Source organism: Pseudomonas sp. WSY_20, assembly GCF_043104335.1.
GTDB lineage: Bacteria > Pseudomonadota > Gammaproteobacteria > Pseudomonadales > Pseudomonadaceae > Aquipseudomonas > Aquipseudomonas parafulva_B.
This window is the reverse complement of sequence record NZ_JBICKP010000010.1, coordinates 1-57,671: the sequence shown is the minus strand read 5'-3', so window position 1 is coordinate 57,671 and position 57,671 is coordinate 1. Positions and strand designations below refer to the sequence as shown.

The following is a 57,671-nucleotide window of genomic DNA, read 5'->3' as shown; positions in this document are numbered from 1 at the left end:
GTTGCCGGCCGCGTCGTAGCGGAATGCTTCGCGCTGGCCGACAGGGCTGTCTTGGCGCCCCAGCACATAGCCGCAGCCATCATGCTGATAAGCCTGCAAATAGCCGGTGCCCGGATGCTGCACTTCGCGTACGGCCAGTTGGTCGGCCGCGTCGAATTGGTACCGCTGCTGGTCTGGCGCCGGCAGCTGGCGGGGTTGGGTTGCCGGGCGGCGCAGCAGGGTGCGCACGCGCCCGCCACGGTCGTACTGGCGTTGAATCGCCAGGTTGCCCTGCAGGCGCAGCGTCTCCCGGTGTACGCGGTCTCGCTCGAAATCGCACACCACCTTGCCATCGAGGTTGATCTGGTGCAGGTGCCCGCTACCGTAGTACAGGCGGTTGATCCAACGGCCGTCGGGGACTCGCGTGCGGGTGACATTGCCGAGCGGGTCGTACTGATACTGCACGCGGCCCTGCGCGCTGTGTTCTTCGAGCAACTGGCCAAGTACATCGAAGGCGAAGCCAAGTTCCTCGACCTGGCCATCCACGGCGGTACGGCGGACCGCAACCACGTTGTCCAGGGGGTCATTGCAGTAGTCGGTGCGCCCCTCATCGGTATGGCGGGTCAGCAGGCGACCGCCGGCGTCATACGCCATGCGATGAATGATGGGCGCCTCCTCGCTGCCCGGCGCAGGCATGAAGGTCACCTGGACAAGGTTGTCCAGTAGGTCGTACTGGTAGCGCCGCAAGCCGCCGTCCAGGTCGCGTTCGGCGATCAGCCGGTCGCCTGCATCCCATTCGAAACCGTATGCTTCACCATTTTCGTTGTACAGCGCGAGCAGGCGCCCATGGTTATCGTACTGGTAGCGCACCTGTCGGCCGAGCGCATCGGTGCGTAGTTCCAGCTGCCCGCGGCGGTTACGCCGGTATTGGGTAACGTGACCTGCTGTGTCGATGTGCTGTGCCAACAAGCCGCTGGCATCCAGGACAAACGCTTCGCTGCGGCCATCGGGCAAGGTCACGCTGCGCAAGCGACCCTTGCTGTCATGCTGGTAGCCGGTGCGCTCGCCCTGGGCGTCGGTGATCGATTGCAGGTGGCCCAATGTATCGTAGGCGAAGCGGGTCAGATAGCCGGAGCAGTCCCGCTGTTCGACCAGCAGTCCTTGCTCGTTCCAGCGCAGGTGGCGGCTGGAACCATTGGCATCGATGATTTCGACAGGGTTTCCCTGGCTGTCGTGGCGATACCGTGTGTGCTGGCCCAGCGGGTCGGTTTCGCGCGTGCAGTTGCCACGTTGGTCGTAGGCGAATGTCCAGCGGTGGCCGGCCTGGTCGGTCTGGCTGCGAGGCAGCGACCAATGCTCGAGCCACTCGCTCGACTCGCTACGCCCCAGCGGGTCGACCGTTTCGGCAAGATTGCCCGACTCATCGTAGAAAAATTGCCAGCGTCCATCCAGGGGATCGCTTGCCTCGAGCAACTGGCGCTCGTCGTTCCATTCGAAGCGCCAGGTCCGCTTGAGTGCATCGGTGTAGGCGGTGATCTGATACTGCGGGTTCCAGTGGCGCACGGCGACGCGGCCAAGACTGTCGGTCACCCGCGTGATGCCAGCGGCCACATCGTATTCGAAGGCGTAGCTGTCGCCGCCGTTGGTCCAGTGTCGTACTACCCGCCAACCGTCCTCATGCTGCGCCCATTCGTAATTGCAACACAGACCGCCCCCAGTACGGTGTTCGATCATGCGTCGGGCGGCGTCGTAAGCAAAGCTGCGCAGCGGCTGGCTTGCGCCATCCAGCACCTGAGCCAGGTCACCGTTGGCGTCATAGCCATAGCTGGCCAAGCGTTGCGATTCGCCGCTCGCCGCGTGGAAGTCGACGTGGCTCACACGCTGTGGCCATTGCTGGCTGTAGCCGAGCCGGACACGCACCTGGTCGAAGGTATCGCGCAACTGGCAAAGACGGCCTTGGTCGTCGTAATCCAGGTAGATCCGGTTGTCGTTGCGATCACCGATCTGGCTCAGGCGCAGTCGGTCAGGCCGCCCCGGGGTCGGCTGGAACAACCGGTACTCGCCTTCGCGGCTTTCGGTCAGCAGCTCGCCGTTGTGCGCCCGGCGTACGCTCAGCCCTTCACCGACGCTGAACACCGCATCACCCAAGGTGATGATGCCCATATCCACCCGGCGGGCCTGCTCGTCGACCAGCACCAGGTGATCGTCTTCGCCAACCTCTACCGAAACTTCGTAAGGCAGGCTCCAGCCCGCGCCGAACAAGCCATCGATCCGCTCGTCGTGGCTGTTGTAGAAGCGTTGCCAGGCGATCGGCAGGGTGGCCTGCACGGTGAAGTCGAGGTCTTCATCGCCACACAGGACCTTGCCGCCGGTCGCCGCATGTACCGGGTTGGGCGAACCGGCCATGGCCTGGGTGAGGGCACCGGTCACCTGCCCGGTCACGACGCTGCTCACCCCGCCCACCAGCATGCAGCCGAACTTGCTGTAGAACTTGCCGCCACGCCCGCGCAGCAGCATCAGCGCGGTCACCGCCAGGCCGATGCCCGGCGTCTTGCCGCTGCGTATCTCGCGCACTACGATCGGCTCTCCACCGATGCGCACGTTGCTCGATATCAGGCCACCTTCGACGATCACCGCTTCGCAGGTGCTGCGGTCACCGCTGCGGCAGGCCGGGTGGCCATTGATCAGTACCTTGCTTGACCCTTCGGCCAGATATTGCGGTGGCATGGGCGGGTGCTTGCTGCACAGTACTTTGTCGTCCGGGGCTGGCAGAGTATTGGCGGCTGGCGTGGCCACGGTCGGCCGCCACATCTGCGAGAAGAAGCCCTTGGCCATGTCCAGAAAGCTTTCTTCCTTCGCCTCGCCAGCCTCGGCGCCGGCCGGCTCCAGCGGTGCCGGCGGGCCGGTGACGATGCCGGCAGCACGTGCCGCGCGCATGCCGTTGGTGCGAGTGTTCGGCGAGCCACTGATGATGGTGGCCTGCACCGACGGCGGGAACAGGAAATTTCCGATACCCTCGCATAATCGGCTCAGGCCGGTATCGGCGCCGGTCTTGGCCATGACCACACCGACCACCAGGCCGACCACCGCACCCAGCACGAAGCAGCCCAGGCCACCGGTGGCCACGGTCAGGCCGAACGCCGCCGCCACGGCGGCAGTGGCCAGGGCACCGATGGCCACGGTGGCAGCGATTTCCAGTACACCGCCGACGATGTCTGCCAGCATCGAGGTGTGCATCAGCGCGTCGCCTTCGCGGGCGGCCCACAGGGCGTCGGACATGGTGCGCGATCAGCCCAGGTTGTCGAAATCGAGCGACTGCTTGATGGTTGCCCAGTGCGCCGCGTCTGCTGCGCCCAGCGGGCTGGCCTTGACGTAACTCAGGGCAAACATCTTGCGCGTGCCGGGCAGCACCAGGGCCAGCTGGTACTGGTGGACCTTTTCCTGGCCCTTGCTAAATTGGCTGCTCAGCTCGATGGCGGCGATCGCCTGGGCGGCACCCACCTGCACGGCCTGGGCCGGTTGCATGCGCAAGTCCTTGACCTGTTGTTGCAGGCGCTGCAGCTGGCCATCGAAATTGCTCTGCAAGGTCTCGCCTTCGGCCAGCTGGCTTCGGCTGATGATCAGCGAGGTGGCCAGCGCCTCGAAGCGCAGGATGTTGATGCTGCTGTCCTGCACGGCGGCATCGGGCAGGGCCAGGCGGAATTCGTTGACGCGATAACTCATGACAGGTCTCGTTACTGGTCGGAGCCGGAGAAGATCGCCTTCACCGAGTCGTCGATGGTCTTTTTCACACCCTGGTTGTCGGGTGCGGTCTGCGCACCGCTGCCGACGTTCAGGTCGAGGGTGCCGTCGGTATTGATCTCGCCGTTCTGCTTGGCATGGAAGCTGAACTGCTCGCAGCTGATGTTGATCTGGCCGCTGGCGTTGAGCTCGATCACGCTCTTGCCACAGACCAGCCGCAGGTTTTCCCCGACCTCGATCAGGTAGCTGGTGCTGACGCTGTCGGTCTTGCTGGCACCGACAAGCAACATGTCGTCGCGGCGCACGGCGCGGATGCGGTCCTGGCCGATGGTGATGGTTTCCAGCATGCCCACCGTCTGGGTGCGGTTGATGCCGACCGCCAGCGTCTCGCACTGCTCGACCACGGTGTCCAGGTTGCGCTCGGCATGGATGTACAACTGCTCGGCGCCTTTCTTGTCCTCCATGCGGATTTCATTGAAGTTGGCCGGGCTGCCGCCCTTGCTCGAACGGCTCTTCATGCCGCTTTGCGTGGCATTGGCGGGCAGGTCGTAGGGCACGCTCTGTTCGGCGTTGTACACGCGGCCAGTGATGATCGGCCGGTCGGGGTCGCCTTCGAGGAAGCTGACGATCACCTCCTGGCCAATCCGCGGGATCTGCATCGAGCCCCAGTTCTTGCCAGCCCAGGCCTGCGATACGCGGATCCAGCACGAGCTGTTCTCGTTGGACTGGTCGTGGCGGTCCCAGTGGAAGTGCACCTTCACCCGGCCATACTGGTCGGTCCAGATCTCCTCGCCAGCGGGGCCGACCACCACGGCGGTCTGCGGGCCCTTGACGATCGGCCGCACGGTGCTGCCCTGCGGGCGGAAACTCTGCTGGGCGTCGATGCAGCTGAGGTTGCTCTCGAACTGCGCGGCGCCGCTGCCGGTGCCGCTTTCCAGGCGCTCCTGGTGCACGTAGTAGCGTGCGCCGACGATCAGGTATTCGCGGTTCTGGTCCTGGCGGGTGAAACCGCTGAGGCTGAACAGGTGGCCGCTGCCCAGGCCGCGGGCATTGCCGCGCAGCTCGACCCGCTCGTGCAGGCTTTGCAGCGATTCCAGGCGCGTACGCGCGTAATGCTCGCCGTCCTGGCTTTGCTGGTAGGCGCCGGGGTAGTCGTATAGCGGGTAATCCCCGGCCTGGTGCGGGCGGGGCATGGCCGAGCGCACATCGATGCGTGCGCTGGGGCGCTGGAAGTCATAGTCGTTGAGTTCCAGCGAACCAGGCTGGACTTCCTGGGCCAGGTGCCAGTCGTTGATGTGGTCGCGCTCGCGATGCTGCCCGTCCGGCGGGTAGTAGGGCACGCTTTCGTAGCCCGGCACCTGCGGATGCGCGCCGTAGGCATCGGCCAGCACTAGCACGTGGCGCTGCGCTTCATGGCGGAAGAAGTAGTAGATGCCTTCCTCTTCCATCAGCCGGCTGACGAAATCGAAGCTGGTCTCGCGGTACTGCACGCAGTACTCGCGCTCGCAGTAGCTGCGGCTCAAGGCATCCTCGAAATCGGAAAAGCCCAGGTCGCGGAACACCTGCTTGATGATTTGCGGTGCGCTCAGGTGCTGGAAAATGCGGCAGTCGCTGGTGCGGGTCAGCAGCCACAACCACGGCCGCAGGGTGACCCGGTAGCTGGCGAACTGGCCCTGATCGACCGCCTGGCTGCAGCGGGCGACGATGCCATGGAAGTAGCGAGAGGTGCCCAAGCCCTGTTGCACGCTCAGGCTCATCGGCTTGCCCAGCAGGGCGTTGAGGTCGATGGCCGGGTCGTCGCTGGTCAGCCGCAGCTCATAGTCGAACAGGCGGCCGAGCTCGTCGCTGCCGCCCATTTCTGCCAGGATCAGCTTGTCCGGCCCCAACGGGCTGTTGATCTGCGCCAGGCGCGTGAACTGCGTGAACAGCATGGTCGGTCCTGTCAGTCGGCTGCGCCGAAGTCATAGTGCAAGTCGTTGTCGCGACGGCTGATGCGTACGCTGGCCAGCGGCTTGCCTTCGAGCATGCGGGTGAGAAACTCGCGGCTCATGTCCGGCAGCAGGCCGTTGGTGAGGATGGCGTCGATCATGCGGCCACCGCTTTCGGTTTCGCTGCAGCGCGAAACGACCAGCTCGACCACACCGTCGTCGTAGGCGAAGCCTACCTTGTGCGTGCCTTCCACGCGCTTACGAACGCGCTCCAGCTGCAGACGGGTGATGGCCTTGAGCATGGCGTCGCTGAGCGGGTAGTAGGGGATGGTCACCAGTCGGCCGAGCAGCGCCGGCGGGAAGATCTCTAGCAGAGGCTGGCGCAGCTGGCTGGCTACCGTGTCCGGGTCGGGCAGAGCCTGCGGGTCGTTGCAGGTACGCGCGATCAGCTCGGTTCCAGCGTTGGTGGTAAGCAGGATCAGGGTATTGCGGAAGTCGATCTGGCGGCCTTCGCCGTCTTCCATCACGCCCTTGTCGAACACCTGGAAAAAGATCTCGTGCACGTCCGGGTGGGCCTTTTCTACCTCGTCCAACAGCACCACGCTGTACGGCCGGCGGCGCACCGCCTCGGTCAGCACGCCGCCCTCGCCATAGCCGACATAGCCGGGCGGGGCGCCCTTTAGGGTGGACACGGTGTGCGCTTCCTGGAACTCGCTCATGTTGATGGTGATCAGGTTCTGCTCACCGCCGTACAGCGCCTCGGCCAGGGCCAGTGCGGTCTCGGTCTTGCCCACGCCGGAGGTGCCGGCGAGCATGAACACGCCGATCGGCTTGTGCGGGTTGTCGAGGCCGGCGCGGGAGGTCTGGATGCGCTTGGCGATCATTTGCAGCGCGTGGTCCTGGCCGATGATGCGCTTGGCCAGCAGGCTGTCGAGGTTGAGCACGGTCTCGATCTCGTTGCGCGCCATGCGCCCCACCGGAATCCCGGTCCAGTCGGCCACCACCGAGGCGACGGCCTGGTAGTCCACGGTCGGCAGAATCAACGGGCTCTCGCCTTGCAGCGCGCTCAGGCGCTGTTGCAGGTCGGCCAGTGCTTCGCGCAGTTCGGAGTTTGCTGGCAACGCCGCGTCCTGGTCGACCACACCGGCCTGGTCGCGCAGCTGCGCGCGGGTGGCCAGCAACTGATCGACCAGGGCCTTTTCCTCGGCCCAGCGGCTTTCCAGGGTGGCTAGGCGTTGGCGCTCCTCGGCCAGCAAGCCGTCGGCCTGGGCCTGGCGCTGCCCGGTGGCCACGCCGATGGCGGCTTCGCGGGCGATGATCGCCTGTTCGACCTCCAGCGCCTCGATGCGCCGGCGGCTGTCATCGACCTCGGCCGGCACCGCGTGCAGGCTGATGGCCACGCGCGCGCAGGCGGTATCGAGCAGGCTCACCGACTTGTCCGGCAGTTGGCGCGCGGGGATGTAGCGGTGGGACAGCTTGACCGCGGCCTCGAGTGCCTCGTCGAGGATCTGCACCTGATGGTGCTGTTCCATGGTCGATGCCACTCCACGCATCATCAGCAGGGCCTTGGCTTCGCTCGGCTCAGCCACCTGCACCACCTGGAAGCGGCGGGTCAGGGCCGGGTCTTTCTCGATGTGTTTCTTGTATTCGGCCCAGGTGGTCGCCGCCACTGTGCGCAGGCTGCCACGGGCCAGGGCCGGCTTGAGCAGGTTGGCCGCATCGCCGGTGCCGGCTGCGCCCCCTGCACCGACCAGGGTGTGTGCTTCATCGATGAACAGGATGATCGGCTTGGGCGACGCCTGCACATCCTCGATCACCTGGCGCAGGCGCTGTTCGAATTCGCCTTTCATGCTGGCGCCGGCCTGCAGCAGGCCGACATCCAGGCTGCGCAGTTCTACGTCCTTGAGCGCCGGCGGCACATCGCCGGCGACGATGCGCAAGGCGAAGCCTTCCACCACGGCGGTTTTGCCGACACCGGCCTCGCCGGTAAGGATCGGGTTGTTCTGCCGGCGGCGCATGAGGATATCGACCAGCTGACGGATCTCTTCGTCGCGCCCGACGATAGGGTCAAGCTTGCCGCTGCGCGCCTGTTCGGTAAGGTCGACGGTAAAGCGCTTGAGCGCCTCCTGCTTGCCCATCGCCGCCGGCGCCACGGCGCCGCTGGCTTCGCCGGGCAGCGCAGCGCTGAAGCCGTCGGTGGCAGCCAGGTGGTTTTCCGGCGAGTCGCCCACGTACTCGCTGAAGCGTTCGCTCAGCGCCTCGACCTTCACTTTGCCGAATTCGCTGGACAGCCCCTGCAGGGCATGGCGCAGGCTCGGGGTCTTGAGGATGCCGACCAGCAGGTAGCCGGTGCGCACCTGGCTTTCGCCGAACATCAGGCTGCCGTATACCCAGCCGCGTTCGACGGCTTCTTCCACCTGCGAAGAGAGGTCGGTGATCGACGTCGAACCGCGCGGCAGGCGGTCCAGGGCATCGGTCAGGTCACGGGCCAGGCGCGCCGGCTCGATATCGCACTGGCGTACGATGCGGTGCAGGTCGCTGTCCTGCAGTTGCAGCAATTGGTGCAGCCAGTGCACCAGCTCGACATAGGGGTTGCCCCGCAGTTTGCAAAATACCGTGGCGGCCTCGATGGCCTTGTAGGCGACGCTGTTGAGTTTGCCGAACAGCGCGGCGCGGCTGATTTCACCCATGGTCCTGGTTCCTTGTGTGGTGGGCGGCGGCCGGCTGGTCGGCGTAGTACCGGGCCAGCTTCAGGTCGCGTGCATCGTGCAGAGGGCGGCCGAGCCAGGTGTCGAAACCCAGGCGTTGGCCGGCATTGAGTTGCAGCGCAGGCACCTGGTCCTGCGCAAGGATCAGGTTCAGGTCCCAGTCCAGCTCCTGGCCCAGGTACTCGGCGACCCAGGACGCCAGTTCGACGAAAGCCTGCCCGCCGGGCAGCAGGGCGTGGTACTGGTCGAGGCTGAGTGGGCCCAGGCACAGGCGGAACTTGTGCTGGCGGTCCCAGACGTAGCGGCCCAGACACAGGTCCACGCCCAGGCGGTTGGCGCGCACGCCGAGCTGGCTGCGTTCGGGCAGTTCTAGCCATTGGCCGACGTATTCTTCCAGCGTCACCGGCACGCCAAAATAGCCGCCAAGTATGCTGCGCAGGCCATCCGGGTAGCGGGTTTGCGCGCTCAGGTGGCCCGACCAGTGCAGTTTGCCGGTGTCGGCCAGCGCGCCCTGACCTTGCAGTTCGGGCTGGCCACGGCCACTCAGCGCCGCCAGGCGCGCGGCCCAGTAGTCGTCACCCGGGCGGTCGTGGCTGACCGTCGGGTGCGCTTCGGCCCAGGCTCGGTAGAACAGGCTCAGCAGGCGGTGATGGAAGACGTCCAGGAACGCCTTGCTGGTCGCGTCGCCGTGGTTGCGCTGGCGCTCGCGCATGTATTCGGTGAGGTGCAGTGGCAGCGGGCCATTGGGGCCACCCAGGCCGAAGAAGAACTGCTCCAGGCGCGCCGGCTGGTCGCCGTCGGCACTGACCGCAGCCAGGGTCGCCGGGGCGAACCCGCAGTCCAAGCGCTGGCCCAGGCGCACCGGCTCGTCGGCCAGGCGCAGGGAATGGCCGAAGCGTGGCAGCTCGGGGTGCTGCGCCTCGAGGCGGCGCAGCGCCTGGAAGAAATCGTACGCCCAGGGCTGCGCCTGCATGGCCTGCAAGGTATTCATAACGTCGGCCTGCGCCCGGGTTTAGCGGCCCAGCGCATGATCTCGCCACGTTCGCTGGTGCGCAGTACAGTTTCGGTGAAGCTGTTGATCGACACATAGCGGGTCAGGAAGCGTTCGAACACCGCACCCAGCAGGAACACGCCGGTGCCGCGGAAGGCGTTCTCATCGAAGGTCAGGGTAATTTCCAGGCCACGCCCGAACACGATTGGCCCCGGCATCGGCAGGCGCCGCGTGCAGGGCTTGCTGCTGACCTCGCGCAGGCCGTCGATCTGCAGGTTCAGGGCGCTGTCCTGCGGGTCGCCGTACAGGCGCAGCAGTTCGCGCAGGGCAGCGGCGCCCTGGCCGTGTTCGGCCAGCGACAGGTAGTTCAGCGACAGCTGGCTGATCAGGCGCCAGGCGCGGTTGTCGTGGGCATGGCTGGCTTTGGGCCTGCCCGGGCCGGCCAGGCAGCGGATGCCGGCCACCGGCGCGCTGTCGGCCAGGCTGAAGTCGCTGCGGCCATCGCCCACGTTCATGAACAGCGGCAGGTCACGGTTGCTGCACAGGGCGCTGATACCCAGCTGGCGCAGGTCGTGGCGGTACGGCGCCTGCTGGCCGTCAACCAGGCTGATGAACGTCTCGCTCCCCATGTAGCTGGAGCGGGTACCGTTGCGGCGCTGGTCACTGGACAACACCCGTGGCTCGCGGCGCACGATGTAGTAGGCCTGGTCGCGGCCATAGCGCGACGGGTCGCGCACGGCGTAGAACGGCAGGAATTCCTGGTCCGGGCCGGTGCCGTAGCCGGTGACCCGCTGCAGCGAGTGAATCTCGAAATCGGTGGGCCGGGTGCGGTCGGCGATCACGTGGTGCTCATGCACCCGATCGGTCAGGTGCAGGCGGTCGACCCGGCGCGGGAACAGGTTGATCGCCGGGGTGCAGAACGGCACGAACTGGCTGGCGCCGACGCTGCTTTCCAGGCTCTGGTCGAAACGCTCGAACAACACCAGCACTTCCAGCGTCTGGCCGCTGCAGCGCTGCACCGCCCGTTCCAGCCCGGCGATATTGACGAACAGAAAGCGCTGCGGCAGGGCGAAATATTCCTGCAATAGGCGGTAGCCCTGGAACGCCTGCGGCACCACCGGCAATGCTGCCTCGCGGTCATCGAAGCCACACGGGCGCAGCGCCTGCTCGACGGGAATACGCTCCACCCAGTCCGCGCCGGGTTGGCGGACGAACACCGCGCAAGCGCTGCCCAGCAGTTGCTCGTAGAGGCGGAACGGGGTTTCGTCGGCGCCGTTGAGGTACAGCGGTAGATGGCTGAGCGGCAGGCTGGCGAACGGCACCTCGGCGCCAGTGCGCAAGGTCAGGCGCAGGCCGGCGCGGGCCTGCGGCACGCTGCCGGCTAGGCGCCCGAGCACCGCACCGGGGTTGCCGAAGTACTCGGCGGCGGCCACCTGCAACGGCCACAAGGTAACGTCCTGGGTGCTGCGGAACTCGCACGGGGTCTGCGAGTTGCGCCCCAGGTTGGCGCGCAGCACACTGTCACGCGGCAGGCGGAAACCGCTGGCCAGCGAACCCTCGTCGGGGTCGGTCTGCAGTTGCACCACGGTCATCGATGGGGTCGGCGCCAGGTAGTGTGGGTAGGCGATTTCCAGCAGGTTGTGGGTGAAGGTCGGGTACTCGGCGTCGAGCTTGAGCTGCACCCGGGCGGTGAGGTAGGCGAAGCCTTCGAGCAGGCGCTCGACATACGGGTCGGCGCACTCGATGCCGGACAACGTCAGGCGCCCGGCAATTTTCGGGTATTCCCTGGCGAACTCCGCGGCACTCTCGCGAATGTGCTGCAACTCCTGGTTGTACAGCTCGAGCATGCGCGGGTTCATGCACGCCTCCGGCGTTCGGCGGGGGCCACACGCACATGCCCGGACTCAAGGTCGATGTCGGTCTGCAGCAGCAACGGCAGCGCCGCTGGCTGGGCCCACAGGTCGCCTTCAATCTCGAAGCTCAAGGCGTTGGCGTTCATCTCGCCGGGCGCGGCCTGGGCCCGCACCTTGAGGGTGTGGGGGAGAATGCGTGGCTCGTAGGTGGCGATGGCCTGGTGGATGATGCGTTCCAGGGCGGTCAGGTCAATGTTCGAGGCGCTGTTGCCGGCCAGCGCCGGTAGCCCATAGTTGACCACCGAGGCCCCGGCCGGGGTGTCCAGGGTGGTGACGCTGTCGAGCAGCGAAGTGGTGTTGAGCAACCAGGCGAGGTCGCGCAGCACAGAGGCCTTGAGCTGGTGCAGGCTGAGCACGCGCTTGTCCGGGGCTTCCTGCGGGTTGCCCGGGTTGTCGTCGGTCAGGCGGTCCAGCAGCGACGGCTGCAGGCGGTCGCGGGCGGCGATCTCGGCTACCACTCGAACAGCCCCACGAAGTTCTTCTGGTCCACAGGGCCACGCGAGCAACTGCCGCCACGGGCCAGGATGGAGGGCTCCAGGCGCGTGCCGAGCTGACGCACGGCCTGGAACTGGCTGTCGCAACGGCCAGGTTGCGCCGGGTCTGGCTGCACATGGCTGACAATGATGATCTGCGCCCCCTTGAATTGTTCGACGCGTGGCTTGCCGCTGTCGCGCCCTGGGCTGAGCTGGCAGGGCCAGGGCATGTCCAGTTGCAGCAGCGAGGCATCGGCTTTGCGCAGCGCGCAGCGGCCTTGGTGGTTAACCAGCGCAAGGGTGTGGCCGCCCAAGTTCACCTCAGGCGCCGCGCCCGACGGTGCAGCGGGCGCCTGGGCACACGCGTTCAAGGCGAATGCGAGCAGCAGCGCCGGCAGCAGGGTTGTGCATGCAGGTCTCATTTGAGCTCCCAGAACCAGACAGCCTTGGATCGGTGCGCCTGGTCGGCGAAATAGCCCGTGACCCGGCCTCGGTCCCACAGATCGATGTGGTCGCCGGTACGGTTGTCGAATGCCTGCCCGGCACGGGCGAAGCAATCCTTGAAGAAGATGATGCCGCGCTTCTCGCTGAGCTTGAGGCGGTCGTCGGCGCTGCCGCTCAGTTGCAGGGGGGCGCCGAGATGGTACTTCCACAACCAGTTGGCCAGCGACTCGGCGCCCCGGGCATGGCCATGAGCACAGCGCGGTTCGCTGTAGCTGCCGGCATTCACCTTGATGGTGTGTTCGCCATTGAGCGCAATGCTCATGCGAATGGCGCACTGGTTGTCCCAGCCGCCGTCGCAAGGCGACGAGTCAGTCGGGTAGGCATTCCACAGGTTGATGAAAGAAGGCTTGGCCATGGGTTCACCGTAAGCGGGTGAGGTGAGGGAAAGGCGTCCACGCCAGCCAAGGCAGCGCGGACGCGGTCGGTCAGATCTTGACGTTGGAGCGGATGTTCCAGCCGTACTTGATCGGGCCGCCTTCCTTGCTGCCGTCGGCTTTCTGCGGCTGATAATCGACGGTGACCTTGGCGAAGTTCAGGGTCACGTTCTCGGTCAGGCGGTCGTCGCTGCCCGAGCCACCGGTGCTGAGCGAGCTGATGATGACTTCTTCAAGGTTGATGATCAGGTACTCGACCTGACTCTCGCCCCCGGCCTTGCGCACGGTCAGCTTGACCTTGTCGATGTGCTTGCCGCTGGAGCAGTGGGCCATCAGGTTGGGGCTGGACTTGTCGATGTACTTGGTGATCGACAGGTCCTGGATGTTGACCTTGCCCGAGCCGCCGCCGCTGCCCGTGTGCATGTTGCCGGACTGGGACATGCCCCAGCTCCAGTTGAGCACGTCGATTTCGTCCTTGTGGGCCTTGTCGTGGGACTCGCCCTTGATGTCGCCGATCTTGATGAAAATATCTACAGCCATGATGTCCTCGGTATTACGCGTCAGGTTGGCGGTTGGGTGCAGTTGGGGCTGTCAGACAGCCCGGGGGCGGTCAGGCCCCTTTGGCCGAAGGCAGCTTCGATACCAGGCGCAGCGACACGGTCAGCCCTTCGAGCTGGTAGTGGGGGCGCAAGTAGAAGCGCGAGTTGTAGTAACCCGGGTTGCCTTCGACGTCCTCGACCACGACCTCGGCCGCTGCCAGCGGGTGCTGGGCCTTGGTGGTCTCGGTGGAGTGCGCCGGGTCGCCGTCGACGTAGTTGAGGATCCAGTCCTGCAGCCAGCGCTGCATCTCGTCCTTTTCCTTGAACGAGCCGATCTTGTCGCGAACGATGCACTTGAGGTAGTGCGCGAAGCGGCAGGTGGCGAACAGATACGGCAGGCGCGCGGCCAGGTTGGCGTTGGCGGTGGCGTCCGGGTCGTCGTACTCGGCTGGCTTCTGCAGCGACTGGGCGCCGATGAAGGCCGCGAAGTCGGTGTTCTTCTTGTGCAGCAGCGGCATGAAACCGTTCTTCGCCAGCTCTGCTTCGCGGCGGTCGGAAATGGCGATTTCGGTCGGGCACTTCATGTCCACACCACCGTCGTCGGTGGGGAAGGTGTGCGCCGGCAGGCCCTGCACTTCGCCACCCGATTCCACGCCACGGATGCGCGAGCACCAGCCGTAGTGCTTGAACGAGCGGTTGATGTTCACAGCCATGGCATAGGCGGCGTTGGCCCATGTGTACTTGCTGCTGTCGGCGCCATCAGTGTCTTCTTCGAAGGCGAAGGCCTCGACCGGGTCTGTCTTGGCGCCGTATGGCAGGCGCGCCAGGAAGCGCGGCATGGTCAGGCCGATGTAGCGCGAATCTTCCGACTCACGCAGCGAGCGCCAGCCAGCATACTCCGGGGTGGTGAAGATCTTGGTCAGGTCGCGCGGGTTGCTCAGTTCCTGCCACGAGCCCATGCCCATCACGGTCGGCGAGGCGGCGGCGATGAACGGCGCGTGCATTGAGGCGCAGACTTTCGACATCTCTCCCAGCAGCTCGACGTCGGGTGGCGACTGGTCGAAGTAGTAGTCGCCGACCAGGCAGCCGTAAGGTTCGCCGCCGAACTGGCCGTACTCTTCTTCGTACAGCTTCTTGAAGATCGGACTCTGGTCCCAGGCGGTGCCCTTGAACTTCTTCAAGGTCTTGTGCAGGTCGGTCTTCGACACGTTGAGCACACGAATCTTCAGCTGCTCGTCGCTTTCGGTGTTGTTGACCAGGTAGTGCAGGCCGCGCCAGGCGCTTTCCAGCTGCTGGAAATCATCGTGGTGGATGATCTGGTTGACCTGGGCGGTGAGCTTGGCGTCGATGGCGGCAATGATCTGCTCGATCGAACCGATGGCGTCGTTGGACACCAGGCTGGTCTGCGCCAGGGCCTGCTCGGCCAAGGTACGCACGGCGCTTTCCACCGCTTCCTTGGCGCGCTCGGTCTTGGGTTTGAACTCCTGCAGCAGCAGGCTGGCGAATTCGCTCGGGTCCTGGGTGGCGCCGGCCGACTGGGCCTGGGCTTCGCGCAATGGATCGTTCATGGGCTGTCTCCTCAGGCCTTGGGCTCGTTGTCGACGGGTTTCGGCGCGCTGGCCAGTGCCTGTAGCAGGGCCGGGTCCTTGATGGCCTTGAGGATGATGTCCTCGGCACCGGTCTTGCCGTCCATGTAGGTCAGCAGGTTGGCCAGCTGGGTGCGCGCCTCGAGCAGCTGGTTGAGGGCATCGACCTTGCGTGCCACGGCGGCCGGGCTGAAGTCGTCCATGCTCTCGAAGGTAATGTCCAGGCTCAGGTTGCCTTCGCCGGTCAGCTCGTTGGGCACGTTGAAGGCCACGCGTGGCTTCATGGCCTTCAGGCGCGAATCGAAGTTGTCGACATCGATCTCCAGGAACTTGCGTTCGGCTACCGCAGGCAGCGGTTCGGCCGGCTTGCCGGCGAGGTCCGACAGCACGCCCATGACGAATGGCAGCTGGACTTTCTTCTCGGCGCCGTAGAGCTCGACGTCATATTCGATCTGCACCCTCGGCGCACGGTTGCGTGCGATGAATTTCTGGGAGCTGTCTTTCGCCACGTTGTTCCTCCTGGTCGCCGGTGCGGCGGCGCTGTTCGTTGCGGGCGTCGGTGTTGATGCGGGCCGAGGGCGTCAGTTGTCCTCGGTGCCGCGCAGGTTCTCGAATTGCGACCAGCCATCGGGGATCAGGTCGCGGACAATGGTTGCGAAATCGGCATTGACCAGCCGCTTCGCCCGGTGCAACAGCACCGGCAGCGGGCTGGAGGGCTCGTGGCGGGCGTAGTACTGCAACAGCCGGTCGAGGCTCTGCTGCACGTCCTCGCGGCTGTTTACTTCGCCCGGGCGGGCGGCAGGCCGGGCGCTGGGGCTGGCGGCGGCGGGCGGCGCTTGCTCGCTGGGGGTCGCCGGTGCTTCGGTGGCGGCCAGGGCAGGGCCTGCCCCGGCTGGGGCGTAATCGGTGAGCACCTGCTGCACCTGGCGCAGCGGCTGGCGCAGAGCCGACAGGTCGACGCCACTGGCCGAGCCGACCTGGTCGTTGACCCGCTGTTCGATGATGTCCACCGCCTCGCGGGCCAGCTGCAGGGCTGCCTGGCACTGCTGCACCTGGTCTTCGTCGGCGTCACGCAGGGCGGCGGCCAGTTCTTCGGCGCTGAGCTGTTCGCTGGCAAAGTGCTGCACGCCGGCGGCATGCAATGCGGCGCGCAGGGTGACCGGGCCGAAGGCGCGCGAGCGCACCAGCACGGCGTCGCGCAGCAGGCCGATATTGGTGTCGCAGGTCAGGCCGGCCAGGGCGTTGACCCGTACCGTGGGGTCGTTGTCGTCGGCGGCGTCCAGCTGCGGGTGCAGGTAGAGCCAATACTCGGCAAGCAGGTCGCGGATCAGTTCCAGGCTGGTGGCCAGGCCCGGCAGGCCATGCAGGGCGAGGTTGGCCTGCAACAGAAAATGGGTGATGCGCAGGTCCTTGCTGCGTTGCAGCAAGCGGCTGCATGCCTGCTCGATGTCGCGCCACTGCGGCGGCTCGGCGGGCTGAACGGCATCGCCCATGACGCGCTCGGGGCGGCCCTGGGCATCACGCTCCAGTTGCAGAAACTCAGCGTCATATTCGAGGTCTTCGCCGCAGGGGAAGTCAGCAGAAACAGCGGCGAGCAACGGCGATGCGTACACCAGAATTCGATCTCCCTATCGGCCCTTGGTGAGGGCGTGTTCTTGTGCGAATTTGCAAATGTGAACTGGCGCACAAACTTTTTAACGCGTGTCGAAGTGGTATCACGATGATATTATTTTGGCACTTCGAAGTTGCGCATTTATGGTTTATTTATTTGCAGGTGTCAAGGTAAGCTACGCGCCGCCGAGTGCCTGCTGTGACGCTGTTGGCAGTAGCCAGGCACCGCTCGTCATGGATTCTGGTTTGGCTACGGCATTGGCGTTACATACCCTTCATATATTTTTGGTTTTTGCCTGGGCTATGTGAATCAAGCGTTGCAGCGGTGTTCGAGTGGCTTGGCGCACTAACTCGAATGGATGGATCGACGTTCTAAACGGATGCAAGGAGGCATGATGGCACTTTGCCTAACTATCACCAGCTATCACAAGATTACCCCTGGACAATGTCCGGAAATGCGGCTGGAGAGCGGTGCCATCACTATTGGTCGCGCGGCTAACAATGACTGGGTACTTCCCGACCCGGAACGGTTGGTATCGTCTCGGCATTGTGTGATCCAGTCCAAGAATGGCCAGTATTACTTGACCGACGACAGCACCAATGGTGTCGAGTTAGTTTGTGCCGGTATTCGTTTGCGTCGTGGTAACAGTGAGCCGTTGATGGATGGCGAAGTTATCCGTATTGGTGAATACGAGATACAGGCGCGGATCGACGCGAGCCTGCCTGGCAGCCTTGAAAGCGAGCCCCAGGCGCACAGTTTCGAAGCGCTGATGGCCAACCAGATGGCCGCCCCGGCCATGCCTGCCCCGGCGATTTCCGGGGCGCCGGCTGCGCTCCTGCAGGGGGCTTCGAGCCATGACACCCTGCCTGACCTGTTCGATTTCCTCGGCCCGGCCAGCGTGCCGCCGGTCAGCCAGCCCGACCACGTCCCTGCCCAGCAGCATGACTTTCGCCCACCAACCCCGTTGGCTCCGCCGGCACCGACTGCCGCCCCGGCCACCCCGGGGATGATCCCGGAAGACTGGGACCTGCTCGGCTCCACGCCGGCTGCAGCGCCGGCGGCAGTGGCCCCGGCCCCGGCTGCGGCTGCGGCTGCGGATAAGATATCGCCACCGTCAGCGCCGCCGGTGAAAGCGGCAGCGGCAGCGGCAGCGGTCGCGCCGCCTGCCGCTGCGCCCGCACCGGCCATGGCCAGCGACGCCCTGTTGCAGGCGTTCCTGCGCGGCGCTGGCATCGAGCACCTGCGCATCGACGCCGCCGATGCCGCCGCGCAGATGGAGGCCATCGGCCGTAGCTACCGCCTGATGGTAGAGGGCCTGATCGATGTTTTGCGTGCGCGCAGTAGCCTGAAGGGCGAGTTCCGCATGCAGCAGACCACCATTGCCCCGGTGCAGAACAACCCGCTGAAATTCGCCCCCAATGCCGACGAGGCGTTGCTGTTGCTGCTGCGCCACGGCAACCAGGCGTTTATGCCGGCAGACCAGGCGGTGCGCGAGAGCTTCGATGATCTGCGCGCTCACCAGCTGGCGGTGATGGCCGGTGTGCAAGCTGCCATCCAGCACTTGCTGGCGTGTTTCCAGCCGGCCCGCCTGGAGCAGCGCCTGGCACCGGCTGCCGGGCTGGCCAAGCTGTTCGGCGGCTCGCGCCAGGCGCATTGCTGGCAGCAGTTTACCGAGCTTTACGGGCAGATTTCCCGCGAGGCCGAAGACGATTTTCAAGAGCTGCTAGGCCGCGAATTCAGCCGCGCCTACCAGGTCCACAGCAGCCGTGCGCAACGTCGCTGAGTGCATCCGGGAAGCCCAAGGTACGTCATGAGGACAAGGATGAAAGCAATACCACTGGTAGCCGCCATGAGCCTGGTGCTGCTCGCGGCCTGCAGCAAGGACACGCCTGCTGCCGCGGTTGCCAACGAGGTGCCGGAGCGCGCCGCCGTGACCCTGTATTTCAGCGCTGCCGCCGGGCTGAACCCGGGCCCTGGTGGCGCCCCGGCGCCGGTCCGGGTGCGCCTTTTCGAGCTGAAGAACAGCGCCGCCTTCGCCCGCGCCGACTACTTTGCCCTGGCCGAACGCGCCCAGGCCACCCTCGGCGCCGACCTGATCGACCAGGACGAAGTGCTATTGCAGCCCGGCGGGCAATTGCGTCTCGAGCGCCCGCTGGACCCCGCCACGCGCCATATCGGCCTGGTGGTCGGTTATCGCGAGATCGACCAGGCCCAGTGGCGCAGCGTAATGCCTGTGCCGCCGCGCGACTACCAGATCAGCCTCGATGTGCGTGACGTGCGCAGCGCCGAGGCCACCCCCCAACCTGAACCTGCCCGCTAGGCAATCGGAGCCCCCATGTCCTGGAACAATCGCGTGGTCTGGTCGGAAGGCATGTTCATCACGACCCAGCATTTCCAACAGCACGACCGCTACCTCGAACACCTGGTAGACGCCCGCAGCCGGCCATTGAGCGCTGCTGCCTGGGGGTTCTCCGAACTGCTGTTCGACCAGGGCCTGCTCGCCCAGGGCAAGGTGGCAATCATCAGTGCCCGCGGCCTGCTGCCCGACGGTACACCGTTCGACATACCCCGCGACGACCTGCCGCCAGCGCCGCTGGAGGTGCCCGACGCGCTGCGCGATGGCGTGGTCCACCTGGGCCTGCCGCTCAAGCGCGCCGGGGCCCGCGACACCGTCGACGAAGGCGAGGCCAGCGCTGGCGCCCGCTACATCAGCCGGGTCAGTGAAGTGCGTGACGACAATGCGCCGTTTGAGAACCGTGCCGCGCTGGCCCTCGGCAGCCGCGCCTTGCGCCTGCTGCTCAGCGAGGATGGCCTGAGCGACTACGCCGCCCTCGGCATGCTGCGCATCCGCGAAAAGCGCGCCGACCGTGCCCTGATGGTGGATGACAGTTACATCCCGCCGCTGCTTGACGTGGCGGCCAGCCAGCAGTTGTCCGGCTTCTGCGGCGAGTTGCTGGGGCTGCTGCACCAGCGTGGCGAAGCGCTGGCCGGGCGAGTGGTCGCCTCGGCCAATGGCGGGGCGTCGGAAATTGCCGACTTCATGCTGCTGCAACTGGTCAACCGCGCCCAGCCGCTGATCGAGCACCTCAATCAGCTGAGCCCGTTGCACCCCGAGCGCCTGTACAGCGAGTTGGTGGCGCTGGCCGGCGAGTTCGCTACCTTCACCCGTGATGGCCGGCGCCCGCTCAGCTTCCCGGTGTACCAGCACGACGACCTGGCAGCGACCTTCGCGCCGGTGATGAGCGCATTGCGCGAGGCCCTCTCGACGCTGATCGACAGCAAGGCGGTGGCGATTCCGATCGTCGAGAAGGCCTACGGCATCCATGTCGGCATGCTCGCCGACCGCAGCCTGCTCGACAGCGCCAGCTTCATCCTCGTGGTGCGCGCCGACGTGCCCAGCGAAACCCTACGCAGCCGCTTCGGCCAACAGAGCAAGATCGGCTCGGTGGAACACATTCGCGACCTGGTCAACCTGCAACTGCCGGGCATCGGCCTGCTGCCGTTGCCGGTGGCGCCACGGCAGATTCCGTTCCACGCCGGTTCCACCTACTTCGAGCTCGACCGTGGCAGCGAACACTGGAAGCAGCTGCAGCATTCCGGTGGCTTTGCCTTCTACGTCGCCGGCGAATTCCCCGGCCTGAGCCTGGCCTTCTGGGCCATTCGAGGATAACTCGCGATGCACCCGGACGATCCGCTGGCCAACGACCGTACCCAGTTCATGCCGCGCCCCGGGGGCCGCGCCGCGCAACCGGCCCCGGCCCCGGCCCCGGCTCTCGCGCCGTTGCAGGTGCCGGCCGAGCCGCTGGCGCCCGGCCAGGGCATGGGCCTCAACCCACTGGAGCAGGCCGCCGGGCCGCTGCTGGCCTTGCTTACCCGTCTGCGCAACACCATCGCCCACTCAGCGCCGGCCAGCCTGCGCGCGCAGTTGCTGGCCTACCTGCGCGAGTTCGAAACTCGTGCCGAAGCTGCTGGGGTCGTGCGTAACGAGGTGCTGCTGGCGCGCTACGCACTGTGCACCGCGCTGGACGAGGCGGTGCTCAGCACGCCGTGGGGCAGTGCCAGCGACTGGAGCCGGCAGAGCTTGCTGATCACCGTGCACAACGAGGCCTGGGGCGGCGAGAAAGTATTCCAGTTGATGGAGCATTGCCTGCAAAGCCCGCGCGAACGCCTCAACCTGCTGGAGCTGCTGTACCTGTGCACCAGCCTCGGCTTCGAAGGCCGCTACCGGGTCATGAACGATGGCCGCGCCCAGCTCGAAGCACTGCGCGAGCGCGCCGCTGCGGCGATTCGCAGCGCCCGTGGCGAGCGCGAGCGCGAACTGTCGCCGCACTGGCGCGGGGCGACCGTGAGCCGCGATCGCCTGGCCCAGTTCGTGCCGCCATGGGTAGGCCTGGCGGTGGCCGTGGCGTTGCTGTTGCTGCTGCTGTTCGGTCTGCGCCTGAAGCTGGCTGCCGATGCCGAGCCGGTGTTCCGTGGTATCCACGCGCTGGGCGAGATCCCGGTGCAGGCCATGGACCGCCCGGTGGTGCAGCCCAAGCCGGTGCAGCGCCCGCGCCTGGCCGGGTTCCTCGCTGACGACATCAAGGCTGGCCGGGTCGCCGTCGAAGATGCGGTGGACCGTTCGGTGGTGACCATTCGCGGCGATGAGCTATTCGCCAGTGCCAGCGCCAGCATCAAGGGCGATTTCCAGCCGTTGGTGCTGCGCATTGCCGACGCCGTGGCCAAGGTCAAGGGCAATGTGCGGGTGACCGGGCATAGCGACAATCAGCGCATCGCGACACTGCGCTTCCCGTCCAACTGGGCCTTGTCGCAGGCGCGCGCCGAAGAGGTCAAGGGCCTGCTCGCTGCGCGCACAGGGCAGCCCGAGCGCTTCAGCGCCGAAGGATTAAGCGACACCGAACCGCTGGCGTCGAACGACACCGCGCAAGGTCGGGCGAAGAATCGCCGGGTTGAAATCACCGTGCTGGCGGAGGGTGTTGAGTGAAGGCGTTGTTCAGTTTTGTCATTCGCTGGGTGATCCCGCTGCTGGGCCTGATCGCCCTGAGCCTGATCATCTGGTTTGTCGGGCCGTTGCTGGAAGTGCTGGCGCCGCCCGCACCGCGCTGGCTGCTGATTGTCCTGCTGTTCGCCGTGTGGGGCGCCTACCGCGCCTGGCGCATCGTGCAGGCGCGTCGGCAGGCGGCCAAGGTCATGCAGAGCCTGGCCGCCGAGACCGCCCCGGACCCGGCCAGCGTGGCCACCGCCGAAGAGCTGGCCGCCCTGCGCCAGCGCATGGACGAGGCCCTGGCCCTACTGAAAAAGGCACGCCTGGGCGGTGACGAGCGGCGCAACCTCTACGAGCTGCCGTGGTACGTGATCATCGGCCCGCCCGGTTCCGGCAAGACTACCGCGTTGGTCAATTCCGGGCTGCATTTCCCGCTGGCCGCGCAATTGGGCAAGGGCGCCATCCGCGGGGTGGGCGGCACGCGCAACTGCGACTGGTGGTTCACCGACCAGGCGGTGCTGCTCGATACCGCCGGCCGCTACACCACCCAGGACAGCCACGCCCAAGTCGACAAGGCGGCCTGGCTGGGCTTCCTCGACCTGCTCAAGACCCAGCGCTCGCGCCGCCCGATCGACGGTGCGTTCATTGCCATCAGCCTGGCCGACCTGCTGCTGGGCAGCGACGCCGAGCGTGCCGCCCATGCCGTAGCGATCCGTGCGCGCATCCAGGAGCTGTACAGCCAGCTGGGCGTGCGCTTCCCGGTGTACCTGATGCTGACCAAGCTGGACCTGGTGCCGGGCTTCATGGAGTTCTTCGACAACCTGGGCAAGGACGAGCGCGCCCAGGTGTGGGGCATGACCTTCCCGCTGGATACCCTCGAGCAGGGTGCTGATAGCCCGTTGGCACAGTTCGACAACGAGTTCGGCCTGCTCGAACAGCGCCTTGGCGAGCGCCTGGTCGAGCGCCTGCAACAGGAACGCGACCCGACCCGGCGCGACCTGATCTACGGCTTTGTGCAACAGTTCGCCGCCCTGCGCGGCGACCTCAAGGGCTTGCTCGATGGCATCTTCAAGCCCAACGCCTTCGAGGCGCGGGCTTTGCTGCGCGGTGTGTATTTCACCAGCGGCACCCAGGAAGGCAGCCCCATCGACCGGCTGATCGGCAGCATGGCCCAGAGCATGGGCCTGGACCGCGCGCAGCTGGCGCGCCAGAGCGGTAGTGGGCGCAGCTATTTCATCGAGCGACTGTTCACGGCTGTGGCCTTCGCCGAGCGCGGCCTGGTCGGCAGCAACCCCAAGGTGGAACGGCGGCGCAGGTGGATCGCCCGTGGCGCGCTGGCCCTGAGCGTGGCGCTGGTGCTGCTGGTCGGCACCTTGTGGGCAGTCAGCTACCGTGCCAACCAGCAATACATCGCCGAGGTCGACAGCCGCCTACAGCCGCTGGGCAAGAGCGTGCAAAGCCTGAGCCCGGCGCAGCGCAACGTCGTCGAGGTGCTGCCGTTGCTCAACACCGTGCGCCATCTGGCCGACGACCCACCCAGCTGGGCCGAGGGCCTGGGCCTGTACCAGGGCGACATGCTCGAAAGCGAATCGCAAAGCCTGTATCGCAAGCTGCTGATCGCCATTTTCGCTCCGCGCCTGGTGACCCGCATCGAGGAGCAGCTGTACGCCGGCGGCCCGTCGGACTACCTCTACGAAGGGCTCAAGGCCTACCTGATGCTGGCCGACGGCGAACACTACGACGCGGACTTCATCAAGGCCTGGATCACCCTGGACTGGGAGCGCCAGCTGCCTCGCGACCTTGCCCCTGATCTGCGCCGGGCCTTGGAACAGCACCTGGCAGCGCTGTTCGACAAGCGCCCGCCAAATGCCCGCCTGGACCAGCGTCTGATCGACGACACCCGGCGCCAGCTGCAACAGCTGCCGGTGGCCCAGCGCGTCTACGACCGGGTCAAGCGCCAGAAGCTGCCGGCTGGGGTCGAAGACTTCCGCGTCAGCGACGCGGCCGGCCGCGATGCGGCCCTGGTGTTTCGCTTCAAGAGCGCCAAGCCGCTGAGCGAGCCGCTGCCGGGGCTGTTTACCGTGCTGGGTTACCGCCAGGCGTTTCTGGCTGCCAGCCTGGCGCAGAGTACCACGCTCGCAGAAGAGCGCTGGGTACTCGGCCGCGCGCCGGGCGAGGCGGACGATGCCAGGCGCCTGGCCGACGATGTGCAGCAGCTTTACTACCAGGATTACATCCGCCAGTGGGATGCCCTGCTCGACGACCTGGACTTCGTGCCGATCACCAGCGTCGGCCAGGCCGCCGATGTGCTGCGGGTGCTGTCCGGGCCCAGCTCGCCGATGAAGCAGCTGCTGCAGGCGGTGGCGCGGGAAACCAACCTGGCGCAGCCGACCACCCTCGACAAGGTTCAGGACAAGGCCCAACAGGCCGGTGTCGACCAGTTACGCCAGCGTCTCGGCGGCCTGCTCGGCGACGCCCCGCTGCCGGCCGACAGCCCTGCTGCCCGCACCCAGGACCCGGTGACCACGCACTTTGCCCAACTGGCTGCGCTGGTTGACAGCGGCGAAGGCCAGCCGGCCGCCATCGACGGCCTGCTCACCGACCTCAACGCGCTTTACGTGCAAGTCAGCGCCATGGTCGGTGCCAGCGGCGACGCGCTGCTGGGCGAGGCCAAGAACCAAGCCCAGGCGGCGGCGCAACGGGTTGCCTTGGGCGCGGCGCGCCAGCCCAAGGTGGTGCAGAACCTGGTCAGCTCGGTACTCGGCTCGACTCACGGCGTGGTCATGGGCGGGGTGCGCAACCAGCTCAACGCCGCCTGGGCCAGCGAAGTGCTGAACGTCTACCGCCAGTCGCTCAGCGGCCGCTACCCGATGGTGGCCGGCAGCTCGCGCGACGCCACCCTGGAAGACTTCGGCCAGTTCTTCGGCGTTGGCGGGGTGATGGACAGCTACTTCCGCAAGTACCTGCAGCCCTACGTCAACACCTCCAGCACACCCTGGAGCTGGCAGCCGGGCGCGGCGCAGAAGCTTGGGATTAACAGCAACGTGCTGTACACCTTCCAGCGCGCGGCGACCATTCGCGATGCCTTCTTCCGCAGCGGCAATGGCCTGCAGCCAGGCGTGCGCTTCGAGCTCAAGCCAGTGGCGATGGACGCCAGCATCACCCAGTTTCTGCTCGACCTCGACGGTCAGCAGGTCAGCTACGACCACGGCCCGAGCCGCCCGGTGGCGTTGCAGTGGCCCAACCCCAACAGCATCGGCGTGGTGCGCCTGGCGATCGCGCCGCCGGCGGCCAGCGGCCGTTCTGGGTTGACCATGGAAGGGCCGTGGGCGTGGTTCCGCCTGCTCGACCAGTCCGACCTGGTGGCCGGTAGCTCGCCGGAGCGCTTCAACCTGCGCTTGCGCGTGGACGGCGCCAGTGCGTCGTACGAGCTGCGTGCCGGCAGCGCCTTCAACCCGTTCCGCAGCCGAGTGGTCAGCGGTTTCAGCCTGCCGGAGCGCCTGTGAACGACGTGGGTTTCTACGGAAAAATGGCCTGTCGCGGCGACTTCGTCAGCCGTGGCCTGCCACAGAGTTTCATCCAACCCTGGGACCAGTGGCTGGCTGCCGGTATCCAGGCCAGCCAGCAGGCGCTTGGCGAGGGCTGGCTGCAGGCCTATCTGGTCAGCCCGCTGTGGCGCTTTGCCCTGGCGCCCGGGGTGTGTGGCCCGGAAGCGGTGGTCGGCGTGCTGATGCCGAGCATCGATCGGGTCGGGCGCTACTTTCCGCTGAGCGTGGCGCAGTTGCTGGAGCCCGGCGTGGCACTTGCGGGTATCGTTGGCGGCGCCGATGAATGGTTCGAAGGGGTCGAGGCGGCGTTACTGGGCACGCTTGCAGCAGAGGCAACGTTCGAGCATTTCACGGCAGCCCTGCAGCCTTATCGCGACGCCCCCCCACTGCTGCAGGGGCCACGGCTGACCGTGGGCGGCTTGCAGCGGCTGAACGGCACCACCTCGCAAGGCCGGGCATTGGCCCTGGCCGAATGCGCCTGTGACGGCATGAGCCTGTGGTGGGGGAAGGGCAGCGAGCGGATCGCGCCAGGCCTGTTGCGCAGCCAGGGCCTGCCACGCAGCGAGCAGTTCGCCGCATTTTTACTGGGCAGCGAGGCGAGGCCGGCATGAGCAGCGTGCGCTACAGCGCGGCCAGCTACAGCCATGTCGGCATGGTCCGCAAGATCAACGAAGACGCTTGCCTGGAGCTGACCTGGGATGGCCTGTGGGCCGTTGCCGACGGCATGGGCGGGCATGCCGCCGGCGATTATGTCAGCAGCCTGGCGGTGGACAGCCTGCGCCAGCTGCCGCTGATCGATGGGCTGGAGGAATTTACCCAGGCCTTGCGCGACACCCTGGCCCGGGTCAACCGTGCGGTGCGCGAGCAAACCCTTCGCCAGGGCGTGGCGATGATGGGCAGCACGGTGGTGGTACTGGCCGCACGCGGCGACCGCGCCGTGGGCCTGTGGGCCGGTGACAGCCGCCTGTACCGCCTGCGCGATGGCCGCATCGAGCGCCTGTCGCATGACCACAGCTATGTCCAGGAACTGCAGGACAGCGGCCTGCTCAACGAGGCCGAGGCCCGCATACACCCACGCGGCAACATCGTCACCCGCGCCATCGGCGTCGAGGACCAGCTCGACCTGCAGGCGGTGAGCGTGCAGGTGCAGCCCGGCGACACCTACCTGTTGTGCAGCGATGGCTTGAACAAGACCGCCGAAGACCACGAGATCGCCGATGTGCTCGGCCATGCCGACCCCTACCAGGTGGTCCGCAGCCTGGTGCACCTGGGGCTGACCCGTGGCGCGCCCGACAACATCACCGCCGTGGTGGTGAAGGCGAATTGAAGAGCACCCTGAACATGCAGATTCCCGGATTCGACATCGACAGCGAGATTGGCCAGGGCGCCATGGCCAGTGTCTACCTGGCCACCCAGCGCTCGCTGCAGCGCAAGGTGGCGCTGAAGGTAATGGCCGCAAGCCTTGCCGCCGACCCCATCTTCTGCGAACGCTTCCTGCGCGAAGGGCGCACCCTGGCGCGTCTGTCGCACCCGCACATCGCCACGATCCATGACATCGGCAATATCGGCGAGCTGTACTACATGGCCATGGAGTACCTGCCCAGCGGCACCCTGAAGGAGCGCATAGCCGCCGGGCTTTCGCCTGAGCAGGGCCTGCTCTACGTGCGGCAGATCACCCAGGCGCTGGGCTATGCACACGCCCAGGGCTTGGTGCACCGCGATGTGAAACCGGCCAACATCCTGTTCCGCGCCGACGGCACGGCGGTGCTCTCGGACTTCGGTATCGCCAAGTCGCTGGATGACCGCACCCAGTTCACCCAGGCCGGGTTCGCCGTCGGCACCCCGAGCTACATGAGCCCGGAGCAGGCGCGCGGCATGGACATCGACGGCCGCGCCGACCTGTATGCGCTTGGCGTGGTGCTGTACGAGATCCTTGTCGGCGAGCTGCCCTACCGTGGTACCGATGCCTTGTCGACCGCACTGGCGCACCTGACCGAGCCGCTGCCGGAACTGCCGATCGAGCACGGGCGCTTTCAGAGCATCCTGCGCGGCTTGCTGGCCAAGGACCCCGAGCAGCGCTTTGCCGATGCTGCCGCGTTGCTGGCAGCACTCGACCGCTTGCCTGTCGATGACCAGGACAGCACAGTGATCCGGCCATTGCCGGTGGCGATGCCGGGCAAGGCTGAGCTGGGCGGACTGACGCCGGTATCCATCGATATCCCGCAGGCCGTAGCTGCGCCAGTCGCCAGCCCCGCGCCTGCACCCGAGCCGACCCGGCCGCAACCGAGCGCGCCAGCGCAAGCCGGCCCGGGCAAACCGGCCAAAGCGCTGCTGGCCGTGGCCATCGCCGCGGCGCTGGGCCTGGGGGTGACCTGGTTGTGGTGGCCGGCCGATAGCGACCAGCCGGCTGCGCCGCCGCCCGTGACGCAAGCCGCCAGCCAGGTGCAGACACCGGCCACGCCGCCACTCGCCGCCAGCGAGGATGGCCGGCCATTACTGATGCCCGGCAAGAAAACCCTGTTCCAGCGCGTGCTGAGCAAGCCCGAGGCGCAACTGCTGGCGCGGCCCGGCGACAGCGCGGGTGAACCCCTGCCGGCTTTTTCGGTGTTGTACGTGTACCAGCGCAAGGACATCGACGGCCAGCAGTGGCTGGAAGTTGGCACCTCCAGTGCCGGCCAGCGCGATGGCTGGTTGCCGGCGACCCAGGCCAGTGACTGGAAGCAGAGCCTGGTGCTCAAGTTCACCGAGCGTTCCGGCCGTTCACCGGTGATGTTCATGCGTCAGGCCGATGACCTGCAGCAGATGCTCGACGACAGCGGCAAGGCCCGCGCCGAGCTGCTCAAGGCGCAGCAGCAGCCGGAGCAGGCGCCGCAGGTGCTGGCGCTGGAGCCGGCCGCCAGCGCGGTGCCGCAGAACCAGTTCTACCTGATGCCGATCTTCGACTATCGCGAAAGCTTCGGTGCCGACGGTCAGCCGGTGCAGTTGCTCAACGTCGCCTCCATCGACCCCGGCAGCCGCGCGCGCAGCCAGCCGGCTACGGCTGCCGGCGCGGCGCTTATGGCGGACAACCGCTTCCGCACCGGCATCGTCCTGGTGGTCGATACGTCGGTGTCCATGCAGCCGTACATCGACCGGGTGCGTCAGGTGGTCAGCGAACTGCAGGCGCAACTGGCCGCGCGTGGCGAGCTGGACAATGTCAGCTTCGGCCTGGTGGGCTTTCGCAACAGCGTCAAGCGCACCCCCGGCCTGGATTACCTGAGCAAGACCCTGGTCAGCCTGGAGCAGGGCCGCGACCCGGCGCGCTTCCTCAAGGCCGCCGCGCAGGTCAAGGCCACCAGCGTTTCCAGCCATTCGTTCAATGAAGATGCCTTCGCCGGGGTGATGCAGGCCGTCGAGGGCATGGACTGGTCCGGCTACGGCGGGCGTATCGTGCTGCTGGTCAGCGATGCCGGCGCGCTGCGCAAGAACGACCCCTACAGCAGCACACAGATGAACGAGGCCGAGGTCCGCCAGGCTGCGCTGAGCAAGCAGATCAAGATCTATGCCCTGCACCTGCGCACGCCAGCCGGGGCGAACAACCATGGCGCAGCCGAAAGCCAGTACCGCGTGCTGACCGCCGACAGCAACCCGCAGATCGGCGACCTCTACGTGGGCGTGCCGGGCGGCGATGTCGGGGCCTTTGGCGAGCGCGTGCGCGAGATCGGCTCAACGTTCGCCGAGCTGGTGCACCAGGTGCGCCAGCAGCAGGCGCAGCCGCTGCCGCAACTGAACGCCGGGGCAACCCTGGCGGCCAAGACCCAGGCCATCGGCTATGCCATGCACATGGACTTCCTTGGCCGTGCCGGCGCCAGCCAGGCGCCGCAGCTGGTCAGCGCCTGGGTCGCCGACCGCGACCTGATCAACCCGGCATTGCCGAGCCTGCAAGTGTGCGTGATGCTGACCAAGCTGCAGCTCAACGACCTGCAGCAGTCGCTGAAGCTGATCGTCGATGCCGCGCGCAAGACCCGCAGCTCGCCAGGCGATTTCTTCAACGAAATCGCCAGCGCCAGTGCTTACATGAGCCGCGACCCGGGCGCGCTGCCCAAGGGCGCCAACCTGGCCCAGGGCGGGGTACTCGGCGAATACCTCGAAGGCCTGCCGTACCGCAGCAAGTCGCTGAGCATGACCGAAGACCTGTGGCTGTCGCTGTCGGTGGCCGAACAGGAGGACTTCATCGACGAGCTGGACTCGAAGATCCGCCTGTACGAAACCTTCCACAACGACATGGCCAACTGGGTGCGTTTCGGCAACGCCGAGCCCGGCGATGCCCTGTACCGTGTGCCGTTGTCGACGCTGCCGTGATGATCAGCCTGCACGGGGTGCGCAAGACGCGCGGGCAGGGCGCCCAGCGCTATAGCCTGCAAATTGACCAGCTGCAGCTGGCGGCGGGCGCGCGGGTGGCGCTGGTCGGCCCAAGCGGCTGCGGCAAGAGCACCTTGCTCGACCTGCTGGCGCTGGTGCTGGCGCCGGATGCCGCCGACGCTTTCGTCGTCGCCGGCAGCGACGTGGCCGGCCTGTGGCAGCAGGGCCGCCTGGACCGGTTGGCAGCGCTGCGCAGCCGCCAGCTGGGCTACGTGCTGCAGGCTGGCGGGTTGCTCGGCTTTCTGGATGTGCGCGGCAATATCCGCCTGCCCCGGCAACTGCTGGGCCTAGCCGAGGACGGCAGCGTCGAGCGCCTGGCCGAAGCGCTGGATGTGCACGATCAGCTGGCCAAGAAGCCTGCCGCGTTGTCGCTAGGGCAACGCCAGCGAGTCAGCTGTGCCCGTGCCCTGGCGCATGCGCCCGCGTTGTTGTTGGCCGATGAACCTACCGCAGCGCTGGACCCGGTGAACGCCGAGCGGGTCATGCAGCTGCTGCTGCGCGAGGCCCAGGCACGCCAGGTGACCTGTGTGCTGGCCACCCATGACGAAGCATTGGCACGCCGGGCCGGGTTGAGCGTGCTGCGCATGGCCTGCCGCCGCGATGCCGACGGCGGCGTCACCGCCACACTGGGGCAGGCCTGCTGATGCGCGCGTGGCTGATCGCCGGCCTGGCCTGGCAGGACTACCGCAACGATGCGCGGCTGTCGGCGTGCAGCGTGCTGGCACTGGTCGCAGTGATCGCACCGTTGCTGGTGCTGTTCGGGCTCAAGTTTGGCCTGGTCGGCAGCCTGACCGAGCGCCTGCAACGCGACCCGACGGTGCGCGAGATCGTGCCGCTGGGCGGGGGGCGTTTCGGCGCCGATTTCATCCACGAACTGGCGCAGCGACCGGACGTTGCCTTTGCCATCGCCCGTACCCGGCAGATCGCCGCTACCGCCGAGCTGTTGCTGCCGGCACGCGGGCGTGCGGTGACCGTGGAGATGCTGCCGACCGCTGCCGGCGATCCGTTGTTGCAGCAGGTGACGCCGCCGCAGGGGCTGCAGCAGGTGGTATTGAGCTTTACCGCCGCTGAAAAGCTCGGTGCCACGGCCGGTGACGAGCTGCAGGCCAGCTTCAGCCGGCAGCAGGCCGGCCAGCTGCAATGGCGCCAGACCCGCCTGCAGGTGGCGGCGGTGCTGCCGCTGGCGGCGTTCGAGCGCGATGGCCTGTTCGCCTCTCTGGCCCTGCTCGAGGCGGTCGAGGACTACCGCGACGGGCGCGGCGTGCCGGCGCTGGGCTGGCCGGGCGAGGCCGCAGGCAGCGATACCCGGCGGGTGTACCCGGCGTTTCGCCTGTATGCCCGGGGGTTGGCCGATGTCGAGCCGCTGCGCGCGTATTTCGCCGAACGCAAGTGGCTGGTATCGACCCAGGCGGCGCAGATCGCCCAGGTGCAGGCGCTCAGCCGCAACCTCGACCTGGTGTTCTGGATCATCACCAGCCTGGCCGTGGCCGGTGCCCTGGCTGCCGTCGCCGCTGGCGCCCTGGCGGCGGTACAGCGCAAGCAGCGCGAACTGGCGGTGCTGCGCCTGCTGGGGTTCGGCACGGCGGCGCTGCTGCTGTTCGTGGTGCTGCAGGCGCTGTACAGCAGCGTGCTGGCGGCGGCCGCAGCCGGCGGCCTGTACCTGCTGGCCGAGCAGGGCTTGAACCGAATATTCACGCAGGTGCCCGGCGAACACGCCAGCCACCTGTTGCCGATGCATTACCTCGTTGCGTTGTCTACGGTGCTGCTGGCCAGCACCGCCGCCGCTGCCTTGGGCGGCTGGCGGGTGACGCGCATCGATGCCAGTCAAGGAATCCGTGATGTCTGAACTTCGCGCTGGGGCTGCGGCCCTGCTGTTGACCACGCTGGGCCTGGCCGCCTGCTCACCAGGCGCCGAAGAGCAGCCTGCCAAGCCGCAGGCCACCGCTGCCAGCGCCCCGACACAGGCACAGGCACCGGCACCGGCACCGGCAGTCGACACCAGCAAGCTGGACAACCCCAAGCCGTTGCCGGGTGACGTCAGCCTGCCGCTGCCGTGCGGCGGCGAGTTGGTGCTGCGCAGTGTCTATGTGCTGGCCCAGGGCAGCCTGGACGACCGCGAGGTCAACCTCGGCTACCCGTTCAGCGAGGGTGAGGCCGGCTACCAGCAGTCGTTCATTTCCGGCTACCGGCGTGACTTCATCAACGGCCAGTTCAGCCTGCACGACCTTTCCGCCGACTGGCAGAAAGCCGTCGCCCCGAGCCTACCCAGGCTCGACCAGACCGGCCCGCTCAAGCCGATGATGTATTTCATCGGTAAGTACGAGGTCAGCGCCCGTCAATACGCGCAGGTGATGGCCCAGGCGCAATCGCTGGCCAGCGGCGAGCCGGCGCCGGCCTGCCAGCCCGACACCACGGCGGCCGGGCGCCTGCCCAAGGTCAAGCTGTCGCGTTTCGAGGCCGAGCGCTTCGCTGCGGTGTACAGCGCCTGGCTGCTCAAGCATCACCGCGAGCTGCTGCCGGTCAGTGGCCGTGGCAGCAAGGCCGAGGACGGCGGGGTCGGCTTCGTGCGCCTGCCCACCGAAGTGGAGTGGGAGTTCGCTGCCCGGGGTGGCTCGGCGGTGAGCCGCCAGGAGCTGGAAGGGCGCCTGTTCCCGCGCAAGGTGCCGGGCAGTGACAGCGACGGGCCGCTGGCCGATTGGGCAGTGTTCAACCAAGTGGCCGGTGGCACCGGGCAGGCTGCCCGGCTGATGCCGATCGGCACCCGCCTGCCAAACCCGCTGGGGCTGTTCGATATGATCGGCAATGCTGCGGAAATGGTCCAGGAGTCGTTCCAGCTGGTGCATGGCGGCCGCCTGCAAGGCGCCTATGGCGGCTTCGTGGTCAAGGGCGGCAATTACCTGGAAGGCGAAGGGACCTTGTTCACCGGCATGCGCCGCGAGTACCCGCTGTTCGGCGCCGACGGTACCGAACAGCGCAACGAGACCACCGGCTTCCGGGTGGCCATCGGCGCTCTGTCGGCACCCCGTTCGCGCTACCAGGAACTGTTCGAGCAGTGGCAGAAACAAGGCCGCCTGATCAGCCTGACCGATGACATCGACGCCGCCCAGGACCCGACCAAGCGCCTGGACAGCCTCATCGCCGCCACCACCGACCCACGCCAACAAGCCGAGCTGGGCCTGGTCAACGAAGAGCTCAAGCGCAGCGTGTCGCTGATCGGCCGCCAGCGCGAGGAAGCTGCCGGCAACCTGATCCAGTCCGCCGCGCTGGTGGCCGAAACCATCAACAACTACAACATCCGCCTGACCAACCTGCGCAACACCCAGGCCGAGGCTCAGGCGCGCGGTGACCAGACCAGCGTGCGTATGTACGCCGCCGCCATCAGCAACGGCCGCGCCGCCCTCGATGGCGCGGTGGCGATCTACATCGACAACCTGGCCAGTGGCACGCGCTACACCGAGGCGGTGATCCAGGCGCAGTTCCAGCGGGTCAAGGAAGAACTCAACCGCAAGCCGGTCCTGGGCAACAGCCTGGTGAGCCGTGCGACCCTGTTCGTCCGCCACGTTGGGGAGTACCGCCAGAACCGGCGGGCCGACCCGGCGACGATCCTCAAGGAGCTCCTGGCATCGGCCGCGGCGCGGCCCTCGTAGTAGTGGCTTCTGCCTGACGTACCCGCGGTGGGCATGAGGCCCGCCGTTTTAACCAACCACGTGAGAAAGTGACATGCTCAAGACCCTCTTCACGGCTTCCCATGCCCGTTCCGCCCTGCTGCTCGCCGCAGGTTTCAGCACTGTCCTGGTCGCCGGCTGCTCCAGCTCGCCGGTGTCCAAGGTGGGTGCCACGACCAAGGTCGAGTACTACCCGAGCTGCTACGAGCCGGTGCAGCACCTGCGTTCCACCGACGGTGACATGACCCGCTCGGTGGCCAGCGGTGCGGTCATCGGCGCCCTCGGCGGTGCCTTGACCGGCGCCCTGATCGACGGCGACAACCGCGGTCGCAATGCCGCCATCGGTGCAGCAGGTGGTGCCCTGGTGGGTGGCGCCGCCGGCTACTACACCGAGCGCCAGAAGCAGATCAGCGACGACAAGCAGCGCATCGCCTCGTACGCCACCGACATTGACAAGAGCGCCGCCGACCTGGACCGCACTACGGCCTATGCCAAGGCTTCGCAAAGCTGCTACCAGCGTGAGTTCACCAGCCTGATCGCAGGCCGCAAGGCCAACCGCATCAACGACACCGAAGGGCGCAAGCGCCTGGCCGAGATCGTCTCGGGCCTGCAGGAGTCGAACAAGCTGCTGGCCACCGTCAATGGCCGCGTCGCGGAAAACCTCGACAGCTACACCCAGGCCTACGAGCAGGACCTCAAGCAGGTCGGCGTGGCGCGTACCGAAGTCGCCACCGTGGCCGCACCGGCCAAGACCACCGGCAAGAAGACCCAGGCCAAGAAGGTCAACAAGGCCGTGCCGCAAGAGGCCGTAGCCACCGAGAAGACCCTGCAGAAGGCCGCCACCAAGAAGGCCGAGGCCCAACAGGTGGCCAACGCTGGCGTGGACCAGGTCAACAAGATGTGCCGCAGCCCCGACATGGGTGACTGGGCGCCGGTACCGTGCCCGAACGTGTAATCCCACGCTGCGTTGCGCTCGCGCCGCTGCACCCGCAGCCCGTGTGCAGGTCGCCTGACCTGCCTGGGCCGCGGTTGCGCCGGCGCAGCGGTTTTTTGAAACTAGGAGAGTTGTTGTGACAGACCTGATGACCGACGTGCTCGGCGGCTACCGGCAGCAAATGGCACGCCAGCGGTTGTTGCTGACCCTCGACCAGCAGAAGCTATTCAGGGCCATTGATTCCGACCCGGGTATCGTTGGCGCGGGTGTTGTCTACATCGATGCCCAGTACAACGTGATCGTCCTGCGCGAATTCAAGCCGATCTGCAGCATCGCGCCCAAGCGCGTGATTTTGCAGGAGGCGCCACCTTACAAGTCACCTGAACAGTTCATGACCCAGCTGCAGACCGGCGCTCGTGAGCGCAAGGTGATGGCAGAGGCCGTGAACGCCAGTTTGAGTTGCCTGTCGGCCTACCTGGGTTGGGTCGTCATGTTCAGCGGCACCATTGCCGTACCTTTCACTGGCGGCGCCAGCATGGTGTTGACGGCGGTCGGTTATGCCGCCGCAGCGGCAGGGACCGGGCAGTGCATGATGGGCGGGTATCGGGTGTTCAACGAAGTGTTCGACCCTGGGCAGAACGACTGGCTCGACAGTAATGACACGGTCCAGACGGTAATGAGCATACTCGACGGCGTAGCGCTGGCCGGTGTGGGCGCATCGAGCCTGACCACCGTGCGTTTCCTGCAGGCACGCAAAGCGGCGACCGGTAAGGGCTGGAGAGAGCTGTTCCAGAGCCTGTCGCGGCAGCAGCGCAAGGCCCTGGCCGAGGAACTTCTGCAGATCAAGCACCCGTCGCTCACCGCCAAGCAGCTGAAGCTGAAGCAGGCGGCGGGTACCGCGATCAAGCGTTTCACCCCCACCCAAATCCAGCACGCCACGCATACCTTGATCAAGGACTCGATTGGCGGCTTGTCGGGTTTTGCCAGCAGTAGCTTCGTGCAGTCGGTTGCCGTGGGGCTTTATGAGGAAATTGACGAATGACCCATGGCCAGGAACTGCAAGCATTCCTTTCCCGTTATTTCGGCGTGTTCATTGCCGAGTTTTTCTTTTCCTGCATGGCGCTGGGCGGTACCGTCTCGCTGGTGTTCTCCACCTATATGCGCGGTTCAGACCCTGAACTCTCGGTGATGGTGCTGGCGGCAGCCGGTGTAGTGAGCGCCGCCTCGCATATCGCCATGGTGCGTGGCTTTGCCTGGGGCGTGCGCGGTGTGGTCGGCATCCTCGTGGTTGCCTTGCTCGCCGCATTGCCCAGCTACGGTTATCGCCCGCACATGGGGGGGTATATTTCCGTCCTGGTGTTCGGTTTGCTGGCTCTGCTGATCATCAACAGCCAGCGCTACCGGGACATGCGTGTTCGCCTGATGGAGTATCGGGACATCCGTAAATTCAACCGCCGGGTAGCGAAAGCCGGTAAATGACACCTTTGTGTTGATGTAACGAGGCTATCTGAATGAATCTGCGCCAAAAGCGTACCTGGCTTGGCGGTTTGCTGTTGCCCTTGCTCGCCGCCTGCAACGGGCACAAGGTCGAACGCGTCGTGGTGTATGAAAACGACGTCCATCACTGGCGCATCGAGCACGTGGTAGCGCACAACTGGCCTGCTGGGTCTCGCCAGTACTACGAGGTATTTCTCAAAGACCGCTTGCTGATCCTGCCCGCTAACACCTTCAACGACGTGCGCGACATCCGCGAGTTCATTGCCGCCGGCGGCTTCGATATCAGCAACTGGCGCAACGATACGGTCGTTGTGGCGTTCGAGAACGTGCAGGAGCGCAAGGGCGGCAACGAGCACTTTGTCCGCTCGCTGATGATCACCCCGACGCACCAGGAAGGGGAGGTGATACTGGCCGACATGACCACCCGCCAGCAGGTTGCCGTGCAGCGGGTGGAGCCGGGTGGTGATCACTGACGTGGGTGACGGCTTGCGCTGCAACCATAAGGTGAACAGCGGACTGAGGGGGAGTGACACCGGTCTCTCTGGTGCCATTAGCGCTTCCATCTGCTTTCCACTTGCGTGGCCTGAGCGCTCGACCCACTCTGGGCGGATAACGGCACTGCCAGGGACACGGGTCCCTGGCAACTCATGGCTCACGATGGTTCAAATTGGAACCCGATCCTTCCTTGCCATTCGACGATACAACACAACCGTCGAGCACAGCGCACACAGTGCAGCAAATGCGACCCAGTAAGCAGGCGCTGCTTTGTCACCGGTTTCATGGATCAACCAAGTCGACATGACCGGTGTGAAACCGCCGAACAGAGCCGTAGCCAAACTGTAGGCTAGGGAAAAGCCCGCTACCTTCACTTCGACTGGCATGATTTCCGTGAGCGCCGGGATCATCGCACCGTTGTACATCGCATAGAGGAAGGAGAACCACAGCAGTACCTCAAGCATGTGCGCGAAGCTTGCCGCATGGGCCAGGTAAGACAGTGCCGGGTAAGCGGTGAACAAGGTGAGTACGGTCATGGCGATCAGGATTGGTTTACGACCGAAACGGTCGCTGAGCGTGCCGCCGATGGGTAGCCAGATAAAGTTGGACACGCCTACCAGAAGCGTCACCAGCAGCGCGTCGTTTGCGCTCAGGTTGAGCACAGTCTTACCAAAGGTCGGCGCGTACACGGTGATCAGGTAGAAAGCGCTGGTGGTCATGGCGACCATCAACATGCCCGCGATGACTACCGATGAGTTGCGGCCGAGGGTGGCGATCACTTGCTTCATGGTCGGGCGATGCTGACGCTTCTCGAACGCTTCGGTTTCTTGCAGGTTACGGCGCAGGAAGAAGATGAACGGGATGATCAGGCAGGCAGCGGCGAACGGAATTCGCCAGCCCCACTCGCTGATCTCGGCCGGCGCCAGGCTTTGGTTCAGCCCGTAACCCAACGCAGCGGCGACCACGATGGCGACCTGTTGGCTGCCGGATTGCCAGCTGGTATAGAACCCTTTGCGACCTGGTGTAGCCATTTCGGCTAGATAGACCGATACCCCACCCAGTTCAGCACCGGCGGAGAAGCCTTGCAGCAAGCGGCCAAGTAGTACGAGCGCGGGTGCCCAATAGCCGATCGTGGCAAAGCCAGGGACCAGGACGATGAGCAGCGTGCCACTCGCCATGATTGACAGCGTGACGATAAGGCCTTTGCGGCGGCCCACATCGTCGATGTAAGCGCCCAGAATCACCGCCCCCAATGGCCGCATGAGGAAACCGGCGCCGAACACCGCGAAGGTCATCATCAGCGAGGCGAATTCGCTGGAGGCTGGGAAGAAAGCTGAAGCGATTTGGGTGGCGTAGAAACCGAACAGGAAGAAGTCAAATTGTTCGAGGAAGTTACCAGATGTGACACGTAGAACCGCCGCGGCCTTGGACCGGGCGGGAGGCGAAGCGGGCATAGACGGTTCTCCAGCATAAATCTGTTCGTTTTTGAGCGATCAATCGCCTCGATTATGCTGGACACATCCTGAAATGCTTAATGAAACATTCTGATCACTGCAGCGCAGGGCGCACTCACGCGACACAAGCGCTTGTACCCATTCGCAAAGGTCATCGTTTGACGAAAGAACCGATTTTCAGCCGCAGATTTGTCAGATCACTGGTCTTTTTCCAGGCTCCGGCTGCTTCTCCACGCCGGTACAACCCGCGTTGGCACCAGATAACGTTTTTGTCGCCAGGCAACAGGTGAGCGACCTCCGCTACATCGGCCGTAGACTTTCCGCCTGCTGTAGCACGTGTCGGAGGTGCAGTGAAGGGTTCAGCGTTGACTGGATTTCAGTACAAAAGCTGAATAAGAAAATTTCAGAGGGATTGAGTGCACAATGAGCTCATCCGGGCCTTGTGCACTCAATCAACATCGCTTGTAGCAGGAGGGTTCAGTTTAGTGTTGGTGAAAAAACTTCAGCCGGAAGTGAAAACCTACGCGCTTGAGGATCAATCCCAGCTCAACGCCCCACCGGTCTGATACTCGATCACCCGCGTCTCAAAGAAGTTCTTCTCCTTCTTCAAGTCCATGATCTCGCTCATCCACGGGAACGGGTTGGTCGTGCCTGGGTACTCTTCCTTCAGGCCGATCTGCGTCAGGCGACGGTTGGCGATGAACTTGAGGTAGTCCTCCATCATCGCTGCGTTCATGCCCAATACTCCGCGTGGCATGGTGTCACGGGCGTATTCGATCTCCAGCTGGGTCCCTTGCAGGATCATCTGGGTGGCTTCTTCCTTCATCGCCGCATCCCACAGGTGCGGGTTTTCGATCTTGATCTGGTTGATCACGTCGATACCGAAGTTCAAGTGCATCGACTCGTCACGCAGGATGTACTGGAACTGCTCGGCCACGCCAGTCATCTTGTTGCGGCGGCCCATGGACAGGATCTGGGTGAAGCCGCAGTAGAAGAAGATGCCTTCCAGCACGCAGTAGTAGGCGATCAGGTTGCGCAGCAGTTCCTTGTCGGTCTCGACGGTGCCGGTGTTGAATTCCGGATCGGAGATGGCGCGGGTGTACTTAAGGCCCCAAGCCGCTTTTTTCGCGACCGACGGGATCTCGTGGTACATGTTGAAGATCTCGCCTTCATCCATGCCCAGCGACTCGATGCAGTACTGGTAGGCGTGGGTGTGGATCGCCTCCTCGAAGGCCTGGCGCAGGATGTACTGGCGGCACTCGGGGTTGGTGATCAGGCGGTACACGGCCAGGGCCAGGTTGTTGGCAACCAGCGAGTCGGCCGTGGAGAAGAAGCCCAGGTTGCGCATGACGATGCGGCGCTCGTCCTCGGTCAGGCCGTCCTGGCTCTTCCACAGGGCGATGTCGGCGGTCATGTTGACCTCCTGCGGCATCCAGTGGTTGGCGCAGCCGTCGAGGTACTTCTGCCAGGCCCAGTCGTACTTGAACGGGACCAGCTGGTTGAGGTCGGCGCGGCAGTTGATCATGCGCTTCTCATCCACCGCCACACGGGCGGAGGAGCCTTCCAGCTCAGCCAGGCCTTCGGCAACGTCCAGGGCGTCCAGGGCCGCCTTGGCGCGCTTGACGGCCTCGGAGTCCGAGGCCGTGGCGGCGCGAGCTTCCAGGGCCGCGGCACCGCCGGCGCTGTCGAGCTTGTCGAGGGTGGCGGCGGCGTGTGCCTGCGCAGGGGTATTGCCTTTGGCGGCGATTTCGCCGTCATCTTCTTTATCGAATTCGTCCCAGCTCAGCATGGTGAGAGTCTCCTGCTCGAGGGCCATCTGTGGAGTATGGCCGGTAGATCTTGGTTGCGGTGCGGTGCACGCAAATCAGCGGTGCCCGTGGCGGGCTGGCCCCAGCGGCGCGGCTGCGGCTTTTGTATCGAGTAGCGGGGCGGCAGCGCCATACCCGCAGGCTTGCATACAGCTCTACAAAAAAGAGGCTTCCCGCAGGAAGCCTCGGCCTGGCCTTACTGGCAGGCTTCGCAGTCCGGCTCGTCGATCGCGCAGGCCTTGGGCACTGGCGCAGGGCCGGCTGCCTGGACCGGGGCGCTGTCGCCACCGCTGGACACGGCGTTAAGCTTGCCGGTGTTGATGGTCGACTTCTCGGTGCTGGTAGCGGCCAGGGCACGGAGGTAGTAGGTGGTTTTCAGACCACGGTACCAGGCCATGCGGTAGGTCACGTCCAGCTTCTTGCCCGAGGCGCCGGCGATGTACAGGTTCAGCGATTGAGCCTGGTCGATCCACTTCTGACGACGGGAAGCGGCGTCGACGATCCACTTGGTTTCCACTTCGAAGGCCGTGGCGTACAGGTCCTTGAGCTCTTGTGGAATACGCTCGATCTGCTGTACCGAACCGTCGTAGTACTTCAGGTCGTTGATCATGACCGAGTCCCACAGGCCACGGGCCTTGAGGTCGCGAACCAGGTACGGGTTGATCACGGTGAACTCGCCCGACAGGTTCGATTTCACGTACAGGTTCTGGTAGGTCGGCTCGATCGACTGCGACACGCCAGTGATGTTGGCGATGGTCGCGGTTGGCGCGATGGCCATGATGTTCGAGTTACGAATACCTTTCTGTACACGGGCACGGACCGGCGCCCAGTCCAGGGTTTCGTTCAGGTCGACGTCGATGTACTTCTGGCCACGGGCCTCGATCAGGATCTGTTGCGAGTCCAGCGGCAGGATGCCTTTGGACCACAGCGAGCCCTGGAACGTCTCGTAGGCACCGCGCTCATCGGCCAGGTCGCAGGAGGCCTGGATGGCGAAGTAGCTGACCGCTTCCATCGACTTGTCGGCGAATTCGACGGCAGCGTCGGAGCCGTAGGCGATGTGCTGCAGGTACAGCGCATCCTGGAAGCCCATGATGCCCAGGCCCACCGGACGGTGCTTGAGGTTCGAGTTACGCGCTTGCGGCACCGAGTAATAGTTGATGTCGATCACGTTGTCGAGCATGCGCACGGCCGTGTTGACGGTGCGTTGCAGTTTGGCGGTGTCCAGCTTGCCATCGACAATGTGGTTCGGCAGGTTGATCGAGCCCAGGTTGCAGACCGCGATCTCGTCCTTGTTGGTGTTCAAGGTGATCTCGGTGCACAGGTTCGAGCTGTGCACCACGCCCACGTGCTGCTGAGGCGAGCGCAGGTTGCACGGGTCCTTGAAGGTCAGCCACGGGTGGCCGGTCTCGAACAGCATCGAGAGCATCTTGCGCCACAGGTCCTTGGCCTGGATGGTCTTGAACACCTTGATCTTGTTGTACTCGGTCAGGGCTTCGTAGTACTCGTAACGCTCTTCGAAGGCCTTGCCGGTCAGGTCGTGCAGGTCTGGCACTTCCGAGGGCGAGAACAGGGTCCACTTGCCGTCGTCGAAGACACGCTTCATGAACAGGTCAGGGATCCAGTTGGCAGTGTTCATGTCGTGGGTACGACGGCGATCATCACCGGTGTTCTTGCGCAGCTCGATGAATTCTTCGATGTCCAGGTGCCAGGTTTCCAGGTAGGCACACACAGCGCCCTTGCGCTTGCCGCCCTGGTTGACCGCAACAGCGGTGTCGTTCACGACTTTGAGGAACGGCACGACGCCCTGGGACTTGCCATTGGTGCCCTTGATGTAGGAGCCCAGTGCACGCACCGGCGTCCAGTCGTTGCCCAGGCCACCTGCGAATTTGGACAGCATGGCGTTGTCATGGATCGCGTGGTAGATGCCCGACAGGTCGTCCGGGACGGTGGTCAGGTAGCAGCTCGACAGCTGCGGGCGCAGGGTGCCGGCGTTGAACAGGGTCGGGGTCGAGGCCATGTAGTCGAAGGACGACAACAGGTTGTAGAACTCGATCGCGCGCGCTTCCTTGTCCTTTTCTTCCAGTGCCAGGCCCATGGCCACACGCATGAAGAACACCTGTGGCAGCTCGAAGCGCACGCCATCCTTGTGGATGAAGTAGCGGTCGTACAGGGTTTGCAGGCCCAGGTAGGTGAACTGCTGGTCACGCTCGTGATCGATGGCCTTGCCCAGGCGCTCCAGGTCATAGGCTGCCAGTGCCGGGTTGAGCAGCTCGAACTCCACACCCTTGGCGACGTAGGCCGGCAGGGCCTTGGCATACAAGTCGGCCATTTCGTGGTGCGTGGCGCTGTCGGCAACGTTCAGGAAGGCCAGGCCTTCGGCGCGCAGGGTGTCCATCAGCAGGCGAGCGGTGACAAACGAGTAGTTCGGCTCACGCTCGACCAGGGTGCGCGCAGTCATCACCAGGGCGGTGTTGACGTCCTTGATGGCCACGCCGTCGTACAGGTTCTTCAGGGTTTCGCGCTGGATCAGGTCGCCATCGACTTCGGCCAGGCCTTCGCAGGCTTCGCTGATGATGGTGTTCAGGCGCGCCATGTCCAGCGGCGCCAGGCTGCCGTCGGCCAGGGTGATGCGAATGCTTGGGTGCGGCTCGACCACGGCGTCGGTGCTGACGCGGGTGGCGCGCTCCTTGGCGCGCTGCTCACGGTAGATGACGTAGTCACGGGCGACTTTCTGCTCGCCGGCGCGCATCAGGGCCAGTTCGACCTGGTCCTGGATTTCTTCGATGTGGATGGTGCCACCCGATGGCATGCGACGCTTGAACGTGGCCGAGACCTGCTCGGTCAGGCGCGCGACGGTGTCGTGAATGCGCGACGAAGCGGCGGCGGTACCGCCTTCAACTGCGAGAAACGCCTTGGTGATGGCCACGGTGATCTTGTCGTCGGTGTAAGGGACGACAGTACCGTTACGCTTGATCACGCGCAGTTGGCCAGGGGCAGTGGCGGCCAGATCCTGATTGGATTCGGCAACCTGCGGGGCCTTGGCCTGCGGGTTCTCGCGAGTCGTGTCGGTTTGCATGGGTGGGTGTCTCCACAGTTTCTATATTGATCAGGCGCCCAATTGGGCGCCCACCGTTCCGTCCACTTGCTCGATTGCCTGGCGGGGATGCGCAACGCAAGCGCATCCGTCCGCGCGGGCGTACCGACTTCGGGACAGACTCAGGAATAAGGGCAATGGCTTGCCGCTCCCTGGCCGAAGTCAAAAGTTCCGGGTTGCCGGAATCTGTTGCTGATGAGTGCCAGGCTCGCCTGGTGCACCCATGCCCGAACAAGGCCCTGGCAGGGCTTGCCTCGGTCGCCTCCGCAGGAGCGGTTTGGCTGCTGAAACCACCGTAAGTTCAGCCGAAAAATCCGATGATTTTGCGGGTTGACTTTTGTAAGTGATTTTGCACGAACCCCTATATCTAGTGGTTCGTCGCGATCGCGATACAAGATAATGCGGTATGGGGGTGTTTGCAAGGCGAGCGGCTGTGGATATCTTGTGGGTACTTTGTGAGTGAAACGTAAGTATTCGCTGTAGGCCTTGTGCCCACTGGTTTGAAGTATTTTTCTGCGTCTGCTTGCCGCTGGGCAGTTTTTTTCAGGGGCTGCCAACGCACTCGGATCTTTGTCCGCAGAACCATCCAGTGGGTTGGCTCGGCAGGGCGCTGGTCGTACTATCCAAGGAAAAACAGCACCAACAGGCCCTACGCCATGGATCCAACGCCACCGCGCATCCTCATTGTCGAAGACGATCAGCGTCTGGCCGAGCTGACCGCCGAATACCTGAGCGCCCAAGGGTACGCGGTCAGTGTCGAGGGCGATGGTGCGCGTGCAGCGCGACGCATCATCGATACCCAGCCGGACCTGGTCATGCTGGATGTGATGTTGCCGGGGGAAGATGGCATGAGCATCTGTCGCCGCGTGCGCAGCCGATACCCTGGGCCCATCCTGATGCTCACGGCACGCACCGACGAGCTGGATCAGGTGCAAGGGCTGGACATCGGCGCAGACGACTACGTGTGCAAGCCCGTACGCCCCCGGCTGTTGCTGGCGCGCATCCAGGCCCTGCTGCGTCGCAGCGAGGCGCCTGCGGGCAAGCGCCAGGACCTGACCTTCGGCGCGCTGCGCATCGACAGCCGGGTGCGTGAGGCGTGGCTCGGCGAGCGGCAGATCGAGCTTACGGGCGCCGAATTCGACCTGCTGTGGCTGCTGGCCAGCAACGCTGGCAAGGTACTGACCCGCGAACAGATATCCACGGCGCTGCGCGGTGTCGGCTATGACGGCCAGGACCGCTCCATCGACATACGCATTTCCCGCATCCGCCCTCGCATCGGCGACGACCCCATCCAACCCCGGTTGATCAAGACCCTGCGCAGCAAAGGCTATCTGTTTGTGGGCCAATGCCCGTGAACTCCATTTTCCTGCGCATTTACGGCGGCATGCTGGCGGTGCTGGTGCTGGTGGCGCTGCTGGGGGTGCTCAGCCTGCACCTGGTCAACGAAGTACGTGCCGCCCAGCATCGCGAGGGCCTGGCCCAAGGCACGTTCAGCCTCATGGCAGACAACCTGGCCTTGCAGAGCGACACCGAGCGCAAGCGTTCCCTGCTGCTGTGGGGGCGGCTGCTGGGGGTGCCGCTGCAATTGCAGCCCATGTCGGCCTTCGCCCTCGATGGCACACAACGCGCGCGCCTGTACCGCAGCCTCGTGGTGGTCGAGAAGACCGGCCCGCATGCGGCTCGGGTGTTGCGCAGGGTAGGGCAGCAGGACCTGCTGCTGGTCGCCCAGGTCAGGCAGATCAGCGAGCAACTGGCCCGCGCGACCCTCTACTTGCTGGCCGACGAGTTGGTGCGTTACCCGGTGACCGAACAGCAGCAGCGCCTGGAGCAGATCAAGCGCGACAAGGGCTTCGGGTTCGGGGTTGCCCTGCAGCGCATCGAGCGGGCCAGCCTGGATGACGATCAGCGGCGCCGGGTGGAGGAGGGTGACACGGTGATGGCGCTGGGCATGGATGGCGATTCCATACGCGTGTTCGCCGGGCTCTCCGGCTCGCCGTGGGTACTGGAGATCGGGCCCTTGCACCAGCTCAACCCTTACCCACCCCAGTTGCTGGTATTGATCACCCTGGTTGGGCTGAGCCTGATTGGCCTGGTGGTCTACCTGCTGGTGCGCCAACTGGAGCGGCGCGTGTCCGGCCTGGCGCTGGCCGCGGCGGGCATCGCCCAGGGCAGCCTGGACACACGCGTCCCCGCAGGCGATGCCGACTCGGTCGGGCGCCTGGCCGCTGCATTCAATGGCATGGCCGAGCACTTGCAGCGCTCGCTGTCCATGCAGCGCGAGCTGGTGCGTGCCGTGTCGCACGAGCTGCGCACCCCCGTGGCCCGCTTGCGCTTCGGTCTGGAAATGGTCGAAAGCGCCGCCACCGAGCAGGCCCGCGCCAAGCACCTTGCCGGCATGGACGGCGACATCCAGGACCTGGACAAGCTGGTCGACGAAATGCTCACCTACGCGCGCCTCGAGCAGGGCGCTCCGGCGCTGACATTCCAGCGTATCGACCTGGATGCCTTACTCGATCAGGTCATTGCCGAATTGGCTCCACTGCGCCGTGAGATACGCCTGCTGCGAGGCGATTGCCAGGGCGTCGAAGGCGAGACCTCCTGGGTCGAGGCAGAACCCCGCTACCTGCACCGCGCCGTGCAGAACCTGGTGAGCAATGCCCTGCGCCATGCCGAGCATGAGGTGCGCGTGCGCTACCAGCTAGGCCCGCAGGTCTGCCGTATCGATGTGGAAGATGACGGCCCAGGCATCCCGGAAGGGGTGTGGGACCGCATCTTCACGCCGTTCATGCGCCTGGACGACAGCCGGACCCGGGCCTCCGGTGGCCATGGCCTGGGTTTGTCGATCGTGCGCCGTATCATCTATTGGCACGCAGGCCGTGCCACGGTAGGCCATGGCAAGGCCCTGGGAGGCGCCTGTTTCAGCCTCGCCTGGCCGCGGCAACAGGCGCCGTTGTAGGCCTCAGGCGCTGACCAGGCTCAGCAAATGGCCGTCCTGCAGGCAGAATTGCCCCTGCAATTGATCGCCCTTGCGCCATTGGGCGGACAGGTCGGTGAGCAGGCGCAGCGTGGCCAGCCCTTCAGCGGACCATTCGAGCAGCTCGGCATGTTCGAAGTAAAAGCGCTGGCCAGTGAGGGGGTAGAGCGTCTTGAACAGGCTTTCCTTCAGCGAGAAGGTCAGGGTCACGGCCAGGCCCAACTGCCGGTGGTCCAGGCGCTCCAGCTCCATCGGCGTGAGGATCTCGCCCATCAGGCGCTCGGCGCGCTCGTCATCGAGCAGCGCTTCCTGATCCAGCCCCAGCCCGCGACAGCTGCTTTGGGCGGCAACCACCGCCGCCGCCCAGCCTTTACCGTGGGTAATCGAGCCCCGGATACCGGCAGGCCAGATGGGGGAGCGGTCTTCGTGGGTGGTGGGCACGTAGTCCCGGCCATCCAACTGCTGCAATGCAGCACGCGCGCATACCCGTCCGGCGACATATTCAGCCTGGCGCTTGGCGACTGAACGTAGCAGGCCCGCACTGGGCACGATGCCAGCACGCGCGAAATCGTCCGGGGTCATGCGTGTGGGGTCGAAGGCGCAACTGACCAGCACCGCGCCAGGCAGGGGGCGGGGCAAGGGCCAGTGGTGCCGAAGCGAGGTACAGCAGGCAGGAAGGGTAGTCATGCGCGGTATTGTGCCAGCTGAGCACAGGTTGCGGGAGGTGCAGGGCGACGCTGCCCGGCACATGGGCGCAGTTTTCAACGCAAGCATGAAAACGCGCCCAGTGTTGCCTACCTGTCACGGTGAGCGCTGGCATCCCATCATGGCTGCCCCGTGTGATCACTCATCGAACACTTGCTTGAAGAACGCCTGCATGTCTGCCCAGGAGCGGTCGTCGGCTGCCTTGTCATAACCGATGTCCGGGCCGCCGTGATTCCCATGGCTCAGTCGGTCGGCATCAGGGTTGGTGAACCCGTGCTTGGCCCCGTCGAGGCTGACGAAGCGGTAATTCACCTTCGCCGCGTCCATCTCTGCCTTGAAGGCCTGCACTTGTTCGGCCGTCACCATGCTATCTGCCGCGCCGTGCTCCACCAGAATCGCCGCCCTCACCACCCCAGGCTTTGCTGGAGTAGCGGTAGCCAGGGCGCCATGGAAACTCACCACCCCGTCAAGCTTCTCGCCGCGCCTGGCGGCATCGAGTACCACCTTGCCGCCAAAGCAGTACCCCACAGCGCCCAGGTCATGCTTGTTGGTGTTGGGCTGCAGCTTGAGCAACGCCAGCCCGGCGTCGAAACGCCTGGCAGCAGCCTTGGGGTCCTTGAGTGCTGCCGCCATGAACGCCTGGGCGTCTTGAGGGTGCTCGGTGTGCTTGCCGTCACCGTACATATCGATAGCCAGGGCGTTGTAACCCAGCGCTGCCAAGTCCCGGGCGCGCCGTTTGGCATAGTCATTGAGCCCCCACCACTCATGCACCACCACGATGCCAGGCCGCTTGCCGGTGACGGCGTCGTCATAGGCGTAATAGCCCACCAGCCGGTTGCCGTCGGCATCCTGATAGGGAATCTCGCGGGTCTGTACCGCCGCCTGGGCGAAGGCGGCGGTACACATCAAGGTCAAGGCCAGCAAGGCGCGCATGGTGACTACTCCTGGATTGCGATCGGTTCGTTCAGTCAATGTTCAGCAGGGGTTCAGTCGAGGTTCAGTGTGCCCTGCTTACTCTAGCTTCCAGACCTCAACAGCGCACTCGACTGGAGTAACCTCACCATGAAAACATTCAACACCCTGCTTGCCGCCGTAGCCGTCTGCGCCGCTGGCATGACCAGCGCCCAGGCGGCCGACGAAAACTTCGCCAGCCTGACCTACGGCCAGACCAGCGACAAGGTTCGCAAGTCAGGCCTGCTGCAGCGCAACACCGACCACCTCAACACCGACGGCGTGATCGCCAAGGACGGTACCTGGGGCGTGCGCCTGGGACGTATCAATGACCAAGGTCGCTACTACATGACCTACGACAACGTCTCCGGTGACCACAGCGGCTTGAAACTTCGCCAGGAAAACCTGCTGGGCAGCTATGACCTGTTCCTGCCCGTAGGCGATACCACCAAGCTGTTCGGCGGCGGTACCCTGGGCATGACCAAGCTGTCCCAGGAATCGCCAGGCCTGAGCCGCGACACCGACTACGGTTACGCCTACGGCCTGCAGGCAGGCGTCATCCAGGACATTACCGACAAGGCCTCGGTCGAACTGGGCTACCGTTACCTGCGCACCAATGCCGCCACCGAAGTCAGCCCCCACGGCGCGCCGAAGGCCGGTACATTGCGGCTGAGCAGCAGCGCGCAGACCTATTTGGCGGCTTCCTACAAGTTCTGACCTGCCCGTCGCGTTATCCTGTAGCGACCCAGGTCTGGCAAGCCAGCTCCAACCAGTGCCATGCTGGGCCATCGGGCCGGTAGGCGCACGCGGTGGGGCTGGCTTGTCAGCATTGGGCACCGTACAGGCACATCCATCAAGGAGCTGCACATGAAACTGCTAGTGGTCGAGGACGAAGCCTTGCTTCGCCATCACCTCTATACCCGCCTGGGGGAAAGTGGCCACGTGGTCGAGGCGGTCGCCAATGCCGAGGAGGCGTTGTACCAGGCCGAGCAGTACCACTTCGACCTGGCAGTGGTCGACCTGGGGCTGCCGGGCATCAGTGGTCTGGAGCTGATCACGCGCCTGCGCAACCAGGCCAAGACCTTCCCCATCCTCATCCTCACTGCCCGCGGCAACTGGCAGGACAAGGTCGAAGGGCTGGCCGCTGGCGCCGACGACTACCTGGTCAAGCCGTTCCAGTTCGAAGAACTGGAGGCGCGCCTCAATGCGCTGCTGCGCCGCTCCAGCGGCTTTACCCAGTCAACCATCGCCGCCGGCCCGTTGGTCCTGGACCTCAATCGCAAGCAGGCCACGCTCGACGAGCAGCCACTGGGCCTGACCGCCTATGAATACCGCATCCTTGAGTACCTGATGCGTCATCACCAGCAGGTGGTGGCCAAGGATCGCCTGATGGAGCAGCTCTACCCTGGCGATGAAGAGCGTGATCCGAACGTCATCGAAGTGCTCATCGGGCGCTTGCGGCGCAAGCTCGAAGGCGAATGCGGCTTCAAGCCCATCGATACCGTGCGCGGGCTTGGCTACCTGTTCACCGAGCGCTGCCGATGATTCGATCCCTGCGCGTGCGCCTGATGCTGGCCGCTGCCGTGTTGGCGGTGCTGTTCATGCTGGCGCTGCTGCCAGCCTTGCAGAAAGCCTTCAGCCTTGCCTTGCAGGAATCGATCGAGCAACGCCTAGCCTCGGACGTGACTACACTGATCTCGGCGGCGCGTATCGAAAACGGGCAGCTGCAGATGCCGGCGCTGTTGCCTGACGAGCGCTTCAACCTGCCCTATACCGGCCTGCTGGGGTACATCTTCGACCGCAGTGGCCACCTGGTCTGGCAGTCCCGGGCCACGGCAGCGCAGAACATCAACTACCAGCCTCGCTACGATGGCCGCGGAAACGAGTTCGCCCGCATCCACCAGGCCAACGGTGAGGAATTCTTCGTCTATGACGTCGAGATAAAGCTGCTGGGCGGCAAGAGTGCTGCCTTCAGCATCGTGGCCCTGCAGCCAGTACGCGACTACCAGCGCACCCTCGACGGCCTGCGTGAAAAACTCTACCTGGGCTTCGGCGCTGCCTTGCTGGCACTGCTGGCGCTGCTCTGGGCAGGGTTGACCTGGGGGTTGCGCTCGCTGCGCCGGCTCAGCCGCGAGCTCGACGATCTGGAATCCGGCGCGCGGGACGGCCTGAGTACCCAGCACCCCCGCGAACTGCTGCGCCTGACCGGTTCGCTGAACCGCCTGCTGCAAAGCGAGCGCGAGCAACGCCAGCGTTACCGGGACTCGCTGGACGACCTGGCGCACAGCCTGAAGACGCCCTTGGCCGTGTTGCAGGGGGTGGGCGAAAGCCTGCAGCAGCACAACGGCGAGCGCGAGCAGGCCAGGGTCCTGCAGAGCCAGATCGAACGCATGAGCCAGCAGATCGACTATCAACTGCAACGCGCCAGCCTGCGCAAGAGCGGCCTGGTGCGCCATAGCGTGGTGCTACGCCCCTTGCTCGACAGCCTGTGCAGCACGCTTGCCAAGGTCTATCGCGACAAGCACGTGGAGGTGACCTTGCAGGTGCCAGACCAGGCACGGGTGCCCGTGGAGCAGGGCGCATTGCTCGAACTGCTGGGTAACCTTCTGGAAAACGCCTACCGCCTGAGCCTGGGCCAGATAAGGGTAAGCCTGTTCAGAGAAGCCGGACGGCTGACCCTGTGTATCGAAGATGACGGCCCAGGCGTGCCCGCCGATCAGCGCCAGCGCATTCTGGAGCGCGGCGAGCGGCTGGACAGCCAGCACCCGGGGCAAGGCATTGGCCTGGCTGTGGTGAAGGACATCATCGACAGCTACGATGCCGAACTGAGCCTCGATGACTCGACGCTTGGTGGCGCCGCCTTCCGTATCACCTTCAATCTGGAATGAGCCCAGGCGGTTTTCCGCCATCTGGGCCGCTCCAGTTCCGCCAGCGGGCGGAAACCCGCCACCCTTGCTCAGGTTTCGCCCCGCCGTTGGGCATGGAAAGCCAGCAATAGCCCAGCCTGCACCCGGTTTGGGCATTTTGGCATCACCCTTGCTATCGCTATTGGCAGAGGCCTCAACAGGCAGCTCTACCACAACGACAAATCCCTCCAATTGCAGGAGGGTTAGCGATTCAGGTGCTGCACCCCTGGAACAGGGTGGCGCGGCACACTTGAGGAAAAACAGCCATGACGACACGTCAGCCGCTTTACAAATCCCTGTATGTCCAGGTGTTGGTTGCCATCACCATCGGTATTCTGCTCGGCCATTACTACCCGGAAACGGGTGTTGCCCTCAAACCCTTGGGTGATGGCTTCGTCAAACTGATCAAGATGGTCATCGCCCCGATCATCTTCTGCACCGTGGTCAGCGGTATCGCCGGCATGCAGAGCATGAAATCCGTCGGCAAGACGGGCGGCTATGCGTTGCTGTATTTCGAAATCGTCTCCACCATCGCGCTGATCATCGGCCTGGTGGTGGTCAACGTGGTCAAGCCCGGCGCGGGCATGCACATCGACGTCAGCACCCTCAATGCCAGCAGCGTGGCCGCCTATGCTGCCGCCGGCGCGCAGCAGACCACCGTAGGCTTCCTGCTCAACGTCATCCCCAATACCGTGGTCGGTGCCTTCGCCAACGGCGACATCCTGCAAGTACTGATGTTCTCGGTGCTGTTCGGCTTCGCCCTGCATCGCCTGGGCAGCTACGGCAAGCCGTTCCTGGACATGATCGATCGCTTCGCCCATGTCATGTTCAACATCATCAACATGATCATGAAGCTGGCCCCGATCGGTGCCTTCGGCGCCATGGCCTTCACCATCGGCCAGTACGGCGTGGGCTCGCTGGTGCAGCTCGGCTACCTGATGGCGTGCTTCTACATCACCTGCCTGCTGTTCGTGCTGGTGGTGCTCGGTGGCATCTGCCGTGCCCACGGTTTCAGCGTACTCAAGCTGATCCGCTACATCCGTGAAGAACTGCTGATCGTGCTGGGCACGTCCTCGTCCGAGTCCGCACTGCCGCGCATGCTGGCCAAGATGGAGCGCCTGGGTGCCAAGAAGTCCGTGGTAGGCCTGGTCATCCCGACCGGTTATTCGTTCAACCTGGACGGCACCTCGATTTACCTGACCATGGCTGCGGTGTTCATTGCCCAGGCCACCGACACCCCGATGGACATCACCCACCAGATCACCCTGCTGCTGGTGCTGCTGGTCGCTTCCAAAGGCGCCGCCGGTGTTACCGGTTCGGGCTTCATCGTACTGGCGGCCACGCTGTCGGCTGTTGGCCACTTGCCGGTTGCCGGCCTGGCCCTGATCCTGGGTATCGACCGCTTCATGTCCGAAGCACGTGCCTTGACCAACCTGGTGGGCAACGCCGTTGCCACCGTGGTCGTGGCCAAGTGGGTCAAGGAGATGGACAACGACACGCTGGCGTCGGAGTTGGCTTCCGGTGGCGGTCCGCTGATCGACACCCGTCCAACCGATGACCTGGGCGTTGCCGAAGGTCCTGCGCGTTGATCGCAACGTAACGGCACAAAAAAAGGCGACCCGACGGGTCGCCTTTTTCATGGGCGGCAGTTCGTGCCTGCGGCCGATGGCGGCAGCACAACCTCCAGGTGCGGCCCTATTGCACCTTCAAGCCAGCACCACCTCAAGCACGCAGATCACATCCGTCTGCGGGTAGTGCCACCTGACCTGCACATCCCAGAACTTCACCCCATATACCCGCTCGGCCACAGGCACCTGATAGGCCGGCCGTGGGTCTTGCGCCAGGCATTGCTCGATCAGGGCCACCAGGGGCTCGCCCAGCCGCAACGCATGCTCGCGGGCCTGGGGCAGGGCGCTGTTGGCCCACTGCACGGGAATGGCGACTGGCGCAGCGCTGGCCATGTGGTTATGGGCACCCTCGACACTGTCGGCATAGGGTACGTAAGGCTTGATGTCCAGCACCGGCGTGCCGTCAAGCAGGTCGATGCCTGACAGCAGCAAGCGGCCAGGTTCAACACCCTCTAGCCGCACCACCGACTGGCCGATGCCGTTGGGCCGGTGGGTGGCGCGGGTGGCGAACACGCCCATGCTCTTGTTGCCCCCCAGGCGCGGTGGGCGCACCTTGAGCCTGGGTTTTTCTTCCAGGGCCTGGTGGAACAGAAACAGCAGCCAGACGTGGCTGACCTGTTCCAGCCCCTCGACCGCCTCGGGTTGGTCGAAGGGGGGCAGCAGTTCCAGCACACCGCGTGCGGCCGGTGCCAGCTGCGGCTGGCGTGGAATGGCGAACTTCTCCATGAAGCAGGAGCGCACGATCCCCACCGGCGCCACCGTATGCTGCATGACCATTCAGGCGTGCACGCGCTGGGTCAGGCCCTTGAGGAAATTGCGCAGCAACTGGTCGCCGCACGGGCGGTAGTTGTCATGGCCGGCCTTGCGAAACAGTGCGCTGAGCTCAGGTTTGCTGACGGGGAAATCGACCGATTTCAAGATCGCGTGCAGGTCGTCTTCCTTCAGTTCGAAGGCCACGCGCAGCTTCTTCAGGATCTGGTTGTTGGTAACCGGCAGCTCGACAGGTTGTGCCGGACGGCTTTCGTCCTTGCCGCGACGGTAGATGACCAGGCCGTCGAGAAAGTGCGCCATGACCCGGTCCGGGCAGCGCACAAAGCCTGGCTCTTCTTCTTTCTTCACATAGGTCGCCAGGACGACAGGGTTCACGTCCAGGCCGGTCAAACCGATGATCTCGGCCATCTTGGCGTCATTGACTTTCAACATGTAGCGCAGGCTGCGCAGGACGTCATTGTGGTTCATTGCTGCAAAATCCTGTTCTTGTGCCGCACGTCATCGCGCGGCATCTCACTTAGAAACGTTCGGTGCCCGTCAGGTAGCGCCATTGGCCCAGCGCCAGCTTGCCCATCGAAACTCCACCCAGGCGTATGCGGCGCATGCCCAGCAACTCCAGGCGCAGATAGGCGCACAGTTCGGAAATCTGGCCGGGTTGCGGGTTCTTCAGCACCAGGCGCAAATGGGTTTCGTTCTGCCAGCTGGCCTTGGCCTTGGGCAACTCGCGGTCATTGCGGGTCACACCGCGGGCCAGACGCTCGAGCATCTGCGCACTGGCCTCACCGCGCACCTGGACGACGAATTCCTGTTCGAGCTTGCGCAGGTCGGCGTTGATCTTGCGGGTAACCCGCCAGTCCTGGGTAAACACCTGCAAGCCGCTGGCACCCGGTTCCAGCGGTGCTATACAAGCCTGGCGGGTGAAATGCCCGTGCAAGGGGCGCACGCCTTCGCGATGGGCCTCGCTGAGGCTGGTCATGTTCATGCCAAGCCGGGCGGTTTCATTGTCCATGCCCGCGGCTTGGTGCAGCAGCAGCGTAACCGGCTCCAGGCTCTCGGCGCGCGCGCCGGGCAGCAGCTCCACATGCTGCTGCTCGACCTTGAACTGCGGCTGCTCGACCACCACGCCATCGACCGTCACCCAGCCTCCTTCGATATACAACTCAGCCTCGCGGCGGGAACAGCCAAGCTGCTCGACAAGGCGTTTGGACAGACGGACGGGTTCGGACATGACGACGATTCGCAAAGGCAATGAAAGGCTGCATTGTACCCTTCCCGCCGGGCGAGGGGCGGGAATCTGTGTCAATCAGGCCGTGCCGCGTCGGCGCATGTGCAGCAATGGATACGGCTGGCCCAGGCCGTCCTTGGGCGAACGGCCCACGATTTCGAAGCCCTGGTGCAGATAAAAGCCCAGCGCCTGGGTGTTCTGCTCGTTGACGTCGAGGGTCAGGGCGTCCAACGCCTGCACAGCATGCTGCAGCAGCTGTTTGCCGATACCCCGGCCATGCCATTGCGGGTCCACGAACAACATGTCGATGCGCCCGCCCGCCACGCCGACAAAACCCTGGATGCTGCGATCAGGCCCACGGGCACAGACCAGCATCACCGCGTCCAGGTAGCGCCGCAGTACCTTGTCGCGCAGCAGCACGATGTAGTATTCGGGCAGGAAAGCGTGCGTTGCACGTACCGCGTTTTCCCACACGCTGACCAGCTTGGGGTAGTCGCTGAGATGGGGCGTTTCCAGGGTCGAGAAGGTGCGCATCGGGTCCCTGCTCCAGTGGCCGTCAAACCAAGGATAGATGCTGGGGGAGGGCGCGACCCGGGGCGGGCCGCGCCACTGCGACAGGAGGCCGGCGTGGCGCCCTGTCAGATGGGCTCTGCCCACATGTCGTATTCGTCGGCGTCTACCACGCGGCAACGCACCTTGTCGCCAGGCTTGAAGCCATGGTTGCCATCGATGAAGACACTGCCGTCGATTTCTGGCGCGTCGAAGAAGCTGCGGCCCACCGAGCCTTGCTCTTCGACCTCATCGATGAGCACGTCGATTTCCTTGCCGATGCGCATCTGCAGGCGGGCGGCGCTGATGGCCTGCTGGTGGGCCATGAAGCGGTCCCAGCGATCCTGTTTGATGTCGTCCGGGACGTCGGCCAGGCCCAGGTCATTGGCCGGTGCACCTTCGACGGGCGAATACTGGAAGCAGCCCACGCGGTCGAGCTGGGCTTCGCTCAGCCAGTCCAGCAGGTACTGGAAGTCTTCCTCGGTTTCCCCTGGGAAGCCAACGATGAAGGTCGAACGAATGACCAGCTCTGGGCACTGCTCACGCCACTGCTTGATGCGGGCCAGGGTCCGGTCTTCGAAGGCCGGGCGCTTCATCGACTTGAGCACCTTGGGGCTGGCGTGCTGGAACGGAATGTCCAGGTACGGCAGGATCTTGCCGGCAGCCATCAACGGGATCACGTCGTCGACATTGGGGTACGGATACACATAGTGCAGGCGCACCCACGCACCCAGGCTGCTCAGGGCCTCGCACAACTCGAGCATGCGGGTCTTGACCGGGCGGCCGTTCCAGAAGTCGGTCTTGTACTTGACGTCTACGCCGTAGGCGCTGGTGTCCTGGGAAATCACCAGAATTTCCTTGACCCCGGCCTTGACCAAGCGCTCGGCCTCGCTCAGCACCTCGCCCACCGGGCGGCTGACCAGTTTGCCACGCATCGACGGGATGATGCAGAAGCTGCAGCTGTGGTTGCAGCCTTCGGAAATCTTCAGGTAGGCATAGTGGCGCGGCGTGAGCTTGACCCCTTGCGGCGGCACCAGGTCGATCAGCGGGTTGTGGTCCTGACGCGGCGGCACCACTTCGTGCACGGCGTTGACCACCTGCTCGTACTGCTGCGGACCGGTCACCGAAAGCACGCTTGGGTGCACATCGCGAATGCTGCCTTCCTCGACACCCATGCAGCCGGTGACGATCACCTTGCCGTTTTCCTTGATGGCTTCACCGATCACTTCGAGCGATTCGGCCTTGGCGCTGTCGATGAAACCGCAGGTGTTGACCACCACCACGTCGGCATCCTCGTACGTTGGCACGACTTCATAGCCTTCCATGCGCAACTGGGTCAGGATGCGCTCGGAATCGACCAGGGCTTTGGGGCAACCCAGGCTGACGAAACCGACCTTGGGGGTGGCGGGCGTGGTGGACATGACTAACCTCGGCATTGAATACAGGTCGCCCAGCGGTGATCGGGGGCGATCTTGACGGGCGCTTTTGGCGCCTCTGATCAAAAAGTGCGCAATTCTAGCGAGCGATGGGTCGATTGACCAGCACAAATACGACGAACGCTGCGCTATGCTTCGCGCCGTTACGCCAGGCCCGGATGGGCGACCTGGCATGCACGCTGACAACAGTGGCCGTGAGGGCCTTTTGCGGGAGTGGTCGATGGTTCAGGCAAGCAGTCACGCCGAGGGCGGGCACGCAGCGAAGCAGGGGGCGACCCGGTCGCTGGGCCTGCTGGTGGCGGCGGTCGGGGTGGTTTATGGCGATATCGGCACCAGCCCGCTGTATACCTTGAAGGAAGTGTTCACGGGCGGTTACGGGGTGCAGGTCAATCACGACGGTGTGCTGGGGATCCTGTCGTTGATCCTCTGGTCGCTGCTGTGGGTGGTGTCGTTCAAGTACGTAGTGTTCATCCTGCGTGCCGACAACCAGGGGGAGGGCGGCACCATGGCCCTGACCGCGCTGGCGCGGCGCGCCACGGCGGCGCATCCGCGCCTGCGGACCCTCATGGTGATCTGCGGCTTGATCGGTGCCTCGCTGTTCTATGGCGACAGCATGATCACCCCGGCCGTTTCGGTGCTCTCGGCCGTCGAGGGCCTGGGCCTGGCCTTCGATGGCATCGATCATTGGGTGGTGCCGGTGTCGCTGGTGGTGCTGGTGGCGCTGTTTCTGGTGCAGCGCCATGGCACCGAGAAAATCGGCAAGCTGTTCGGCCCGGTCATGGTCATCTGGTTCATGGTGCTGGCCGCGCTGGGGGTTCATGGCATCGCACAGACGCCTGAAGTGCTGCGCGCCTTCAACCCCGGTTGGGCAGTCAATTTCTTCATCGTCCACCCCGGCATGGGGGTGGCCATCCTCGGCGCGGTGGTGCTGGCGCTGACCGGTGCCGAAGCCCTATACGCCGACATGGGGCATTTTGGCCGCAAGCCGATCGCACGGGCCTGGTTCGCCCTGGTGCTGCCGGCACTGGTGCTCAACTACTTCGGCCAGGGCGCCATGCTGCTGCAAAACCCCGAGGCCGCGCGCAACCCGTTCTACCTGTTGGCCCCTAGCTGGGCCTTGCTGCCGCTGGTCGGCCTTGCCACGCTGGCCACCGTCATTGCGTCGCAGGCGGTGATCTCCGGCGCCTTCTCGCTCACCCGACAGGCCATCCAGCTGGGCTACATCCCGCGTATGCACATCCAGCACACCTCCAGTGACGAGCAAGGGCAAATCTACGTGGCGGCGGTCAACTGGACGTTGATGGTGGGCGTGGTGCTGCTGGTGATCGGCTTCGAGTCCTCGGGCGCCCTGGCGGCAGCCTATGGCGTGGCTGTCACCGGGACCATGTTGATGACGACCATTCTGGTGGCGGCGGTGATGTTGTTGCTGTGGAAGTGGCCACCGGTCCTGGCCGTGCCGCTCCTGCTCGGCTTCTTGTTCGTCGATGGGCTGTTCTTTGCCGCCAACGTTCCGAAGATCGTCCAGGGTGGGGCCTTCCCTGTGCTGGCGGGCGGTGTGCTGTTCCTGCTGATGAGCACCTGGAAACGTGGCAAGCAAATTCTCGTCGAACGTATAGACGAAGGGGCGCTGCCACTGCCGCTGTTCATCAGCAGTATCCGCATCCAGCCGCCGCATCGGGTGGAGGGCACGGCAGTGTTTCTCACCGCGCGCTCGGATGCCGTGCCCCATGCATTGCTGCACAACATGCTGCACAACCAGGTGCTGCATAGCCAGGTCGTGTTGCTGACGGTGCTCAGCGAAGATCGACCCCGCGTGCCTGAGCAGGAGCGATTCGAGGTCGAGGCCTATGGCGATGGCTTCTTCAGGGTGGTGCTGCATTTCGGCTTCATGGATGAGCCGGACGTGCCGGCGGCGCTGAAACTCTGCCACTTGGACGAGCTGGACTTCACGCCCATGCGCACCACCTACTTCCTGAGCCGCGAAACCGTGATCGCGTCCAGGCTTGAAGGCATGTCGCGCTGGCGAGGCAACCTGTTCGCGTTTTTGCTGAAGAATGCCAACGGCAATTTGAGGTTCTTCAACCTGCCACTCAACCGGGTGATCGAGTTGGGGACTCAGGTTGAGATCTGAAACAGGGTGGGGGAGCGGCTGAGGGGATTCCCCTAGGGCCTGGTGATGTTTGCGGCGACGCGAGGGTACTGGGGCTGCTGCGCAGCTCATCGCGGCCGGTCTGGCGCCCCGGCGAGGCCGCCCCTACACTGACCGCATAACGCCTGAGTCAGGAGCTTCACAGGGCT

Annotated in this window: 44 protein-coding genes and 1 pseudogene; 22 read left to right on the top strand and 23 right to left on the bottom strand. The window is 65.0% G+C overall.

Going from position 1 to position 57,671, the window contains the following annotated elements:
• Positions 1-396 precede the first annotated feature (396 nt).
• The 13 genes and pseudogenes from ACF8E5_RS01985 to tssA all read right to left on the bottom strand — a co-directional run.
• Positions 397-2,790 (bottom strand): annotated as a pseudogene (locus ACF8E5_RS01985) (DUF6531 domain-containing protein); the annotation flags it as partial.
• Between the two features lie 477 nt (positions 2,791-3,267).
• Entirely contained in the window at positions 3,268-3,702 is a 435-nt protein-coding gene (locus ACF8E5_RS01980) for a DcrB-related protein (RefSeq protein ID WP_078478122.1), read from the bottom strand.
• An 11-nt stretch (positions 3,703-3,713) separates the two neighbouring features.
• Positions 3,714-5,651 carry a type VI secretion system tip protein VgrG gene (locus ACF8E5_RS01975; RefSeq protein WP_196186206.1) on the bottom strand — a complete coding sequence of 646 codons (1,938 nt, stop codon included), beginning with the start codon at positions 5,649-5,651 and terminating at the stop codon, positions 3,714-3,716.
• Positions 5,652-5,662: 11 nt separating this feature from the next.
• Positions 5,663-8,338, bottom strand: coding sequence for a type VI secretion system ATPase TssH (gene tssH, locus ACF8E5_RS01970; protein WP_182139749.1), 2,676 nt, complete (start codon positions 8,336-8,338; stop codon positions 5,663-5,665).
• On the bottom strand, positions 8,331-9,347 hold the full coding sequence (tssG, locus tag ACF8E5_RS01965; protein ID WP_392474839.1) for a type VI secretion system baseplate subunit TssG: 1,017 nt from the start codon (positions 9,345-9,347) through the stop codon (positions 8,331-8,333). The genes tssH and tssG overlap by 8 nt, the downstream gene beginning before the upstream one ends.
• On the bottom strand, positions 9,344-11,206 hold the full coding sequence (tssF, locus tag ACF8E5_RS01960; protein ID WP_196186208.1) for a type VI secretion system baseplate subunit TssF: 1,863 nt from the start codon (positions 11,204-11,206) through the stop codon (positions 9,344-9,346). Before tssF ends, tssG begins: the two co-directional genes overlap by 4 nt.
• Positions 11,203-11,718, bottom strand: coding sequence for a type VI secretion system baseplate subunit TssE (gene tssE, locus ACF8E5_RS01955; RefSeq protein ID WP_078478124.1), 516 nt, complete (start codon positions 11,716-11,718; stop codon positions 11,203-11,205). Before tssE ends, tssF begins: the two co-directional genes overlap by 4 nt.
• Positions 11,712-12,155 carry a hypothetical protein gene (locus ACF8E5_RS01950; RefSeq protein WP_182139752.1) on the bottom strand — a complete coding sequence of 148 codons (444 nt, stop codon included), beginning with the start codon at positions 12,153-12,155 and terminating at the stop codon, positions 11,712-11,714. The genes tssE and ACF8E5_RS01950 overlap by 7 nt, the downstream gene beginning before the upstream one ends.
• Positions 12,152-12,592 (bottom strand): type VI secretion system amidase effector protein Tae4, encoded by a 441-nt coding sequence (locus ACF8E5_RS01945; protein WP_058638526.1) that lies wholly within the window; start codon positions 12,590-12,592, stop codon positions 12,152-12,154. Before ACF8E5_RS01945 ends, ACF8E5_RS01950 begins: the two co-directional genes overlap by 4 nt.
• A gap of 70 nt (positions 12,593-12,662) precedes the next feature.
• The gene (locus tag ACF8E5_RS01940) at positions 12,663-13,151 is read right to left on the bottom strand and encodes a type VI secretion system tube protein Hcp (protein WP_058638525.1); all 489 of its coding nucleotides are present in this window, start codon (positions 13,149-13,151) and stop codon (positions 12,663-12,665) included.
• Positions 13,152-13,221: 70 nt separating this feature from the next.
• Positions 13,222-14,718, bottom strand: coding sequence for a type VI secretion system contractile sheath large subunit (tssC, locus tag ACF8E5_RS01935; protein WP_182139753.1), 1,497 nt, complete (start codon positions 14,716-14,718; stop codon positions 13,222-13,224).
• 11 nt (positions 14,719-14,729) lie between these two features.
• Positions 14,730-15,245, bottom strand: coding sequence for a type VI secretion system contractile sheath small subunit (gene tssB, locus ACF8E5_RS01930; RefSeq protein WP_025340314.1), 516 nt, complete (start codon positions 15,243-15,245; stop codon positions 14,730-14,732).
• A gap of 72 nt (positions 15,246-15,317) precedes the next feature.
• A complete protein-coding gene (tssA, locus tag ACF8E5_RS01925; protein ID WP_392474838.1) occupies positions 15,318-16,349 on the bottom strand; it encodes a type VI secretion system protein TssA in 1,032 nt (343 codons plus the stop codon).
• A gap of 393 nt (positions 16,350-16,742) precedes the next feature.
• Here tssA and tagH point away from each other — a divergent pair, with 393 nt between their 5' ends.
• The 15 genes from tagH (at position 16,743) to ACF8E5_RS01850 (ending at position 35,850) form a co-directional block, all read left to right on the top strand.
• Complete coding sequence (gene tagH, locus ACF8E5_RS01920) at positions 16,743-18,131, top strand: type VI secretion system-associated FHA domain protein TagH (protein ID WP_392474837.1); 1,389 nt, start codon at positions 16,743-16,745, stop codon at positions 18,129-18,131.
• Between the two features lie 39 nt (positions 18,132-18,170).
• Entirely contained in the window at positions 18,171-18,668 is a 498-nt protein-coding gene (gene tssJ, locus ACF8E5_RS01915; protein WP_182139756.1) for a type VI secretion system lipoprotein TssJ, read from the top strand.
• 15 nt (positions 18,669-18,683) lie between these two features.
• Positions 18,684-20,018 (top strand): type VI secretion system baseplate subunit TssK, encoded by a 1,335-nt coding sequence (tssK, locus tag ACF8E5_RS01910; protein ID WP_144966216.1) that lies wholly within the window; start codon positions 18,684-18,686, stop codon positions 20,016-20,018.
• Between the two features lie 6 nt (positions 20,019-20,024).
• A complete protein-coding gene (locus ACF8E5_RS01905) occupies positions 20,025-21,332 on the top strand; it encodes a DotU family type VI secretion system protein (protein WP_196186212.1) in 1,308 nt (435 codons plus the stop codon).
• Positions 21,329-24,838: a type VI secretion system membrane subunit TssM gene (tssM, locus tag ACF8E5_RS01900; RefSeq protein WP_392474835.1), complete on the top strand. Its 3,510-nt coding sequence runs from the start codon at positions 21,329-21,331 to the stop codon at positions 24,836-24,838. The genes ACF8E5_RS01905 and tssM overlap by 4 nt, the downstream gene beginning before the upstream one ends.
• On the top strand, positions 24,835-25,491 hold the full coding sequence (gene tagF, locus ACF8E5_RS01895; RefSeq protein ID WP_196186214.1) for a type VI secretion system-associated protein TagF: 657 nt from the start codon (positions 24,835-24,837) through the stop codon (positions 25,489-25,491). The genes tssM and tagF overlap by 4 nt, the downstream gene beginning before the upstream one ends.
• Complete coding sequence (locus ACF8E5_RS01890; protein ID WP_182139760.1) at positions 25,488-26,207, top strand: PP2C family serine/threonine-protein phosphatase; 720 nt, start codon at positions 25,488-25,490, stop codon at positions 26,205-26,207. The genes tagF and ACF8E5_RS01890 overlap by 4 nt, the downstream gene beginning before the upstream one ends.
• A gap of 8 nt (positions 26,208-26,215) precedes the next feature.
• Complete coding sequence (locus ACF8E5_RS01885) at positions 26,216-29,221, top strand: serine/threonine-protein kinase (protein ID WP_392474841.1); 3,006 nt, start codon at positions 26,216-26,218, stop codon at positions 29,219-29,221.
• On the top strand, positions 29,221-29,925 hold the full coding sequence (locus ACF8E5_RS01880) for an ATP-binding cassette domain-containing protein (protein WP_196135269.1): 705 nt from the start codon (positions 29,221-29,223) through the stop codon (positions 29,923-29,925). The genes ACF8E5_RS01885 and ACF8E5_RS01880 overlap by 1 nt, the downstream gene beginning before the upstream one ends.
• The gene (locus ACF8E5_RS01875; protein ID WP_392474833.1) at positions 29,925-31,127 is read left to right on the top strand and encodes an ABC transporter permease; all 1,203 of its coding nucleotides are present in this window, start codon (positions 29,925-29,927) and stop codon (positions 31,125-31,127) included. Before ACF8E5_RS01880 ends, ACF8E5_RS01875 begins: the two co-directional genes overlap by 1 nt.
• Positions 31,120-32,928: a formylglycine-generating enzyme family protein gene (locus ACF8E5_RS01870; RefSeq protein WP_392474832.1), complete on the top strand. Its 1,809-nt coding sequence runs from the start codon at positions 31,120-31,122 to the stop codon at positions 32,926-32,928. The genes ACF8E5_RS01875 and ACF8E5_RS01870 overlap by 8 nt, the downstream gene beginning before the upstream one ends.
• Before the next feature lie 73 nt (positions 32,929-33,001).
• Positions 33,002-33,901: a type VI secretion system-associated lipoprotein TagQ gene (tagQ, locus tag ACF8E5_RS01865; protein WP_196142241.1), complete on the top strand. Its 900-nt coding sequence runs from the start codon at positions 33,002-33,004 to the stop codon at positions 33,899-33,901.
• Positions 33,902-34,028: 127 nt separating this feature from the next.
• On the top strand, positions 34,029-34,922 hold the full coding sequence (locus tag ACF8E5_RS01860; protein ID WP_078479393.1) for an NAD synthetase: 894 nt from the start codon (positions 34,029-34,031) through the stop codon (positions 34,920-34,922).
• Positions 34,919-35,359 carry a hypothetical protein gene (locus tag ACF8E5_RS01855; RefSeq protein WP_058638522.1) on the top strand — a complete coding sequence of 147 codons (441 nt, stop codon included), beginning with the start codon at positions 34,919-34,921 and terminating at the stop codon, positions 35,357-35,359. The genes ACF8E5_RS01860 and ACF8E5_RS01855 overlap by 4 nt, the downstream gene beginning before the upstream one ends.
• A gap of 32 nt (positions 35,360-35,391) precedes the next feature.
• A complete protein-coding gene (locus ACF8E5_RS01850) occupies positions 35,392-35,850 on the top strand; it encodes a hypothetical protein (RefSeq protein WP_058638521.1) in 459 nt (152 codons plus the stop codon).
• A gap of 189 nt (positions 35,851-36,039) precedes the next feature.
• Here ACF8E5_RS01850 and ACF8E5_RS01845 read toward each other — a convergent pair whose 3' ends face one another.
• The 3 genes from ACF8E5_RS01845 to ACF8E5_RS01835 all read right to left on the bottom strand — a co-directional run bounded on the left by ACF8E5_RS01845 (position 36,040) and on the right by ACF8E5_RS01835 (position 42,210).
• Entirely contained in the window at positions 36,040-37,326 is a 1,287-nt protein-coding gene (locus ACF8E5_RS01845; RefSeq protein ID WP_058638520.1) for an MFS transporter, read from the bottom strand.
• Between the two features lie 535 nt (positions 37,327-37,861).
• Positions 37,862-39,115, bottom strand: coding sequence for a ribonucleotide-diphosphate reductase subunit beta (locus ACF8E5_RS01840; protein WP_058604336.1), 1,254 nt, complete (start codon positions 39,113-39,115; stop codon positions 37,862-37,864).
• 215 nt (positions 39,116-39,330) lie between these two features.
• Entirely contained in the window at positions 39,331-42,210 is a 2,880-nt protein-coding gene (locus ACF8E5_RS01835; RefSeq protein ID WP_023536265.1) for a ribonucleoside-diphosphate reductase subunit alpha, read from the bottom strand.
• A 674-nt stretch (positions 42,211-42,884) separates the two neighbouring features.
• On the opposite strand from ACF8E5_RS01835, the gene ACF8E5_RS01830 reads away from it, so the two are divergent.
• Positions 42,885-43,583: a response regulator transcription factor gene (locus tag ACF8E5_RS01830; protein ID WP_058638519.1), complete on the top strand. Its 699-nt coding sequence runs from the start codon at positions 42,885-42,887 to the stop codon at positions 43,581-43,583.
• A gap of 29 nt (positions 43,584-43,612) precedes the next feature.
• A complete protein-coding gene (locus tag ACF8E5_RS01825) occupies positions 43,613-45,184 on the top strand; it encodes an ATP-binding protein (protein ID WP_182139888.1) in 1,572 nt (523 codons plus the stop codon).
• A 3-nt stretch (positions 45,185-45,187) separates the two neighbouring features.
• Here the strand turns inward: ACF8E5_RS01825 and ACF8E5_RS01820 are convergent, their stop codons facing one another.
• Positions 45,188-45,889 (bottom strand): 4'-phosphopantetheinyl transferase, encoded by a 702-nt coding sequence (locus ACF8E5_RS01820; protein WP_392474831.1) that lies wholly within the window; start codon positions 45,887-45,889, stop codon positions 45,188-45,190.
• 156 nt (positions 45,890-46,045) lie between these two features.
• Positions 46,046-46,840 (bottom strand): dienelactone hydrolase family protein, encoded by a 795-nt coding sequence (locus ACF8E5_RS01815; RefSeq protein WP_196186218.1) that lies wholly within the window; start codon positions 46,838-46,840, stop codon positions 46,046-46,048.
• A gap of 129 nt (positions 46,841-46,969) precedes the next feature.
• Between ACF8E5_RS01815 and ACF8E5_RS01810 the strand changes: the two genes are divergently transcribed.
• The 4 genes from ACF8E5_RS01810 (at position 46,970) to ACF8E5_RS01795 (ending at position 51,353) form a co-directional block, all read left to right on the top strand.
• Positions 46,970-47,575 carry an outer membrane beta-barrel protein gene (locus ACF8E5_RS01810; RefSeq protein ID WP_023536250.1) on the top strand — a complete coding sequence of 202 codons (606 nt, stop codon included), beginning with the start codon at positions 46,970-46,972 and terminating at the stop codon, positions 47,573-47,575.
• 150 nt (positions 47,576-47,725) lie between these two features.
• Positions 47,726-48,403 carry a response regulator gene (locus tag ACF8E5_RS01805; RefSeq protein ID WP_023536231.1) on the top strand — a complete coding sequence of 226 codons (678 nt, stop codon included), beginning with the start codon at positions 47,726-47,728 and terminating at the stop codon, positions 48,401-48,403.
• On the top strand, positions 48,400-49,746 hold the full coding sequence (locus ACF8E5_RS01800; RefSeq protein WP_058638515.1) for an ATP-binding protein: 1,347 nt from the start codon (positions 48,400-48,402) through the stop codon (positions 49,744-49,746). Before ACF8E5_RS01805 ends, ACF8E5_RS01800 begins: the two co-directional genes overlap by 4 nt.
• Positions 49,747-50,030: 284 nt before the next feature.
• Positions 50,031-51,353 carry a dicarboxylate/amino acid:cation symporter gene (locus ACF8E5_RS01795; protein ID WP_058604330.1) on the top strand — a complete coding sequence of 441 codons (1,323 nt, stop codon included), beginning with the start codon at positions 50,031-50,033 and terminating at the stop codon, positions 51,351-51,353.
• Positions 51,354-51,470: 117 nt separating this feature from the next.
• Here ACF8E5_RS01795 and tsaA read toward each other — a convergent pair whose 3' ends face one another.
• The 5 genes from tsaA to rimO all read right to left on the bottom strand — a co-directional run bounded on the left by tsaA (position 51,471) and on the right by rimO (position 55,358).
• Complete coding sequence (gene tsaA / locus ACF8E5_RS01790; RefSeq protein WP_058638541.1) at positions 51,471-52,163, bottom strand: tRNA (N6-threonylcarbamoyladenosine(37)-N6)-methyltransferase TrmO; 693 nt, start codon at positions 52,161-52,163, stop codon at positions 51,471-51,473.
• A gap of 6 nt (positions 52,164-52,169) precedes the next feature.
• Positions 52,170-52,631, bottom strand: a complete 462-nt coding sequence (locus ACF8E5_RS01785; RefSeq protein ID WP_392474830.1) for a DUF1456 family protein — start codon at positions 52,629-52,631, stop codon at positions 52,170-52,172.
• 49 nt (positions 52,632-52,680) lie between these two features.
• Positions 52,681-53,391, bottom strand: a complete 711-nt coding sequence (locus ACF8E5_RS01780) for an rRNA pseudouridine synthase (protein WP_196121754.1) — start codon at positions 53,389-53,391, stop codon at positions 52,681-52,683.
• Between the two features lie 75 nt (positions 53,392-53,466).
• Positions 53,467-53,922: a GNAT family N-acetyltransferase gene (locus ACF8E5_RS01775; protein WP_078478129.1), complete on the bottom strand. Its 456-nt coding sequence runs from the start codon at positions 53,920-53,922 to the stop codon at positions 53,467-53,469.
• A 104-nt stretch (positions 53,923-54,026) separates the two neighbouring features.
• The gene (gene rimO, locus ACF8E5_RS01770) at positions 54,027-55,358 is read right to left on the bottom strand and encodes a 30S ribosomal protein S12 methylthiotransferase RimO (RefSeq protein ID WP_392474829.1); all 1,332 of its coding nucleotides are present in this window, start codon (positions 55,356-55,358) and stop codon (positions 54,027-54,029) included.
• 235 nt (positions 55,359-55,593) lie between these two features.
• Here rimO and ACF8E5_RS01765 point away from each other — a divergent pair, with 235 nt between their 5' ends.
• Positions 55,594-57,504: a potassium transporter Kup gene (locus tag ACF8E5_RS01765; protein ID WP_145254971.1), complete on the top strand. Its 1,911-nt coding sequence runs from the start codon at positions 55,594-55,596 to the stop codon at positions 57,502-57,504.
• Positions 57,505-57,671: the final 167 nt, after the last annotated feature.

Coding starts and splice junctions, on each gene's coding strand:
- ACF8E5_RS01780 (WP_196121754.1), bottom strand. CDS start 53,391: ATGTCCGAACCCGTCCGTCTGTCCAAACGCCTTGTCGAGCAGCTTGGC.
- tssF (WP_196186208.1), bottom strand. CDS start 11,206: ATGAACCCGCGCATGCTCGAGCTGTACAACCAGGAGTTGCAGCACATT.
- ACF8E5_RS01795 (WP_058604330.1), top strand. CDS start 50,031: ATGACGACACGTCAGCCGCTTTACAAATCCCTGTATGTCCAGGTGTTG.
- ACF8E5_RS01845 (WP_058638520.1), bottom strand. CDS start 37,326: ATGCCCGCTTCGCCTCCCGCCCGGTCCAAGGCCGCGGCGGTTCTACGT.
- rimO (WP_392474829.1), bottom strand. CDS start 55,358: ATGTCCACCACGCCCGCCACCCCCAAGGTCGGTTTCGTCAGCCTGGGT.
- ACF8E5_RS01940 (WP_058638525.1), bottom strand. CDS start 13,151: ATGGCTGTAGATATTTTCATCAAGATCGGCGACATCAAGGGCGAGTCC.
- ACF8E5_RS01880 (WP_196135269.1), top strand. CDS start 29,221: ATGATCAGCCTGCACGGGGTGCGCAAGACGCGCGGGCAGGGCGCCCAG.
- ACF8E5_RS01840 (WP_058604336.1), bottom strand. CDS start 39,115: ATGCTGAGCTGGGACGAATTCGATAAAGAAGATGACGGCGAAATCGCC.
- ACF8E5_RS01950 (WP_182139752.1), bottom strand. CDS start 12,155: ATGAGACCTGCATGCACAACCCTGCTGCCGGCGCTGCTGCTCGCATTC.
- ACF8E5_RS01945 (WP_058638526.1), bottom strand. CDS start 12,592: ATGGCCAAGCCTTCTTTCATCAACCTGTGGAATGCCTACCCGACTGAC.
- ACF8E5_RS01800 (WP_058638515.1), top strand. CDS start 48,400: ATGATTCGATCCCTGCGCGTGCGCCTGATGCTGGCCGCTGCCGTGTTG.
- ACF8E5_RS01805 (WP_023536231.1), top strand. CDS start 47,726: ATGAAACTGCTAGTGGTCGAGGACGAAGCCTTGCTTCGCCATCACCTC.
- ACF8E5_RS01980 (WP_078478122.1), bottom strand. CDS start 3,702: ATGAGTTATCGCGTCAACGAATTCCGCCTGGCCCTGCCCGATGCCGCC.
- ACF8E5_RS01815 (WP_196186218.1), bottom strand. CDS start 46,840: ATGCGCGCCTTGCTGGCCTTGACCTTGATGTGTACCGCCGCCTTCGCC.
- ACF8E5_RS01785 (WP_392474830.1), bottom strand. CDS start 52,631: ATGAACCACAATGACGTCCTGCGCAGCCTGCGCTACATGTTGAAAGTC.
- ACF8E5_RS01870 (WP_392474832.1), top strand. CDS start 31,120: ATGTCTGAACTTCGCGCTGGGGCTGCGGCCCTGCTGTTGACCACGCTG.
- ACF8E5_RS01810 (WP_023536250.1), top strand. CDS start 46,970: ATGAAAACATTCAACACCCTGCTTGCCGCCGTAGCCGTCTGCGCCGCT.
- ACF8E5_RS01975 (WP_196186206.1), bottom strand. CDS start 5,651: ATGCTGTTCACGCAGTTCACGCGCCTGGCGCAGATCAACAGCCCGTTG.
- ACF8E5_RS01850 (WP_058638521.1), top strand. CDS start 35,392: ATGAATCTGCGCCAAAAGCGTACCTGGCTTGGCGGTTTGCTGTTGCCC.
- ACF8E5_RS01905 (WP_196186212.1), top strand. CDS start 20,025: ATGCACCCGGACGATCCGCTGGCCAACGACCGTACCCAGTTCATGCCG.
- ACF8E5_RS01820 (WP_392474831.1), bottom strand. CDS start 45,889: ATGACTACCCTTCCTGCCTGCTGTACCTCGCTTCGGCACCACTGGCCC.
- ACF8E5_RS01855 (WP_058638522.1), top strand. CDS start 34,919: ATGACCCATGGCCAGGAACTGCAAGCATTCCTTTCCCGTTATTTCGGC.
- tssG (WP_392474839.1), bottom strand. CDS start 9,347: ATGAATACCTTGCAGGCCATGCAGGCGCAGCCCTGGGCGTACGATTTC.
- tsaA (WP_058638541.1), bottom strand. CDS start 52,163: ATGCAGCATACGGTGGCGCCGGTGGGGATCGTGCGCTCCTGCTTCATG.
- ACF8E5_RS01825 (WP_182139888.1), top strand. CDS start 43,613: ATGCTGGCGGTGCTGGTGCTGGTGGCGCTGCTGGGGGTGCTCAGCCTG.
- tssJ (WP_182139756.1), top strand. CDS start 18,171: ATGAAAGCAATACCACTGGTAGCCGCCATGAGCCTGGTGCTGCTCGCG.
- tssK (WP_144966216.1), top strand. CDS start 18,684: ATGTCCTGGAACAATCGCGTGGTCTGGTCGGAAGGCATGTTCATCACG.
- tagH (WP_392474837.1), top strand. CDS start 16,743: ATGGCACTTTGCCTAACTATCACCAGCTATCACAAGATTACCCCTGGA.
- tssH (WP_182139749.1), bottom strand. CDS start 8,338: ATGGGTGAAATCAGCCGCGCCGCGCTGTTCGGCAAACTCAACAGCGTC.
- ACF8E5_RS01890 (WP_182139760.1), top strand. CDS start 25,488: ATGAGCAGCGTGCGCTACAGCGCGGCCAGCTACAGCCATGTCGGCATG.
- tssC (WP_182139753.1), bottom strand. CDS start 14,718: ATGAACGATCCATTGCGCGAAGCCCAGGCCCAGTCGGCCGGCGCCACC.
- ACF8E5_RS01765 (WP_145254971.1), top strand. CDS start 55,594: ATGGTTCAGGCAAGCAGTCACGCCGAGGGCGGGCACGCAGCGAAGCAG.
- ACF8E5_RS01775 (WP_078478129.1), bottom strand. CDS start 53,922: ATGCGCACCTTCTCGACCCTGGAAACGCCCCATCTCAGCGACTACCCC.
- ACF8E5_RS01860 (WP_078479393.1), top strand. CDS start 34,029: ATGACCGACGTGCTCGGCGGCTACCGGCAGCAAATGGCACGCCAGCGG.
- ACF8E5_RS01835 (WP_023536265.1), bottom strand. CDS start 42,210: ATGCAAACCGACACGACTCGCGAGAACCCGCAGGCCAAGGCCCCGCAG.
- ACF8E5_RS01830 (WP_058638519.1), top strand. CDS start 42,885: ATGGATCCAACGCCACCGCGCATCCTCATTGTCGAAGACGATCAGCGT.
- ACF8E5_RS01875 (WP_392474833.1), top strand. CDS start 29,925: ATGCGCGCGTGGCTGATCGCCGGCCTGGCCTGGCAGGACTACCGCAAC.
- tagQ (WP_196142241.1), top strand. CDS start 33,002: ATGCTCAAGACCCTCTTCACGGCTTCCCATGCCCGTTCCGCCCTGCTG.